The organism is Litchfieldia alkalitelluris (assembly GCF_002153425.1).
GTDB lineage: Bacteria > Bacillota > Bacilli > Bacillales > Salisediminibacteriaceae > Evansella > Evansella alkalicola.
In genome coordinates, this window is record NZ_KZ119600.1 from 3,152,753 (window position 1) to 3,210,423 (window position 57,671).

General features: G+C 37.4%; 65 protein-coding genes, 1 riboswitch and 1 other annotated feature (2 of these 67 running past the window's edge). Of the genes, 12 read left to right on the forward strand and 53 right to left on the reverse strand.

Annotated elements, in window-relative coordinates; genetic code table 11:
• Together iadA and BW724_RS15245 are read right to left on the reverse strand one after the other, a co-directional pair.
• Positions 1–483 carry the start of a beta-aspartyl-peptidase gene (gene iadA, locus BW724_RS15240; protein WP_088076043.1) on the reverse strand. Its footprint begins 678 nt before the window's first position, so only the first 483 of its 1,161 coding nucleotides appear in the window; it begins with the start codon at positions 481–483; its stop codon lies off the left edge, out of view.
• 124 nt (positions 484–607) lie between these two features.
• Positions 608–874 carry a hypothetical protein gene (locus tag BW724_RS15245; RefSeq protein WP_088076044.1) on the reverse strand — a complete coding sequence of 89 codons (267 nt, stop codon included), beginning with the start codon at positions 872–874 and terminating at the stop codon, positions 608–610.
• Positions 875–989: 115 nt separating this feature from the next.
• Here BW724_RS15245 and BW724_RS15250 point away from each other — a divergent pair, with 115 nt between their 5' ends.
• Positions 990–2,342, forward strand: a complete 1,353-nt coding sequence (locus tag BW724_RS15250; protein ID WP_088076045.1) for a sensor histidine kinase — start codon at positions 990–992, stop codon at positions 2,340–2,342.
• A gap of 100 nt (positions 2,343–2,442) precedes the next feature.
• Here BW724_RS15250 and BW724_RS15255 read toward each other — a convergent pair whose 3' ends face one another.
• The 3 genes from BW724_RS15255 to BW724_RS15265 form a co-directional block, all read right to left on the reverse strand.
• On the reverse strand, positions 2,443–2,916 hold the full coding sequence (locus BW724_RS15255) for a thioredoxin family protein (RefSeq protein ID WP_088076046.1): 474 nt from the start codon (positions 2,914–2,916) through the stop codon (positions 2,443–2,445).
• A gap of 5 nt (positions 2,917–2,921) precedes the next feature.
• Positions 2,922–3,347 (reverse strand): disulfide oxidoreductase, encoded by a 426-nt coding sequence (locus tag BW724_RS15260; protein ID WP_088076047.1) that lies wholly within the window; start codon positions 3,345–3,347, stop codon positions 2,922–2,924.
• 120 nt (positions 3,348–3,467) lie between these two features.
• Entirely contained in the window at positions 3,468–5,246 is a 1,779-nt protein-coding gene (locus tag BW724_RS15265; RefSeq protein WP_088076048.1) for a sensor domain-containing protein, read from the reverse strand.
• A 92-nt stretch (positions 5,247–5,338) separates the two neighbouring features.
• A riboswitch (cyclic di-GMP riboswitch) is annotated at positions 5,339–5,422 on the reverse strand.
• Between the two features lie 213 nt (positions 5,423–5,635).
• Here BW724_RS15265 and BW724_RS15270 point away from each other — a divergent pair.
• From BW724_RS15270 to ald, 3 genes are all read left to right on the forward strand, one after another.
• Positions 5,636–5,884, forward strand: a complete 249-nt coding sequence (locus tag BW724_RS15270) for a thioredoxin family protein (protein WP_088076049.1) — start codon at positions 5,636–5,638, stop codon at positions 5,882–5,884.
• 53 nt (positions 5,885–5,937) lie between these two features.
• Positions 5,938–6,147, forward strand: coding sequence for a KTSC domain-containing protein (locus tag BW724_RS15275; protein ID WP_205160372.1), 210 nt, complete (start codon positions 5,938–5,940; stop codon positions 6,145–6,147).
• A 313-nt stretch (positions 6,148–6,460) separates the two neighbouring features.
• The gene (ald, locus tag BW724_RS15280; RefSeq protein ID WP_088076051.1) at positions 6,461–7,576 is read left to right on the forward strand and encodes an alanine dehydrogenase; all 1,116 of its coding nucleotides are present in this window, start codon (positions 6,461–6,463) and stop codon (positions 7,574–7,576) included.
• Between the two features lie 79 nt (positions 7,577–7,655).
• On the opposite strand, the gene BW724_RS15285 is transcribed toward ald, so the two are convergent.
• From BW724_RS15285 to BW724_RS15300, 4 genes are all read right to left on the reverse strand, one after another.
• On the reverse strand, positions 7,656–7,874 hold the full coding sequence (locus tag BW724_RS15285) for a YjcZ family sporulation protein (protein WP_140354980.1): 219 nt from the start codon (positions 7,872–7,874) through the stop codon (positions 7,656–7,658).
• A 63-nt stretch (positions 7,875–7,937) separates the two neighbouring features.
• Positions 7,938–8,051, reverse strand: coding sequence for a YjcZ family sporulation protein (locus tag BW724_RS15290; RefSeq protein WP_088076052.1), 114 nt, complete (start codon positions 8,049–8,051; stop codon positions 7,938–7,940).
• Between the two features lie 193 nt (positions 8,052–8,244).
• Entirely contained in the window at positions 8,245–8,418 is a 174-nt protein-coding gene (locus BW724_RS15295) for a YjcZ family sporulation protein (RefSeq protein WP_088076053.1), read from the reverse strand.
• An 85-nt stretch (positions 8,419–8,503) separates the two neighbouring features.
• Positions 8,504–8,620: a YjcZ family sporulation protein gene (locus BW724_RS15300; protein WP_088076054.1), complete on the reverse strand. Its 117-nt coding sequence runs from the start codon at positions 8,618–8,620 to the stop codon at positions 8,504–8,506.
• 232 nt (positions 8,621–8,852) lie between these two features.
• Between BW724_RS15300 and BW724_RS23685 the strand changes: the two genes are divergently transcribed.
• Positions 8,853–9,209 (forward strand): hypothetical protein, encoded by a 357-nt coding sequence (locus BW724_RS23685; RefSeq protein WP_176371426.1) that lies wholly within the window; start codon positions 8,853–8,855, stop codon positions 9,207–9,209.
• A gap of 755 nt (positions 9,210–9,964) precedes the next feature.
• Here the strand turns inward: BW724_RS23685 and BW724_RS15310 are convergent.
• The 34 genes from BW724_RS15310 to BW724_RS15470 form a co-directional block, all read right to left on the reverse strand.
• The gene (locus tag BW724_RS15310; protein ID WP_176371427.1) at positions 9,965–10,441 is read right to left on the reverse strand and encodes a YppG family protein; all 477 of its coding nucleotides are present in this window, start codon (positions 10,439–10,441) and stop codon (positions 9,965–9,967) included.
• Positions 10,442–10,686: 245 nt separating this feature from the next.
• Positions 10,687–11,085, reverse strand: a complete 399-nt coding sequence (locus BW724_RS15315) for an Hsp20/alpha crystallin family protein (RefSeq protein WP_088076056.1) — start codon at positions 11,083–11,085, stop codon at positions 10,687–10,689.
• A 295-nt stretch (positions 11,086–11,380) separates the two neighbouring features.
• Positions 11,381–11,530, reverse strand: a complete 150-nt coding sequence (locus BW724_RS15320; RefSeq protein WP_088076057.1) for a YrzI family small protein — start codon at positions 11,528–11,530, stop codon at positions 11,381–11,383.
• A 459-nt stretch (positions 11,531–11,989) separates the two neighbouring features.
• The gene (locus tag BW724_RS15325) at positions 11,990–12,367 is read right to left on the reverse strand and encodes a YisL family protein (RefSeq protein ID WP_088076058.1); all 378 of its coding nucleotides are present in this window, start codon (positions 12,365–12,367) and stop codon (positions 11,990–11,992) included.
• 579 nt (positions 12,368–12,946) lie between these two features.
• Positions 12,947–13,606 carry a phosphate signaling complex protein PhoU gene (gene phoU, locus BW724_RS15330; protein WP_088076059.1) on the reverse strand — a complete coding sequence of 220 codons (660 nt, stop codon included), beginning with the start codon at positions 13,604–13,606 and terminating at the stop codon, positions 12,947–12,949.
• Between the two features lie 19 nt (positions 13,607–13,625).
• Complete coding sequence (gene pstB, locus BW724_RS15335) at positions 13,626–14,444, reverse strand: phosphate ABC transporter ATP-binding protein PstB (protein ID WP_088076060.1); 819 nt, start codon at positions 14,442–14,444, stop codon at positions 13,626–13,628.
• 16 nt (positions 14,445–14,460) lie between these two features.
• Positions 14,461–15,384 carry a phosphate ABC transporter permease PstA gene (gene pstA, locus BW724_RS15340; RefSeq protein WP_088076061.1) on the reverse strand — a complete coding sequence of 308 codons (924 nt, stop codon included), beginning with the start codon at positions 15,382–15,384 and terminating at the stop codon, positions 14,461–14,463.
• 2 nt (positions 15,385–15,386) lie between these two features.
• Positions 15,387–16,322 carry a phosphate ABC transporter permease subunit PstC gene (pstC, locus tag BW724_RS15345; protein ID WP_088076062.1) on the reverse strand — a complete coding sequence of 312 codons (936 nt, stop codon included), beginning with the start codon at positions 16,320–16,322 and terminating at the stop codon, positions 15,387–15,389.
• Positions 16,323–16,456: 134 nt separating this feature from the next.
• Complete coding sequence (locus BW724_RS15350) at positions 16,457–17,416, reverse strand: PstS family phosphate ABC transporter substrate-binding protein (RefSeq protein WP_088076063.1); 960 nt, start codon at positions 17,414–17,416, stop codon at positions 16,457–16,459.
• Between the two features lie 227 nt (positions 17,417–17,643).
• Positions 17,644–17,769 (reverse strand): hypothetical protein, encoded by a 126-nt coding sequence (locus BW724_RS24305; RefSeq protein WP_268876156.1) that lies wholly within the window; start codon positions 17,767–17,769, stop codon positions 17,644–17,646.
• The gene (locus BW724_RS15355; protein WP_088076064.1) at positions 17,757–18,494 is read right to left on the reverse strand and encodes an MBL fold metallo-hydrolase; all 738 of its coding nucleotides are present in this window, start codon (positions 18,492–18,494) and stop codon (positions 17,757–17,759) included. The genes BW724_RS24305 and BW724_RS15355 overlap by 13 nt, the downstream gene beginning before the upstream one ends.
• A gap of 863 nt (positions 18,495–19,357) precedes the next feature.
• Positions 19,358–19,651 (reverse strand): 50S ribosomal protein L27, encoded by a 294-nt coding sequence (gene rpmA / locus BW724_RS15360; protein WP_088076065.1) that lies wholly within the window; start codon positions 19,649–19,651, stop codon positions 19,358–19,360.
• 27 nt (positions 19,652–19,678) lie between these two features.
• A complete protein-coding gene (locus BW724_RS15365) occupies positions 19,679–20,008 on the reverse strand; it encodes a ribosomal-processing cysteine protease Prp (RefSeq protein ID WP_088076066.1) in 330 nt (109 codons plus the stop codon).
• Between the two features lie 9 nt (positions 20,009–20,017).
• Positions 20,018–20,326: a 50S ribosomal protein L21 gene (rplU, locus tag BW724_RS15370; protein WP_088076067.1), complete on the reverse strand. Its 309-nt coding sequence runs from the start codon at positions 20,324–20,326 to the stop codon at positions 20,018–20,020.
• A gap of 12 nt (positions 20,327–20,338) precedes the next feature.
• Positions 20,339–20,420 (reverse strand) — a sequence feature (ribosomal protein L21 leader region).
• A 122-nt stretch (positions 20,421–20,542) separates the two neighbouring features.
• Complete coding sequence (locus BW724_RS15375; protein ID WP_176371429.1) at positions 20,543–22,060, reverse strand: Rne/Rng family ribonuclease; 1,518 nt, start codon at positions 22,058–22,060, stop codon at positions 20,543–20,545.
• A 68-nt stretch (positions 22,061–22,128) separates the two neighbouring features.
• Positions 22,129–22,962: a M50 family metallopeptidase gene (locus BW724_RS15380; RefSeq protein WP_088076069.1), complete on the reverse strand. Its 834-nt coding sequence runs from the start codon at positions 22,960–22,962 to the stop codon at positions 22,129–22,131.
• A complete protein-coding gene (locus tag BW724_RS15385; RefSeq protein ID WP_088076070.1) occupies positions 22,955–23,782 on the reverse strand; it encodes a M23 family metallopeptidase in 828 nt (275 codons plus the stop codon). Before BW724_RS15385 ends, BW724_RS15380 begins: the two co-directional genes overlap by 8 nt.
• Before the next feature lie 201 nt (positions 23,783–23,983).
• The gene (gene minD / locus BW724_RS15390; protein ID WP_088076071.1) at positions 23,984–24,781 is read right to left on the reverse strand and encodes a septum site-determining protein MinD; all 798 of its coding nucleotides are present in this window, start codon (positions 24,779–24,781) and stop codon (positions 23,984–23,986) included.
• Positions 24,782–24,900: 119 nt separating this feature from the next.
• A complete protein-coding gene (gene minC / locus BW724_RS15395) occupies positions 24,901–25,590 on the reverse strand; it encodes a septum site-determining protein MinC (RefSeq protein ID WP_088076072.1) in 690 nt (229 codons plus the stop codon).
• 76 nt (positions 25,591–25,666) lie between these two features.
• Positions 25,667–26,203: a rod shape-determining protein MreD gene (gene mreD, locus BW724_RS15400; RefSeq protein ID WP_235848988.1), complete on the reverse strand. Its 537-nt coding sequence runs from the start codon at positions 26,201–26,203 to the stop codon at positions 25,667–25,669.
• A complete protein-coding gene (mreC, locus tag BW724_RS15405; protein ID WP_088076073.1) occupies positions 26,200–27,078 on the reverse strand; it encodes a rod shape-determining protein MreC in 879 nt (292 codons plus the stop codon). Before mreC ends, mreD begins: the two co-directional genes overlap by 4 nt.
• Before the next feature lie 12 nt (positions 27,079–27,090).
• On the reverse strand, positions 27,091–28,131 hold the full coding sequence (locus BW724_RS15410) for a rod shape-determining protein (protein ID WP_088076074.1): 1,041 nt from the start codon (positions 28,129–28,131) through the stop codon (positions 27,091–27,093).
• A gap of 644 nt (positions 28,132–28,775) precedes the next feature.
• Positions 28,776–29,462, reverse strand: coding sequence for a RadC family protein (gene radC / locus BW724_RS15415; protein WP_088076075.1), 687 nt, complete (start codon positions 29,460–29,462; stop codon positions 28,776–28,778).
• 62 nt (positions 29,463–29,524) lie between these two features.
• Positions 29,525–30,103 carry a Maf family protein gene (locus tag BW724_RS15420; protein WP_088076076.1) on the reverse strand — a complete coding sequence of 193 codons (579 nt, stop codon included), beginning with the start codon at positions 30,101–30,103 and terminating at the stop codon, positions 29,525–29,527.
• Positions 30,104–30,207: 104 nt separating this feature from the next.
• Positions 30,208–31,638, reverse strand: coding sequence for an aspartate ammonia-lyase (gene aspA / locus BW724_RS15425; protein WP_268876179.1), 1,431 nt, complete (start codon positions 31,636–31,638; stop codon positions 30,208–30,210).
• A gap of 621 nt (positions 31,639–32,259) precedes the next feature.
• Positions 32,260–33,453, reverse strand: a complete 1,194-nt coding sequence (locus BW724_RS15430; RefSeq protein WP_088076077.1) for a hypothetical protein — start codon at positions 33,451–33,453, stop codon at positions 32,260–32,262.
• Between the two features lie 193 nt (positions 33,454–33,646).
• On the reverse strand, positions 33,647–34,354 hold the full coding sequence (locus BW724_RS15435; RefSeq protein ID WP_088076078.1) for a hypothetical protein: 708 nt from the start codon (positions 34,352–34,354) through the stop codon (positions 33,647–33,649).
• Positions 34,351–34,929, reverse strand: coding sequence for a PilN domain-containing protein (locus BW724_RS15440; protein WP_088076079.1), 579 nt, complete (start codon positions 34,927–34,929; stop codon positions 34,351–34,353). The genes BW724_RS15435 and BW724_RS15440 overlap by 4 nt, the downstream gene beginning before the upstream one ends.
• A complete protein-coding gene (gene pilM / locus BW724_RS15445) occupies positions 34,926–35,927 on the reverse strand; it encodes a type IV pilus biogenesis protein PilM (protein ID WP_176371430.1) in 1,002 nt (333 codons plus the stop codon). Before pilM ends, BW724_RS15440 begins: the two co-directional genes overlap by 4 nt.
• Positions 35,928–35,946: 19 nt before the next feature.
• Positions 35,947–36,699: a prepilin peptidase gene (locus tag BW724_RS15450; RefSeq protein WP_088076081.1), complete on the reverse strand. Its 753-nt coding sequence runs from the start codon at positions 36,697–36,699 to the stop codon at positions 35,947–35,949.
• Positions 36,700–36,734: 35 nt separating this feature from the next.
• Positions 36,735–37,190, reverse strand: a complete 456-nt coding sequence (locus BW724_RS24380; protein WP_088076082.1) for a prepilin-type N-terminal cleavage/methylation domain-containing protein — start codon at positions 37,188–37,190, stop codon at positions 36,735–36,737.
• A 122-nt stretch (positions 37,191–37,312) separates the two neighbouring features.
• On the reverse strand, positions 37,313–38,518 hold the full coding sequence (locus tag BW724_RS15460; protein WP_088076083.1) for a type II secretion system F family protein: 1,206 nt from the start codon (positions 38,516–38,518) through the stop codon (positions 37,313–37,315).
• Positions 38,518–39,558, reverse strand: coding sequence for a type IV pilus twitching motility protein PilT (locus BW724_RS15465; RefSeq protein WP_088076084.1), 1,041 nt, complete (start codon positions 39,556–39,558; stop codon positions 38,518–38,520). Before BW724_RS15465 ends, BW724_RS15460 begins: the two co-directional genes overlap by 1 nt.
• Before the next feature lie 9 nt (positions 39,559–39,567).
• A complete protein-coding gene (locus BW724_RS15470; protein WP_088076085.1) occupies positions 39,568–41,229 on the reverse strand; it encodes a GspE/PulE family protein in 1,662 nt (553 codons plus the stop codon).
• Positions 41,230–41,613: 384 nt separating this feature from the next.
• Here BW724_RS15470 and BW724_RS15475 point away from each other — a divergent pair, with 384 nt between their 5' ends.
• From BW724_RS15475 to BW724_RS15490, 4 genes are all read left to right on the forward strand, one after another.
• Positions 41,614–42,060, forward strand: a complete 447-nt coding sequence (locus BW724_RS15475) for a type IV pilus modification PilV family protein (protein ID WP_088076086.1) — start codon at positions 41,614–41,616, stop codon at positions 42,058–42,060.
• Entirely contained in the window at positions 42,060–42,494 is a 435-nt protein-coding gene (locus BW724_RS15480; protein WP_176371431.1) for a PilW family protein, read from the forward strand. Before BW724_RS15475 ends, BW724_RS15480 begins: the two co-directional genes overlap by 1 nt.
• Positions 42,487–44,037: a DUF7305 domain-containing protein gene (locus BW724_RS15485; RefSeq protein ID WP_140354982.1), complete on the forward strand. Its 1,551-nt coding sequence runs from the start codon at positions 42,487–42,489 to the stop codon at positions 44,035–44,037. The genes BW724_RS15480 and BW724_RS15485 overlap by 8 nt, the downstream gene beginning before the upstream one ends.
• Before the next feature lie 215 nt (positions 44,038–44,252).
• On the forward strand, positions 44,253–45,707 hold the full coding sequence (locus tag BW724_RS15490; protein ID WP_088076089.1) for a pilus assembly PilX N-terminal domain-containing protein: 1,455 nt from the start codon (positions 44,253–44,255) through the stop codon (positions 45,705–45,707).
• A gap of 42 nt (positions 45,708–45,749) precedes the next feature.
• On the opposite strand, the gene BW724_RS15495 is transcribed toward BW724_RS15490, so the two are convergent.
• Positions 45,750–47,444: a sensor domain-containing diguanylate cyclase gene (locus BW724_RS15495; protein WP_088076090.1), complete on the reverse strand. Its 1,695-nt coding sequence runs from the start codon at positions 47,442–47,444 to the stop codon at positions 45,750–45,752.
• 347 nt (positions 47,445–47,791) lie between these two features.
• On the reverse strand, positions 47,792–49,075 hold the full coding sequence (locus tag BW724_RS15500; protein ID WP_176371432.1) for a bifunctional folylpolyglutamate synthase/dihydrofolate synthase: 1,284 nt from the start codon (positions 49,073–49,075) through the stop codon (positions 47,792–47,794).
• A 176-nt stretch (positions 49,076–49,251) separates the two neighbouring features.
• Between BW724_RS15500 and BW724_RS15505 the strand changes: the two genes are divergently transcribed.
• Positions 49,252–50,148, forward strand: a complete 897-nt coding sequence (locus BW724_RS15505) for an ATP-grasp domain-containing protein (protein WP_088076092.1) — start codon at positions 49,252–49,254, stop codon at positions 50,146–50,148.
• 14 nt (positions 50,149–50,162) lie between these two features.
• Entirely contained in the window at positions 50,163–51,041 is an 879-nt protein-coding gene (locus BW724_RS15510; RefSeq protein WP_088076093.1) for an ATP-grasp domain-containing protein, read from the forward strand.
• 225 nt (positions 51,042–51,266) lie between these two features.
• Here BW724_RS15510 and BW724_RS23690 read toward each other — a convergent pair whose 3' ends face one another.
• The 7 genes from BW724_RS23690 to BW724_RS15540 all read right to left on the reverse strand — a co-directional run bounded on the left by BW724_RS23690 (position 51,267) and on the right by BW724_RS15540 (position 56,820).
• Complete coding sequence (locus BW724_RS23690) at positions 51,267–51,419, reverse strand: hypothetical protein (protein WP_176371433.1); 153 nt, start codon at positions 51,417–51,419, stop codon at positions 51,267–51,269.
• A 411-nt stretch (positions 51,420–51,830) separates the two neighbouring features.
• A complete protein-coding gene (locus tag BW724_RS15515) occupies positions 51,831–52,469 on the reverse strand; it encodes a response regulator (protein ID WP_088076094.1) in 639 nt (212 codons plus the stop codon).
• Positions 52,462–53,508, reverse strand: a complete 1,047-nt coding sequence (locus BW724_RS15520) for a sensor histidine kinase (protein ID WP_088076095.1) — start codon at positions 53,506–53,508, stop codon at positions 52,462–52,464. The genes BW724_RS15515 and BW724_RS15520 overlap by 8 nt, the downstream gene beginning before the upstream one ends.
• Entirely contained in the window at positions 53,505–54,242 is a 738-nt protein-coding gene (gene liaF, locus BW724_RS15525; RefSeq protein WP_235848989.1) for a cell wall-active antibiotics response protein LiaF, read from the reverse strand. Before liaF ends, BW724_RS15520 begins: the two co-directional genes overlap by 4 nt.
• 162 nt (positions 54,243–54,404) lie before the next feature.
• On the reverse strand, positions 54,405–54,716 hold the full coding sequence (locus tag BW724_RS15530; protein ID WP_088076096.1) for a lmo0954 family membrane protein: 312 nt from the start codon (positions 54,714–54,716) through the stop codon (positions 54,405–54,407).
• A 285-nt stretch (positions 54,717–55,001) separates the two neighbouring features.
• The gene (locus BW724_RS15535; protein ID WP_176371434.1) at positions 55,002–56,291 is read right to left on the reverse strand and encodes an anti sigma factor C-terminal domain-containing protein; all 1,290 of its coding nucleotides are present in this window, start codon (positions 56,289–56,291) and stop codon (positions 55,002–55,004) included.
• Complete coding sequence (locus tag BW724_RS15540; RefSeq protein ID WP_088076098.1) at positions 56,281–56,820, reverse strand: RNA polymerase sigma factor; 540 nt, start codon at positions 56,818–56,820, stop codon at positions 56,281–56,283. The genes BW724_RS15535 and BW724_RS15540 overlap by 11 nt, the downstream gene beginning before the upstream one ends.
• A 124-nt stretch (positions 56,821–56,944) precedes the next feature.
• Between BW724_RS15540 and BW724_RS15545 the strand changes: the two genes are divergently transcribed.
• Positions 56,945–57,331 carry a thiol-disulfide oxidoreductase DCC family protein gene (locus tag BW724_RS15545; RefSeq protein ID WP_176371435.1) on the forward strand — a complete coding sequence of 129 codons (387 nt, stop codon included), beginning with the start codon at positions 56,945–56,947 and terminating at the stop codon, positions 57,329–57,331.
• Between the two features lie 141 nt (positions 57,332–57,472).
• On the opposite strand, the gene BW724_RS15550 is transcribed toward BW724_RS15545, so the two are convergent.
• Positions 57,473–57,671 carry the final stretch of an MFS transporter gene (locus tag BW724_RS15550; protein ID WP_088076100.1) on the reverse strand. Its footprint extends 1,067 nt past the window's final position, so 199 of the gene's 1,266 nt are visible here — the last part of the coding sequence; the start codon falls outside the window, past its right edge; its stop codon occupies positions 57,473–57,475.

The window sequence follows — 57,671 nt, forward strand, 5'->3', positions numbered from 1 at the left end:
ATCAGCTATGGCAATCTCTCCTGAACCGATTATTTCTTGGATAAAAATAATATCAGTTTCTACTGATCCAGTTAATGTTTTCACCGGGACATGGTAGTTACCACTTTTACAATAACAAGTAATTCCTTCTTCCGTTAATCCTTTTGCTTTTGCTAATAAATTCGCCATCGTTCTTGTAGTACCATCGGTTCCAATTACTCCAACAACAGTGGTAATTCCCCCCATAATACAATCAGAGAGCATTAATTCAGGAGTTCGCGTTTTAAAACTGCCTTCCCCACCACCACCAGTAATATGGACGTGTCCATCAATTAATCCTGGTGTTATAATATAGCCACTCATATCGCTTACTTCAATATAAGGATTTGCTTCTAGAGAAATGTGTTCCTCCACGGCAGCAATTCGACCATCAGCTATTAATATATCTTTTTTCCCCATATATTCTGGGGCAAACACCTCTCCATTCTTGAGTAGCTTGAGCATTTCTTTTTCATCCTTTCCACTTATGCTATCCTACTATCACTATAACACCTCTTTTATGTAGTATAAATGCAAAAAGACTGCCTCTAAAAATAGAGTCAGCCTGCGTTATACAAAGGAGTATTGTTTATACATAAAGGATTAGGGCAAAGACCAAGGAAGCTGCTCCTAATACAGTAAGTAATATAGAAACTGCTGCTTCTTTCTTTTGGTACATTCTCATGGATAAAAAATAGATGCCCACCATAATTCCCATAAATAAAATCGCGTCGAAAATTGGATGTAATAATGTGGCTTGTGTTGTCGTATGTTGATATATGGAGAAATTTACGAGGATCGCAATGCTCCATCCGACAAATAGCCCGATGCCTATGTAATTTAATAATTTTTTCATCAATTTCACCCCCTTAATAAATATTTAATTTTTAAATTTTTTTACACATTTCATTGTTTTTAGTAGTCTTTATTCGTAAAATAAAATCACAGTGGGATAATAGGAGTGATACAAAGTGGAACTCTACTTTCATTATTTATTAAATGTTTTTATTATTTTAACCCCTACATTTATTTATGCAACTTTTTGGAAGAACCATACTTTCAATCGTTTTTCAAACGCAAATTCAATCACTTTATTCATATCTTGTGTCTGTGTAAGTATTTTAACCATTATTCTATCCGTTGAATCATACAATGGAGTACCCTTTGATTTGCGATTTGTACCACTGTTTATTGGAACTATGATGGGTGGACCAATCATTGGAACAGGAATACTTGGGGTTCAAGTATTATTCCACATACTCACACACGGCTTTGATTATATTGCCTATTATCTATTTTCCCTTATTTCTGGAATTTTAATATTATTATCAGGAATAATTTATCACAAATATTATTCCCTTTGGTCTCATACTAAAAGATTTTTATACATTACAATTGTATTTTTTGCAATTCCATTGCTTATTTTCCTCATGCCGACTAGCTTGCTAACAATGCCTAAAGTCGAAGGTTTTTACACCATACTGTTTTTCTCAGCAACTCATATACCTACCATACTTATCACACTAACTATTATAGAAAAAATTAAGATGAATGCAAAGCTTCAAAAGGATTTAGAAAAAAGTGAGCAACTTCGTGTCGTAAGTGAGTTAGCCGCTTCTGTCGCCCACGAAGTACGTAACCCCATGACTGTAGCGAGGGGATTCATTCAGTTAATACATTCAAGATCCAATCTAACTTCAGATGAAAAAAAATATTTGCTATTAACTATATCAGAATTAGACAGAGCCCAATCCATTATAAGCGACTACCTTTCCTTAGCAAAACCAGATGATAAAACACATTCACCAGTCAGCGTTTTTAAAGTAATGGATAAAGTACGACATACCATTCAGGCTTACGCATTAATGAATAATGTATCAGTAGAAATTGCTGTCCCTCAAAACTTATCAATATTAGGTAACGAAAAAGAGCTAACGCAAGTCGTCTTGAATATAACAAAAAATGGAATCGAAGCAATGGAAAGTGGCGGAGTTCTTACATTAACGGCTGAGCTCAGAGATGATCATGTAGACATAAGTATTAAAGATACGGGGCAAGGCATGTCAAAGGAACAATTAAAACAATTAGGAAACGCTTATTTTACAACAAAAGAAAAAGGTACTGGGTTAGGATTAATGATATCCTATAACATCATTCATTCATGGGGTGGTACTGTCTCTGTCCAGAGCAAAAAAGGAGAAGGAACAGAATTTATCATTCACCTTCCACTGTTAAGTGAAGCCCCAGAACATCAAGTCGTACCACCAATCGAACAATATATAAATAAGAGCGGTGATGCCTTGCATATCGGTCGCGACAACTAGACTGAGACCTATTTAGTTAACAACTAAACAATTTGTAATAGGTGAGCACTTATTATATTAAAGGCTGGAACATAACTATATGAATCCAGCCTCCACTCTATTAATTTAAGACAATTTCTTGATAAAACTGTTCGTATACTTCTTGTTCATATGCGCCAACCATTCTTGGCTCCCTTTCTTGGCCTGCTTCATAGTGGATGAGTGTTGGTGTATATTCCACCTCATATTGGTCCCAACCTTCACGAAATTCTTCAAGATTAAAGAGTTTCACCTCTACCCCTGCGGCTTCTGCTGCGTCCACAATTCTTGGTGTTGCAACACCACAATACTCACAAGTTGGACTGTAAAAGTATACTGTTACATCCTCTTCAGCATCTATTATCTCTGCCAATTCATGAGGTAAAATTATATTTTGATAATAAGGATCATTCAACTGCTTAACTGTTTCTGGGTGAAGCCTGTCCTTGCCGAAAGGATTCCCTTCAACCTGTTGTGTTGTTTGATAATTAGTAATAAATATTAATGCCCCAAAGATAGAAAGTATAATAATGCTAAATATGATAATTTTCTTCATGTCATTCACTCCTTCGATAGTTTAATAACCCAAATCATCAATAGGCTTATTAGTAAGAATGCTAGTCCTGCAAGAAATGGAATCGTAATAAAGCCAAACCAGTTTATATAAGCATAATTACAAGGTATAATTCCACATGCTTCAGCACGTTGACTTAATGCTGGTATTTTTTCTAACATGTAATGATAGGTTGAAAAACCTAACCCAATTACACTTATTGGAAGTGTATAATATGCTTGCTTAGCATCTTTTTTTACAGTAGCTATTGCTAAAGTTATTGCCATAGGATACATGAATATTCGCTGTATCCAACACAAGCTACAGGGAATATAGTGTCTTATTTCAGAAAAATATAATGAACCTAATGTGGCAATGACTGCTATTCCCCAAGAGATAAACATGGCGTACTCTATTTTCTTTTGCTTCTCCATGCTATTCCTCCAATGTAGTATTACTACGTTTTATCACTGTAACGATTTAACTATACACTAATTTTCAGGCTCGATTCAAAAAAAACACCTGCTAAACAGGTATTTTTTTCAGTACTAAAGCTATACACACAATACATTTTGTGGGTTTGTTGATTTAATAAATTCTGAAAGTTGTTTAGGTGGTAATGGTTTACTATATAAGAAGCCTTGCATTTCATCACATTTTCGATCTTTTAAGAATGATACCATATCTACTGTTTCTACACCTTCTGCAATTACTCTTAAATTCATATTATGAGCAAGCTGGATAATGGAGGTGACAATAGCTTGGTCATTTGTATTATCTACTAGTTCTTTAATAAACGATTGATCAATTTTAAGTGTGTCTATCGGGAACTTTCGTAAATAGCTTAAGGACGAATATCCTGTTCCAAAATCATCAATGGAAATTCTTATACCTAGATCCTTTAATAGGTGGAGCGTCCTTAAACACTCATCCCTGTTATACATTAGATCATTCTCCGTAATTTCTAGATCCAGTAATTCAGGTGTTAGCTCCGTTTTAAAAATATTAGACTCTACTTTTTTTACAAAATCAGGCCTTTGAAATTGTATTGGTGAAATATTAATACTAATGCGAAGTGGGTTTCCTTCATCACTCCACCTCTTTGCCTGTATCATCGCTTCCTCTAACACCCAATCTCCAATTGCAACTATAAGTCCTGTCTCCTCTGCTAATGGAATAAATGTTCCTGGAGAAATAACCCCCAACTGTTTATCGTTCCAGCGTATTAGTGCTTCCACACCAACTACTTCCTTCTTACCTAAGTCAATTTGGGGCTGGTAATGCAGTTGGAAATCTTTACGTTCAGTAGCAATCCTCAATCTCTTTTCCAATAATAGCTTTTGATCGTGTTTTGTACGAATGGAAGAATGATACCACTGCACATTATTTTTACCTTTTTCTTTTGCGTAGTGCATTGCCATTTCTGACTGCTGAACAATCTCATGATACGTTGTTCCATATTCAGGGTAATAGGAAATCCCAATGCTAGCAGTTATATATAATTCATTCCCTTTTACTATAAATGGGGAGTGAAAAAGTTCTAATATCTCTTCTGCTATCATTTCTGCATTCTGTTTAGTATCTGGAGAATCTAAGATAATAGTAAACTCATCACCACCATAACGGTACACTTGAAAATGATAATTTAAATTAATTAGGGATTGAGCAATAACCTGGATTAACTTATCACCAGTAAAGTGCCCTAACGTATCGTTATAAAACTTGAATCTATCCAAATCTATGAAAAATAAAATAAAGTCTCCCTGCTCATCGATTCTGAAAGTTATATCACGTTCAAACTTGTCCCGATTTGGCAAACCTGTTAAATAGTCAATTGCAGATATTTCTTTAATCACTCTTTCCGCTTGCTTTAATCTCGTTATATCCTGGTGTAGTATTAATACAACCTCTAACTTACCAGTATCATTATTTTTTATCATTGGCTGCACCCTTGCCCTAAATATAAGTGGGTTGCCACTCTTGGTGCGAAAGACCACATCTTTGGAGGTTAACTCTCCAGAAAATACAGCTTGTTCAAGCAGTCCTTTATTATGTATAGTTGGCTCCTCGTATAGTGAAGAATAATAAACTCCTAATAATTCCTCTTTTTCATATTTCATCATAGAACAGAATGATTCACTTACATAAGCAATCCGCCCTTCATTGTTTGTTAGTACAATAAGGGAAGTTTCCTCTAGTGTCGCTTTAAGTGTTTGTATTATTTTCAATTCTTCTGATTGGATATTATTATTATTCTGCCATATATCAGAAAACCACTTTGGCAGGTTAAAATCATCTTTTATTTCATTCCTTATTACGGTATTCTTCTCCATCTTTTCCCTCCTTGGATCTAATGGCTTACCTCTTGAATGACTTTCGTATGGGAAACTGCAGTAATACGTAAAGGATATATAAAAAAACCGACCGAAAAAACGGTCGGTTGCACTACTAGCTCCTACATGCCCAAGTGCCCAAATGAAGACATGTTTTCTTCGCTTCCACAAAAAAAATTCTAAATAGCCTTACTTATTATTCATTGTATTATTTTATCAAAGTAAATATCAACCATTTTATCTTAAACTACTAAATTTTTTTTTACAGAAAAGTTCTATAAATAGTAATAAACTTTTCACATGCTCGACAAAAACCTCAAAACCAACCAATATCAGTTCGTTTTATAATAGAGGTGTAAGATAATTCCAAGGAAATGAGGTGAGGGGAATTGGACGTAAAGCTTTTTATTAATGATAACATAAACGGAAAAATTGTAGAGAAGCGATTGATGGAAGTAGTAACTGACTTAGGTATAGAAGCCCACGTTGAAATTCTCCATAATCATTCATCCGATGTTGATGGTATTTTTTATACACCTACATTAATCGTTAATAATCAAGTTATTTCCAGTGGTAAGGTACTATCCAAAGAAGAGATGTCATCATTTTTCGTCAATCCTGTTACTTTTATTAGATAATGGGTACTCTATATTGTACCTATTCCAAGATCTAAGGGGGAATAAAAATGGAAATGACTCAACTTAATTACGGAGAATTAAATTCCATTGGTTATGATGAAATGACACGTCAATTACACGTGCATTTTAAAAACGGAGAATATAAGATTTATTACGAAGTAGCTAAACAAGATTATGTTGGTTTTTTATCTAGTCAAAATTACACAGAGTTTTTTCAAGAAAAAATTGAACCACGTTTCCCATCGAAAGAAATTGAAATGTAATAGTAAAACTTATGCTACAATCCTAAGTTAGATAGTAAGTCATTAAGATCGAACTAAAGTGTTCGGTCTTTTTTTATGAGCATTTCGGAGACATTAAAGTAAAAATAAATATAAGTAAAGGGTATGTGGGCCCCCTTGCAAATGTAGTAATAATATCGTTGTCTTTACATCATTAAATATGTTCACTATATATAACAATAATTTAATAGTAATAATAAAAAAAAGTTGTGGTATAACAGGATAGACTTAGATAAAATAGTTTATGGAAGGGAATGTCCATTCAGGAAACACATTAACAAGAGGAGGGGTCTTAATGAAAATTGGCGTACTTAAAGAAGTGAAGAATAATGAAAACCGGATTGCTTTGACTCCCGCTGGTGTTTTAACCTTAAATAAGGCTGGTCACACTATTTATGTTGAACGGGATGCTGGACTAGGCAGTGGCTTTAAAAATGAAGCCTATGTAGATGCAGGTGCAATATTATTAGATGAACCAAGAGATGTATGGTTTTCTGCTGAAATGGTCATGAAAGTGAAGGAGCCTTTACCAAGTGAGTATGAATATTTTCGCGAGGGACTAATCCTTTTTACATATCTCCATTTAGCAGCTGTTCCTGAGCTTGCGGAGAAGTTAACAGAGAAAAAAGTTACTGCCATTGCATATGAAACAGTAGAAGTAAATAAAACACTCCCTTTACTAACTCCAATGAGTGAAGTTGCAGGAAGAATGGCCTCACAAATTGGAGCACAGTTTCTAGAAAAGCCAAAAGGCGGAAGTGGTATCCTTTTATCAGGAGTTCCTGGGGTAAAACGTGGTAAAGTTACGATTATAGGTGGTGGCGTTGTTGGTACCAATGCAGCAAAAATTGCTATGGGTTTAGGTGCTGACGTAACTATAATTGACCTTAATCCTGAACGTTTAAGAGAATTAGATGATATTTTCGGTACTGAAATTAATACGTTAATGAGTAATCCTCTAAATATATCAAATGCAGTCAAAGAATCAGATCTTGTAATCGGTGCTGTTTTAATTCCCGGCGCTAAAGCACCAAAATTAGTTACAGAAGAAATGATTACTAATATGATGCCAGGCTCTGTAATCGTTGATGTAGCAATTGATCAAGGTGGTATATTTGAAACAGTAGATCGCATCACCACACATGATGATCCCACATATACAAAACATGGTGTTGTGCATTATGCGGTTGCAAATATGCCAGGCGCAGTCCCTAGAACATCTACAATAGCCTTGACTAACGTTACTGTCCCTTACGCATTACAAATTGCCAATAAAGGTATTGAGCAGGCTTTAAGGGATAATCCTGCCCTTGTAAAAGGGGTAAATACAGCAAAGGGCTATGTCACTTATGAAGCTGTAGCACGTGATTTAGGATATGAGTATAGGACTGTCGAAGAATGTTTACTTTAAAAAAGCATGCACTCCTTATCATCATAAAAAAAAGCTGCTGGCTTAAGCCAGCAGCTTTTTACTACTTATCAATCTTAAATTAGTAAGCGCCAGTGCCAGCTGCTAGTGCTGCACCAATGATTACTAATAGGATAAACAGTACAAGGACTAAAGCAAATCCTCCTGCAAATCCTCCACCATGTGCTGGCGCTGCAACAGGTGCTGCTGGTGCAGGTGCACAGCAACCATAGTAACCTGGTTCACCGTAACCATAACCTGCCATTTGTGGATCTGCATATCCTCCGTGATAGTGACTCATGAAGAACTCCTCCTTCGAAATATTTTATCTTAATAAATTTGAATAAGGGTATTTAACGGTTAATTAATAACCGTAACCATATCCAGGTCTTACAACTGCTGCTCCAATAATTACTAACAAGATAAACACTACAAGAATAAACGCAAAGCTACCTACGCCTCTAGCCGTATGACTCATTAAACACTCACTCCTTCGAAAATGTCTTGCGAATTATCCTTCGCACCAATAACATATGTGCGATAAGGATAATTGTATAGACGATAAACCAAATCAAACTAATTTGGGCGATATGCTTAGCTCAAAAAAAACTAGACTTTATATGAAATGAAAAGGCTGTTGGGATTATCCAACAACCTTATTTCATGATTTTCTACCAAGCTGCTCCAGTACCTGCAGCTAATGCTGCTCCAATGATTACTAATAGAATGAACAACACCAAGATTAAAGCAAATCCTCCAGCAAAACCACCTGTTGCTGGTGCTGGTGCTGCTGGCGCAGTAGGCGCACAACCGTATGCTGCATATGGGTCATGATAATGACTCATTTCAAATTCCTCCTTCTTTAGAATTAAAGATTAGTTTTTAATGAAAATCTTGCCAACTCTGATACAACATTAACCAGGATTTATATTAGTAGTAATATCCTCCTCCTGGTCTAACTACTGCTGCACCAATTATTACTAACAAAATGAACACCACGATAATAAACGCAAAACCTGAAGCGTAACCTCCAGCAGGTGCACCCATCTGAGCTCCCTCCCTTAGTAAAAATTGCTGCGATTTTTTCTTCGCATTAATACACTATGTCGGTAATGGCATTTTGTATAGACATTCGCTGATAAATCTTAAATTAGGCTATACGCCTAGATGAGATGACCATAACGGATCTAAAAATCTTAAAAAACATGCACAAGTGTACAATCAACAATTGACTCAACTAATAAAATATTAAGAGATTGGTAAGGGAGGAGGATTTTCTATGAATTATTATGATCTTTGCTGTCAACACCGTGGTCAATTTGTTCAAATAACTGAAAAGTGTGGTCGAAAGCATGTTGGAAGAATTGCTGATGTTGATCAAAAAAATGTATGGTTAGAACAACCACAAATGAATTCACGAGGCTTTGGTTACGGCTATCATGGCTATCACCAGGGCTACCATGGCTATGCTCCAGCACCGTCGTACGGGGCTCCTGGGTATGCATATGGAGCACCTGCAGGTCATGGGTCACCAGCGTATGGACCTAGACCTGGGTGGGGCGGCAACCCTAACTTTGTACCAGTTGCTTTAGCTGGAATTGGTGGCTTTGCCCTAGGTTCTGCATTCTTCTGGTAAAAAGAAAACTAAATTAAAGCGATTATTAATATCCCCCCACTTCCTTAGATAGTGGGGGGCTTATCATGCATTTAAAAGGGGCGGTCCAAATTATTGAATTATAGAATATCTGGGCTAAAACAGAACTCAAATTATCATGGTTATCAAGTAAATAGCGGGGATTTCTCCATCTATTTTCACTATTTTCGGTGCCTTTTCTTAAATAAGGGAAGTTTCTCCCTGTATTATTTATAAACCTATCTTGTAGGATTCAGGTAGGAAAATTTGAAAATCAATATCTCATACTTAATCGGTGCCTGAACTGGTATGAAAAAGAGAATAATCATAATCTCATACCCGATCGCCGCCTGATCAGGTATGAAAAATAGAAAAACCTAAATCTCATCCCCGATTCCTCATCGGTCCAAGTGGATCCACTTTTTTATAAATGGTATAAAAATTACTAGTCCAATTAGCTATCAATTTGGACTAGTAATTACGGCTATATTTTAGTTTTCTCCTCACAAACGGAACTAATAGAAAAAACCGCCCGGTCCTTTTGCGTGGGCTTCCTGTTATCAAACTTTGGGGTGCGGACAAGATTTCGGTGTGAGTTGTATTCCTGACCGCTTTCCTCGAAAATGTCCTAAAAAATGTGCCCCATTAACTCAATAAATAGTTGAGTAATCTGGGACACAATGATACACCTCCAACCACCGGCGGAAAGCGAATGGTCTGAACGATCAACAACACATGATTTGTATTTTCAGCGTAGGTTATTTTTTAAATACTGAAATTAAGGGGGACAATTGCTTTACTAACGGACTAACTTGACCGTATATTCCACTTACTTGATTAACACTATTCCCAATTTTTTCGAAGTCCAATGAACCATCATCCTTAGTAAAATATTTCATAACATTAACCTTTTGTTTTGGAGGCTTTTGTTGATTTGGGAATTGCCCTGGATATTGTTGTTGCATCTGCTGTTGCATTTGCTGAGGTTGTTGCCATTGGTGCTGGTTTACTGGCTGCTGTTGCTGCACTTGTTGTTGGTAATGAAAAGGTTGTTGCTGCTGCATTGGTTGCTGAAATTGTTGATGTTGTTGTGGATAAGGTTGCCCTTGAAAACCTGGTTGGTTTGAATATTGCATAGATTGCGGAGACTGTTGCTGTTGGCCCGCATTCCCAAAGAATAATTGACTAAATGGATCTGCTGGACGGTTTGGTGTTGGTCTTGGTTGTTGTCTCACCATTTTCCCTCCTTATGACAATAAACGGTATACTATTACTTATATATGTATATGTAATTCAAATGTTATTGGAAAGGGCATTAATTAAAAAAAATGATAATGATGTAACTACCTACTAAGAAAATAAGCGCCCTGGTTCATCAATCACACAAAAGTTATCTCATCCTCATCTTACTATAGAAAAAATAAGAGGTGTCACCAAAAGTATTTCTTTTGGGACACCTTTTTGGAGAAATGTTTTTAAATTAGTCAATAGATATATATTTTCTGTGTGCATCGTTTTTGTTAATCACTACTTTTAGTGTATTGTTTTCGAATGAAGCTGAAACATCCTCGTCTGTAAATGGGAAGAAAACAGGTACAAAACGTTGAACTCTGGCTACTTGAGGAGGAGTTTGAAGTTGATTCTCTTCATCCTCAGCATTTGCCACTTCTTTTTCAATTGTTTTTTCTGCAGTTAACAATAAACCATTTCGAACATATTCAATTTTAATATGTTCTTTCTCAAAACCTTCAACTATTCCCTCAATAACTAAGGCTTTTTCTGTATCCTGCACATTAACGTTCAAGGTTTGAACCGGGCGTTGTGGTCCACCAAAAAGTGGGAATCCAAATAAACCTAAATTATCTGCTCTGTTAACCATAATAACCTCTCCTTATACATAAAATTTAACCCATGTAACTCCCTAAAATAGGTCCTAGTCTCGTTTGACATAAACAGTGTATGTACCTACTAGTCATTTTGACTAGACATTCGTGTAGTTTCATGGTTGTTTCGTCAAAAAAAAGCAACCGCATCAGCGATTGCCTTTTATTATCGACATTTTTTAGTAGCTAAACAAAACCTTTCCCCTCTGGAATTCTAACAAGATAGTAAATTGAACTTTCATTAATCATTATTTTCTCCTCCTATCCTCAATTTTTATTGTTGCGAATGAATTAGAATAATCGCATATACTGAGATCGCTTTGCTAACAACTCCTGACGAACTTTACGACTATATTCTCGTTGCTGTTCCTTTTTAATATCTTCAGCTGTATATTTTCGCTTAGATATATTTACAGTAACAAAAAAGATATGAAACATCATAATTATCACCTCCCTTATATGTATTTTGGAAGAATGTAAGGAATTCTTTACAGTTTTATATAATGATATTTAGAAATACAAAAAAACGTAGATTAACTATAAATCTACGCTTAACAATTATATGAACTACAAAACCACGAGCATCGTGATTGCATGAAAAAACGCAGATCTGATAACGAACGACCAACCTGCGTAGAATACCCTATTTCCCTATATACAGATTATAATGGAAGTACCTTTATGGAGGCTAGTCGATCACCAATATTTAGTTTTACTTTTGTGAATTTTAAGTTTTTCATTTCAATTGCCTCCTTTCCATTATTTTCTACATTTCTTCCACAAATAATATTACTCTGATCATATTCAAAAGTAAACCTTTTTTTTGAAAATTAAGTGATTTTCTAAATAATTCAATAGGCCATTCATCAAATGATGAACGGCCTATTAAACATTATGAAATTACAAACGCCCTGTTGAACTAAATCCAAAATAAAGTGTTAAAATGAGCGCAATTCCGAATTGAACCCAAAATACCATCTTTGATTTGCCATCTAACGTCCCTTTTGCCATTCGGTTCGTTATTAATTCCATCGTAAATATAAGCCAAAATGCTAATAGACCTTTGACAAGTGTTTCCCAGTAAAACTGTTTTATAATAATCATGAATATACCAGTTCCACCTACTAATAAGTAAAAAAGTCGAAGTGTCATTTGCATAATTTTCCCAATTTTTGCATTGCCTTTTCCGATAAAAATCACAGCAAGAACAAATAATAAAATAGTTAAAAACCAAAACAGTCCATGGGAATGTAAAAAAGTATTGTAATGTTGTGCCACGTCTTTTCCTCCTTTTATGTACTACTTGTAGTATACCGAAAACAAAATTATAACGTAAACTATTATGCCTTCTACTGTTATATCTTTCCATATTATATTTTGTTCATACAACCAAAAAAATAGAGGCTAGGACATAACTAAAGTGTTTAACTGAAATTGCGAACAATAATAACTTTTGCGGAGGAAATATACGAAGTGCCTCTTCCTCTACGAGCATATGCTACGAAGCTTATCCGTCGAGGCAACTCGAAGCATATTCGTGATGCATCGCTCGTTCCTGCGGGATTAAAGGCAAGGGTGAGACCCCACAGTGACGAACGTTTACATCATGGATTAACTGCGAGTTGTTTCGACGCATGTTACTCCAGAGAAAATCTAGTAGAGGAAGAAACACATCAAAAGAGGCTCACCAGCCGCCCGCGGTAAAGAAGACACTGCAAAGAATGAGCAGATGTCGCACTTATGCCTACGGTGAAAGCGGAGTATATTTCCGTAACAAATGTTCGGGTTTTTCATATGTTAAAACACTTTTGTCCCAGCCTCCAGTTGAATTTTTCTATTTCCCAGGAAAACAAATGACTAATTTAAATCAAATCGTTGACCGTTTACTTCATAAATGATCCATTCTGCTATATTTGTACAATAATCTGCAATTCTTTCAATATATCTCGCAATAAAAGCCATTTGCATTACCTGTTCTGTAACTCCCGTTTCAACTGCCACTACTTCGAATAATGATTGAACAAATTTGGCATATGCGTGATCAACTTCATCGTCCATCCCTGCAATTTTCTGTGCTTCCAAAGTATTTGTATCACGAAAAGCAATTAATACTGCCTTAATCATAACGTGTGCTTTAGAAGCCATAAGCAATAATTCCTCTTCGAATTGAATAAGATTTTCTTTTTCTGTTAACCTTTGGGCTGCTTTCGCCATATCCACCGATAAGTCACCCATTCGTTCGAGATCACTAGAAACTTTTAGACTAACAATTAATTTCCTTAAGTCTGATGCAACAGGTTGCTGCTTGGCAATCATCAAAGTAGCTTTTTCATTAATTTCTAATTCAAGACTGTTTACCTTACTGTCTTGAATGATAATGTCGTCGAACTTACTGTATTCTTTTTTTCTAATAGCTTCAATCGTTTCTGTGAAGGCTTGCTCTACCATTCCACCTAGTTCCAGTACTTCTCCTTTTAACTCCGCAAGATCATTCACGAAATGTCCTCGAACGTTCATCTTTTTCGTCACCCTCTCATTATCCAAATCTTCCAGTAATATAGTCTTCTGTACGTTTATCTGATGGTGTGGAAAAAATTATATCCGTATCATCATATTCAATTACTTCTCCATTAAGGAAAAATGCTGTTTTGTCAGAGATTCTTGCGGCCTGTTGCATATTGTGGGTGACGATGATAATGGAATAGTTTTCTTTTAATTCTTGGATGAGCTCTTCTACTTTCAATGTTGATTTAGGATCTAGTGCAGATGTTGGTTCATCCATTAAAATAACGTCTGGCTCTACCGCTAGGCATCTTGCAATACAAAGTCGCTGTTGCTGACCACCTGATAGACCATATGCATTTTCATGTAGACGATCCTTCACTTCTTCCCAGATTGCAGCCCCACGTAAGCTTTTCTCTACAATTTCCTTCAATATTTTTTTATCTTTTATTCCATGAATTCTAGGTCCATAGGCAATATTGTCAAAAATTGTTTTCGGAAATGGGTTTGGTTTTTGAAATACCATACCTACACGCGTACGTAGTTCTTCAACCCTGAATTCTTTATCAAATATATTTTTTTCCCGATATAATATTTCTCCTGAAATTCTTACATTTTGTACTAATTCAACCATTCGGTTCAATGTCTTTATATAAGTTGATTTTCCACAACCTGAAGGTCCTATAATCGCAGTAACTTCATTTTTGTACATTGGTAAATTAATATTTTTTAGTGCATGATTATTTCCATACCAAAGATTTAAGTTTTTTGTATCATAAACAACGGTTTTATTTACTTGTTCCGTCGTTTCTTTTTTCAACGGCAGTTCAGTAGATATAGATAATGAAGACATTCCTAGTCCCCTCCTATTAGTATCGTTTCTTAAACTTATTTCTGATGATGATAGCAACCGAATTCATAAGAAATAATACGATTAACAAAACAATGATGGTGGCAGCTGCCATAGAAGCATATTCGTCCACTAAGACAGAATCAATTGTCCAGTAATAAATTTGCATTGGTAAAACCGTAAAATTATCCGTGATACTACTTGGAATAGGTATGATTAAAGCTGGAATTCCAATTGCGACTAACGGTGCTGTCTCACCAATTGCTCGAGATAAAGCTAATATAACACCTGTCAATATCCCCGCCATTGATGCTGGTAAAACAATGTTTCTAATTGTTTGCCATTTCGTCGCCCCCATTCCGTACGAAGCTTCCCTCAAAAACTGAGGTACAGAACGAATTGCCTCCTGACTTGCTACGACCACAATTGGTAAAACAAGTAAGGACATTGTCAAGCCGCCAGCAATTATACTAGGTCCAAATCCAAACATTCGTACGAAAATGGTTAATCCCAACAGGCCAAATACAATAGATGGAACACCAGCTAAATTAGTTATATTCGTCTGGATAAAGGAATGAAATCTTCCTCTTTTTGCATATTCTTCTAGGTAAATTGCCGTCCCAATACCTAAAACCATGGTTACTGGACCAACAACAAACATAAGCCATAGCGTACCAACGACCGCACCAGCTATTCCCGCCCGTTCTGGTAAGGTTGAAAGTCTATTTGTTAGAAAGTCCATGTTAATCCAACCTAATCCGTCTCTTAGAATTGTATATATTAGAAATGCTAGTACAATTAACCCGAACATGGTTGATGCTAAAAACAAATACTTGACGAAATTGTTTATAAAAAGTCTAGTAGTCATTCTTTTATTTACTTTTTCGATATTTAAATAATGACTATGGAACTTCTCCTCTGACTTCAGTGCGAACTCCTTCATTTTTAATAGGCCTCCCTATATTTGCGAGAGATATGTCCTGCAAACATATTCATCAACAATGTAAAAATAAACAATGCAAATGCAACGGCATATAAACTGTAATAAGCTGTTGTACCTGCCCCAGCATCACCACTCGTTACTTCAACTATATAAGCTGTCATCGTTTGCATAGATTGAGTGATATCAAAAGTAAAATTCTTCGAACTACCACTAGCAATAGTCACGATCATCGTCTCTCCAATAGCTCTAGATATTCCTAATACAAAAGAAGCAATAATTCCTGAAATTGCAGCAGGGATAACAACACGAAGCGTCACCTCTAATTTAGTTGCTCCAAGGGCCAATGCTCCTTCACGCATTGCTTTAGGAACCGAATTCATTGCGTCTTCAGATAAAGAAGCCACAAGTGGAATAATCATTATTCCCATTACAATTCCAGGACTAAGGGCATTTGTTGACTGCAATGCAGGTATAAACTCTCTTAAAATAGGGGTCACAAATGTGAAGGCAAAGAAACCATATACGATTGTTGGTATCCCTGCTAAAACTTCAATAATTGGTTTTACTGCTTTCCTCACACTTTCTGAGGCATATTCACTTAAATAGATAGCAGTAGTCAAGCCAATTGGTATTGCTACTAACATTGCTACAAGTGAAATTAATATCGTTCCAGTTAACAATGGTAAAATACTAAAGCTAGGCTCTACTCGACTTAAAGGTTTCATATTTGTATTAGTAAAAAACTCAATAATAGATACTTCTCTGAAAAAGAGAAATGTTTCATATAACAAAGTGGAAACAATACCCACAGTCGTTAAAATGGAAATTGAAGCTAATGCAAATAAGATAAAAGGGATAGTGCGCTCTGCTTTTAGCATCAACTTATTTTTTTTATCTTTGTTTCGTATAAGATCTTTAACACTCACAGTTTTTCCCATAAAAACTGCTCCTTCCATCGTCCAAGTGGATTTTTACCATTTACATCTGAAAAAACTTCTAGAAAATGAGAAGCATTTACTACTTCTCATTTTCATTATTTTATAAATTACTATTTTTGATGATAGTTGAAGGCTCAGTTAAGTTTTTGAATAAAGTCTAACGCTTCATCTAGTTCATTATCTGGAAGCGGTGCAAACCCTGTTTCACCTGCAAAAGTTGTAGCACCAGTACTAAAGATATATTCAGCAAATGCTTTAACTTGGGGCTTCTCTTTAGCAGCATCAAGGTTAAGATTAGTAAATACTGGTCTTGTAAAATTAGCATACGGACCATCTTCAGCAATAGTTTCTAATGATGGAGCTACAGGACCGTTACCAAAATCAACAGAAACTGCCGTTATTTTATCGTCGTTATTTGCATAATAACCATAGCCAAAGAATGCAATTCCATTTACATCTTCAGATACTAAACTTACTAGTGTAGAGTATTCTTGTTGAAGGTTAATTCCTTCTACTAGGTCTTGCTTCTCAATAATGACATCTACGAAAAATTCATAAGTTCCGTGGTTTTCATTAGGCCCATAGAAGTTAATTTCTTCAGATGGCCATTCTGGACGGATATCAGACCATAATACATGATCATCATCTTTGATGTTACCAGTAACAAACATTGTTTTAATTTCTTCTTCCGTCATCTCCGTAGCCCAATCATTTTCAGGGTTAATTACTAATGTTAATCCATCTAGTGCAACTTTAAATTCCTTTGAATCGATATCATTCGCTTCTAATTCAGCTACTTCTTCATCCTTTATTGGGCGAGATGCGTTAGAGAAGTCTGTTTCACCTACAACATACTTTTGCATACCAGCACTTGTACCAGCACGCCCTACCTCGACACTTACTCCTTCCTCAACGGAAGTCATAAATTCATCTGCAATACGAGCCATTAAAGGATAAACCGTACCAGACCCATCAATTGAAACTGCTCCAGATAATTCATTTGCATCTGCTTGATTGTCTGTTTCTTCAGAACCACATGCAACTGATACTAATGTTAATGTCGCTAATAATAATGTAACTAAGTATTTTTTCACTTCAAATTTCCTCCCTAGGTTTAGTTTCATAATTTGATAGATTATTTCTCTACCACAATTTTTAGTATAAGAGAGAAATATTAAGGAGATTTGAATTCGAGGTAAATGTTTGTAAACTATTTGTAAAGTTTGAATTTACACAAATTTGTGCGGGACCTGGTCCCGCACTATTTTGTGAACATCAAAAAGCCTAATGAATCTGATGTTGTTTAATAACACCAGCTTCATTAGGCTACCGTGTAAATTGTTTTACTAATATAGAACTCGATACAAGCTATTCGCTTTTTGTGGGCGGATGGTGAGCCACCTTGAAGCTTCGCAGTTGCTAGTAGAGGCTGAGTCATTCTTCCCATGTTAACCCTCTTTTTCCTAAACTAATGGGGCCTTTAAAATACTTTTTAGCTTCATTGACTAATTGTTGATGGTCCCCAAAGTGAGGTAGGTGTGCAAGCAACAGTTCTTTAACATTTCCTTTCACGGCTAAAGTTGCTGCCTCTTTACTATTCATATGACCATAGCTCTTTGCTTCTTGCCCCTCATAGAAACTTGTTTCCGTAATGAGCAGGTCAGCACCTTCTATAAATGGAACCAACGATTCATCATAAGAAGTATCTGCCGAATAAACTATTGAAGTGCCTGATTGTGATTTGACTTTAATTGCGTAACACGGCGCAGGATGAGAAGTGGGGTGAAATGTAAAAGAAAGAGATCCAATGGATAGTACTGATTTTTCACCATAATCATAAGCTTCCGCAAACGTTTTTTTACCAAGTTGCTGATATCCTTGCTGATCGTCTTGATGACCATAAATATGTAAAGGTTGATCAGTATTCTTCAAATTCATATCAACCACTCGACTATAGGTTAAAACACCAATATCCGCAACATGATCGTGATGATAATGAGATAGGATTACGGCGTCTATAACTGCCAAATCAATATAATTTTGCAATTGGGCAACAGCTCCGCTTCCACAATCTAAAAGAACATTTGTACCTCCATCCTGAAGTAAGTAGCATGATGTTGCTTCGTTTTTTTCAGGATATGCGCCCCAAAAACCAATTACAGTTAGTTTCATATGTTACCCCTTTCCAATTTATTATTATATGGGTATTAGCTTATATATAACAGGTAACTTCATGAGTTTGATTATAGTATGAAGTTATCATGTTGTCTTTATAATCGAAAGAGGGAAATTATCTAGAAAATAAGTTGTCTCTGTCGGGTTATCTCTATCTTGCGTGAGTATCACCATTTCCTGTGATTTCGCGTACGATCAGCACTCTATCCAACGCGAATTTCACCATTTCCTTCAATTTCGCGTGTGATTAACCCTCCATCTAACGCGAAATCCACCATTTCCAACGAGTTCGTGTGCGATTAACCTCCTATCGAACGCGAGTTTCTTCATTTCCTGTGATTTCGCGTGCGATTAACCTCCTATCGAACGCGAGTTTCTTCATTTCCTTCAGTTTCGCGTGCGATTAACCTCCTATCGAACGCGAGTTTCTTCATTTCCTTCAGTTTCGCGTGCGATTAACCTCCTATCGAACGCGAGTTTCTTCATTTCCTTCAGTTTCGCGTGCGATTAACCTCCTATCGAACGCGAGTTTCTTCATTTCCTTCAGTTTCGCGTGCGATTAACCTCCTATCGAACGCGAGTTTCTTCATTTCCTTCATTTTCGCGTACGATCAACCCTCCATCGAACGCGAAATCCGCCATTTCCAACGAGTTCGCGTGCGATCAGCACTCTATCGAAAGCAACCTCCATCATTTCCAACGAGTTCGCGTGCGATTAACAGGAACCACTAAACCACTAAACCAAGACACAATTTAGATTCAATTGGATAATACAAAAACCCCTAACAAAATACAAAAAAACCCTAACAAAACCTGACTCACATCAGATATCATTAGGGGTTTTACATGCTGCGTTATATTTACGCTTCTTGAGCAACTGGGTACACGCTAACTTGCTTGCGGTCACGTCCAACACGCTCAAATTTAACAACTCCGTCTACTTTCGCAAACAAAGTGTCGTCTCCACCTTTACCTACGTTCACACCTGGATAAATTTTCGTTCCACGTTGACGTACTAGGATAGATCCGCCAGTAACTTCTTGTCCGTCTCCACGCTTTGTGCCTAGGCGCTTCGCGATAGAGTCACGACCGTTCTTTGTACTACCTACACCCTTTTTACTTGCGAAAAATTGAAGGTCCAATTTTAAAAACATGGTCTTCACCTCCTGAATCACGATTAATTAATTCTTGATTGTTATAAACTGTCCGTACTGTTCCTCTAAGGTTTTCAAAGAGTAGAACAGTCCTTCTAGTAATAATTGTACTTTCTCATAAGTGCTCGAATCGAGTTTTTCAGGAACACGACAGCGGAGAAAGCCCCCGTCACCCTTCATCTCTACATCTAAACGAACGTCACAGATCGCTGCGATTGCATTAACAGCACCGAAAGAAACAGCTGATGCTCCTGCACAAACTAAATCTTTTCCATGCTCTGCAAAATCAGCATGTCCATCCATCGTAAATGTATGAATTGAATTGTCATCATTCCTGTCAAAAACAACGTTTATCATAAGAACACCTTATGCGTTAATCTTTTCAATCGTTACTTTTGTGTATGGTTGACGATGACCTTGCTTACGACGGTAGTTTTTCTTAGCTTTGTATTTATACACGATCATCTTCTTGCCACGACCTTGCTTTTCTACTTTAGCAGAAACACTCGCACCCTCTACGTATGGAGCTCCAACTTTCGTTTCTTCTCCACCTACAAGGATTACTCGGTCAAATGTAACAGCATCTCCTTCACCTGCATCTAATTTCTCGATGTAGATTTCTTGGCCTTCTGTTACTTTCACTTGTTTACCACCAGTTTCAATAATAGCGTACACGACGGCACCTCCTTCAATACTCAGACTCGCCATCACAGGTGCTTCTCATTATTTGAGTTGCTTAAAAACCTGATCTGTGCGGTTATAGTTCCTTGGAGCCATCCAAACAACTAACAAAGGATATCTTACCATATTTCAATAAACAGTGTCAATATAAGGTTTTTCGAGCTTTTCTATCCTAATCTTGTTCCCACATGATGAAGTTCAAATTCCATTTTAATTTGAGGAGGATTTTAGTCGTTTTTTCCAAGTTTCCTTAAGCTCGTCTTTATTTCCAACCAATCGTATAGTGCACTGGTTACCTCCTGCTTCACCTTGATCAGAGCGAACTAAATAGATGATTTTACGATAAGTATCTTCTAATTGTAATAATCGTTTTTTTCCATCCTCTAGTAAAGCGGACATGATTGTATCATAAACTTCAACTAAAACAGCATCGTCCAAACTGTTCCTCAAAGCCTGCAAGTCCCGTTCAAATTCTGACAATACATGAGTTAGGCTAGGAACGCGTCCTACACCATGACAGATATGGCAAGGCTCTTGTAAAACTTCAGCTAAGGATTTTCTAGAACGCTTCCTTGTCAGTTCCACGAGACCAAATTTAGTAAACCCTCCTACATTTGTAAGAGTACGATCCTTCTTGAGCGCTTTTTTTAAAGTCTCTAATATCAATGACTGATGCTCTTCTTTTTTCATATCAATGAAATCAATTAAAATAATGCCACCAATATCTCGTAACCTCAAATGTTCAGCAACAGCATTAGCAGCATCTACGTTTGTTTTAAGCACTGTTTCCTGGAGATTTTCCTTACCGATAAATTTGCCTGTATTCACATCGATAACTGTCATCGCTTCCGTACTATCAATGATTAAAAAGCCCCCGTTCTTCAACCACACCTTGCGAGACAATGATTTCTCAAGCTGTTTTTCAACATCATAAGCATGAAAGATATTCTCTTTCCCTTGATATTGTTTGATCCCAGAACTAGAACTGAGTTTTTTCCCACCGAGACGAACAAACTTCTGGTAATCGTCAGCATTGTCCACGATGACGTCCGTATGGCCATCACTGAAAAAATCAAAATAGATTCTCTGAATGATGGATGATTGACTATAGAGAACAGATGGGATAGAAGATATATCATTTCTTTTCTTTAGCATCTCCTCATGCTGCATCCTTAACCAAGCCAACTCCTCCAAAATGTCTTCTTCATCAGCTGATTCTGAAACCGTCCGAAAGATGAGACCTTCGCTCCCCTGAATTAACTCCCCACCTAAACTTCTCCAACGTTCACGAACAGGGTCGGCCATCTTTTTTGAAACAGCGATGTACGATGCGTATGGCATATAGACTAAGTATTTACCAGGATATGTAACCATTTCAGTCAGTCGTGCACCCTTTGTGCCGGTTGACTCTTTTAATATTTGTACCACGATCGACTCTCCCTTTGTAATAAACGAATTTATTTTTGGAGGTACTGCCTGAGGGTTGTTGTTATCCATATAGTTTTGATAAGCAACTAATTCCTTTTTATATAAAAATCCGTTTTTGCCCGTTCCAATATCAACAAATGCCGCGTCCATTCCTGGTACGATATCAATTACTTTCCCTAGAATGATATTACTAGAACGGTCCACTTCGTCCCATTCATACAACCACTCAACAACTTTATCATCTTCTAAAACTGCGGCTCTTTTTTCTCCTGCTAATGAATTTAATATAACTTTTCTCAAGATTAGCTTCTCCATTTCTTCTACTAGTTGTCCCAATTATATAAAGAAAGGTGTTTTGCTAGCAAGGGCTATACTAATTTAGAAATAGGGTGTAACCTTTTTTCTTCATCAAAGAAGGCTTCAAGAACTTGTTTCTCCTCTAGCCTAAAATTGTTATTACCTAGAATAAAATAATGGTACCTCTGCCTATTTACCTTTTTCATTGCTTCTGCAACAGATATAGTCGGGGAGACTCTAATGATATCTGTACTACCTTTCATTAAATATCTTTTCCGCTCCAGCAAAAACCTTAAAAACATGAAAGGTTGTTGCTTCCATTCAAGGTAATGATGAATCCATAAAAATATAATGACCACAATCAAATTCAAATGAAACGGTAAGAAAATTAGTCCAATAACAGACATGATGGAAAGTAAACTTATAGACATGTAAAAACTTATTTGTTGTGCTTTATGAAAGGGAAAAATATATGAATGAAAGGCAAATAATAGTTTTCCACCATCTAAAGGGAGGACAGGTAATAAATTAAACAATAGTATTGTTAAGTTGTGAAAGATAAACATCTGATGGTCCCCTTCACTCCAAAAAGGGGTTAATAAAAGAAAGTAGCTCACCCCCATTAACCATAAATGCTGCACTGGGCCATTTAAAACTACCAATATTTCTTCTCGAACTGGACGGTTTCCATATTCCTCTGTTTCTGCCATACCACCGAATGGAAGGAGTGTAATCTTTTTTATTCGCCAGCGAAAGCGCTGCGCCATCATACTATGTCCCATTTCATGAACAAAGACGATAATAAAGAGCATGATGATCTCTTTGAAAAAACCAGAAATAGCACCTGCTCCAAGAATGGCCCAGAAAATAGGGTGGATATGGACTTTTTTAAGTAAGTTAATCAATTGTAATCACTTCTATTGGGTCTATAAAAGTGTTTCCATCTTTAAGGGCGAAATAATAGACACCAATTTTGTCGTCATCTTCATGTTGCGAAACCGTCCCAATCAGTTCACCAGGTTCAACAAAATCATATAGTTGAACAGAAACCTCATTAAGCATGCCATACCAAGATTCGATTCCATCATAATGTCTTATGACGACTACCTTTCCCCATTCTCCCTCTTCATCTTCACCAACAAACCTTACATCTCCGCCACGAATTGCCTCCACCTGTTTTTCACTGTCTGTTTCCACATAAATTCCACGACCGTTTTGTTGGAATGATTCACGTATCGTTCCAGTAGCAGGTAGAGCATACATATCCTGATCTTCCTGCTCATCTAAGTTACCTGGAGCCACTAAATTCATATCAGGTGGCAGGAGTGCAAGAGGGTGTCCAAAGGAATCTTCATACCACGTAGCAACTGCACTGAATTGGAAATCTTCGTGAAAAGACTGATGAACAAAATTCCTTGCTCCTTCTAAATGTGGAGACTGCGTTTGAAAAAGAATGCCGACAAGAAAAAAGAGACAGACACTTGCCAACACTTGCATAATCACCCTATCTTTACGAAAAATTGGTTGTTCGTTTTGAGTTGATGCAGGTCCCCTGCTGTCTACGTTATATAACGTATATTCACGCTCTTCATCGTGCCTCACCTGATAAGGAAAAGGCTCACTGCTACGTACTCGTTCACGAACATAGCTTTTTTGACTAGGCTGCTTTCTTTGCCTGCGCTTCGCTTCCATTTTTCTTTTTAGTTTGTCTACACGATTACTCATATACAGTCCCTTCCTATCTCCTTAGTCTTTAGTCTATATGTATGACTTGTCCCCACCATATATGTCAGAAGTTTGTCCCATATTAAGAAAAGCTTAAGCTTAAGCGCCTGTGGTCATCAAGACATAAAAAAGAAGCTGTCCAAAGGTCATATAAATGACTTTGGACAGCCTCGATTCAGTAACAGTAATCTATGAAATTAATTATCCTCTAATGCCAAGGAACTTCTTCATTTTATTAAAGACCCCACTATTATCTTCAAGATTTAGTAGAGGAACTGTTTCTCCGCAAATTCGCCTTGCGATATTTCGATAAGCGATGGACGCTTTGTTTTTAGGGTCCATTGCAATCGGTTCCCCACGATTAGACGCTCGGATGACGTCATCTGCATCTGCTACGATTCCCAACAGTTCGATAGCAAGAATTGTTACCACTTCTTCAATGTCTAAAGCATCCCCGTTTTTAGACATATGTGGTCTAATTCGATTAATAATTAGGTTAGGTGGTGCAATATCTTCTTTTTCCAAAAGACCAATGATACGGTCAGCATCACGTACGGAGGATACTTCCGGAGTAGTAATAACAATTGCCTTATCCGCACCTGATACTGCATTTTTAAAGCCTTGCTCAATTCCTGCTGGACAGTCTATAAGAACATAATCATAATCTTGTTTCAATTCATTGATTAGTGGTTTCATCTGTTCAGGCTCTATAGCTGTTTTATCCTTCGTCTGAGCAGCTGGTAGAAGAGTTAAGCATTCAAACCGTTTATCAGTTACTAATGCCTGTGATAGACGACAACGTCCCTCCACTACATCCACTAGATCATAAATGATTCTGTTCTCAAGACCCATGACCACATCTAAATTCCGAAGACCTATATCAGTATCAACTAAACAAACTCTTTTACCTGATAAAGCTAGCGCTGTTCCCACATTTGCAGTTGTAGTTGTCTTACCAACTCCACCTTTCCCTGATGTCACAACAATTGCTTCTCCCAAGTCACTCTCCCCTTTCCACGGAACTCAAATATGTACTATATGAAAAAATCTTATCTACTATTTCTAATCTATTTTCTATTCTACCATGATTTTATACCATTTAGAGAATAAGGAGAATTTTAGTTTTCTAGAATTGACGAAACATCTGGTCGATACTGCACGAGTTTCTGAATGCTATCCACTTCCATATCTCCCTTATCATTCACGAACGCACATTCCATTTCTTGCGGTACATTATCATCCATTTCAGGAGGCCTTCGAATAACATCTCCAATTCTCAGTTGAGATGGAAACATGAGGGATGCGCAAATTACTGCATTCATATCTCCATCGCTTCCTGCATGGGCAATGCCTTGGAGTTTTCCCATCACATAAATATTCCCTGTTGCCTTCACTGTTCCTCCTGGATTGACGTCCCCTAAAAGAAGTAGATCACCTACAACTTCGACAACTTGTCCAGAACGCACTACTTTAAGAAGACGGTTTACTTCTTGATTTTTACGAAGCTCCTCCGCCTCCTTTTTTGTAAGAACATCTGAATCAATATGATCTATTACAGCGTGTATATAGTCAGATAACGTTTTTTCTAAACTCTCAATTTGATTGCGCTCCAAATACCTTTTCCCCGTAACAAGCTTCACCCGAACGAAGTCAGAGTCATTCGATACGGATCTTGGACGTTCTGATAGCTTCTCTTGTAATTCTGAGAGCAAAGAATCAAAAGAACACTGGTCATTAAGAATAAAGGTGAGTCCACTTTTTGTCCCTTTGATCAGAACATTTTGCTTCTTTACTGTTTTTTGTACCAATGAAAACCCACCCCGCTTGTGCTAAAACTGTGTATTTACTTGGATTTCTGATGTGTTGTGTGAGATGAGGAGGGCATCACGAATGAAACTTGTCCTGCTCCTCAGCCCTTTGATTTACATAATAAAACCATTTTCTCAATGGATACGCAAGAACTGCTATGACCACTAAATTCATAATAACAGTTGGAATAAAACGAATATATAGAAACTCCTCATGTAATACAGTCGTATATCCTAACAGGAGCATAAATCCATAAACAAAGTACTCTAAAATCATGACAGCAATGATACTCATGCTGATACTAACAACTAAATTTCGCTGAAAAAAAGGGTGGGCAATGGAGAATAAGTATGCAATTAACCCCATAGCAAACGTATATATCCCTAATACAGACGAAAATATTATATCGTATAAAACACCAAAGATTACTGCATGTAATGTACCTATTGCCCGTCCCCTGTATATCCCTGCAAAAATGATAATCATGAATACCCAGCGAGGGATAAATAAATAATCAGACCCACGGAAATCAGGTGCAAAAACCTGGTAGATGGTTCCCTCAGCAATGAAAAGTATAAACAGAACGATAAACAATAAATAACGTCTCATCATTCTTCTTCTCCAAATTCAGGATTAATCTCAGGCGCTAATGTTGGTGCACTGCTTTCTATCACCATTACATAGTCAATATTATAAAAATCAGCCGTTGGTTTAACATAAGCAGATTGGGACAGCCCAAACTCGTCTGTTTCAAAAGATACAATCTCACCAATCGGCAATCCGTCAGGGAATACTCCCCCTAACCCTGATGTTACAACAAGCTGCCCTTCTTCCAGTTCAGCACGAATATCAATCATCGTAAAATGAAGATATCCTGTTTCACTGTCTATCCCTTCAATAAACCCGTTAATCTTAGTGTCTGCGTCAACAAATGCAGAAATTCGATTATTCCTTGCTTGGTCACTTAGTAGCTGAATCGTAGAAGAGAATGGTGACACTTGATGAATCTTCCCTATTAGTCCTTTAGATGTCATGACCGCCATGTTTACTTCAATGCCATCCTGTGATCCTTTGTTAATTCCGACAAACTCATTCCAACGATCTGGGGAACGATGGATTACTAAGGCAGAACGGACGGTATAATCATATAAATTATCACTTACATCTAAAGAATCCTTCAGCTCTTCATTTTGTCTTCGTAGGTCATTTAATTCAACCTGAAGTGCAGCATACTCATCTAAATGAGATTTTAGAATTCTATTTTCATCATATAAATTACGCATGTCATTTACATTCTCAAAGAAACCCGCTACGAAATGAGCGGGTCTGGAAAATGCGGACTGAACCCATCCAACACTGTCAGTAACAAACTGCTCTGGCCATGTAAGGGAACGCCTGTCACTCATGGAATATCCAATGAGTGCCACTAAAATAATAATGCACACTAGTAAAAAAATTAGTCGCTTATTTGAAAAAAACGATGGCATTGGCGACACCTACTATCCTTTTCTGTTTGATCGAACGGTGATGCCCGCTTTAGAACGGAATAAGTGCAGATTCTCCAAAGCCTTGCCTGTTCCAATTGCAACACAATCTAAAGGATTTTCTGAAACAAGAACTGGCATATTCGTTTCATCTGACAACACGCGGTCTAAGTTTCGGAGAAGTGCTCCTCCACCAGTTAAGACAATTCCTCGATCCATAATATCTGCTGCAAGCTCAGGCGGAGACTGTTCTAACGTATCTTTTACTGATTGAACGATCATTGCCACTGTATCAGCTAATGCTTTTGCAATTTCATCAGCAGAAATCGTAATTGTTTTTGGTAAACCAGTTACTAAATCTCTTCCGCGTATATCCATTTCATCAACAATATCAGGCTCTCCAGCTGATCCAACTTCAAATTTAATCATTTCAGCTGTACGTTCACCGATCATTAAATTGTAATTTTTCTTCACATATTGAGCAATTGCATCGTCCATCTCGTCCCCTGCTACACGGACAGATTCGCTAGTTACAATCCCTCCTAGTGAAATGATGGCAACCTCTGTTGTTCCACCGCCAATATCGACAATCATACTACCAGTTGGTTCCCATACAGGTAGGTCTGCACCAATCGCAGCTGCAAATGGCTCCTCGATTGTATAAGCTTCCTTTGCTCCTGCTTGCTTCGTTGCATCTTCTACTGCACGTTTTTCAACAGCAGTAATCCCAGATGGAACACAAACCATCACATTCGGTTTCCTTGTAAAAATGGAGCGATGCTTTAACGCTTGACGGATAAAATGCTTCATCATTGTAGCAGTAGTATCAAAATCTGCAATAACCCCATCTTTCATAGGACGGATGGCTACAATGTTTCCAGGCGTACGCCCAATCATATTTTTTGCATCATTACCTACTGCTTCTATATTTCCAGTATCTGAACGAATGGCCACAACTGATGGCTCTCGTAAAATAACGCCTTTTCCTTTCACGTATACCAATGTATTTGCTGTACCTAAGTCAATTCCTAAGTCTTTTGAAAAACCACCAAACATCTATGTAATCTCCCTTCATATTAAACAGAACTCATATCGTTAATTATACTCAATATTTTAAGGAATGAGTAGCTTTTTCATACGACCTGATAGAAAAAAATGGTTTGACTATAAATCCATGATTCATAATACCTATTTATTATTAAGTTTTCACTTGATTTATTAATATATTTATAATCAAATTTATTATTTGGTATGACTATAATATAGACTACCGTGAAAAAAGGACTTGTTATGTTGGTGTTCGCTACAGTCCATTCGCTTTCCGCGGGCGGCTGGTGAGCCTCCTCGTGCTGCGCACTGTGGGGTCTCACCCTTGCCTACCATCCCGCAGGAACGAGCGTTTACATCACGAATATGCTTCGAGTTGTCTCGACGGATACACTACAGAGCACATGCTTGTAGAGGAAGAGACAGTTTACTCATGGACTTACGTTCACACCAACTTAGTTCTCACTAATTTTAATCTTCCAAGGTGCAAAAATTTATTTTCATGGGGTCTATTGTGAAAATAGGTTAAAATCAAATGTCTTTATTTTGTAACAAGTATTCATACCAGGTTATAAAAATTCTCATTTTATCCTACCATACTGAGTGACGTATGTACATGCTGTCCAAAGAAGGAAATTCTCATGCTCGTGGTTTTAAATATATCCCTTTTCTTTTAAGGAACAAAACCTGTGTTCACCGATGATAACATGATCAAGGAGATCAATGCCCATCATTTTCCCACATTCCACTAAGCGCTTTGTCACTTCCATATCTTCATGACTTGGTGAAACATCGCCACTTGGGTGATTATGAAGACATACGATGGAAGCAGCCGAATATCGAAACGCTTCCTTGAACACCTCCCTAGGATGCACGATAGACGCGTTTAAGCTTCCGATAAAAATAGTTTGTTTGTGTATAACGTGATTTTTGGTGTTTAAATAGAGGCAAACGAAGTGTTCCTGTGTGAGGTGACGCATTTCTTCCATCATGTAATTGGCAACATCCTCTGGTGAGCGAATCGTGTAGCGATCCTCAAAGGTAGATTGTTGGACACGCCTTCCGAGTTCTAATGCCGCCTTTAAGATCACGGCTTTCGCTTCTCCAATTCCCCGGATATCTTGGAGTTCTTTAATGGAGGCATCTTTAAGGAGCTTTAGACCATCAAAGTGTTTGATGACTTTCGCAGACAGATTAATAACTGACTCCGATTTCGTACCAGATCCCAATAGCAATGCGATGAGCTCCTGATTGGAAAGTGACTGTGGTCCTTCTTTCACCATCCTTTCCCTTGGGCGCTCGCTTTTTGGGACATCGCGAATCATCATGTTCATCATCATTAATAATCCCCTTCCTTTTGACCAACGCCGCAGTACTGATGCAGGGGCAAAGCTGAGTGAGCTCACTGTGAGTGGTCTGTTGTGATATGAAATTTTTTCAATGCACGAACAACCTTAGATATTGGCAATCCAACGATGGAAAAGTAGTCACCATGAATTTTTTCCACAAGGGTAGCGCCTATTCCTTGAATACCGTACGCACCTGCTTTATCAAACGGCTCTCCAGTTGCTACATAAGTAGTAATCTCGTCTTCCGTTAATGGGTAAAACAGCACATCTGCTTTTTCCACAAAGGTTACGTGGTGATCTTTACTTAAAATTGCTACTCCAGTCAACACTTGATGTTGAGACCCAGATAATTGGCGGAGCATCTCCTTCGCTTCTTGTGCGTCCTTCGGTTTTCCAAGTACTTCTCCGTCAATGGCAACGATCGTATCCGCTCCAAGAACGACATGATCTTTATTATTTTTAAACACTGCATCTGCTTTTTGGAATGCCAAAGAAGCGACCATGTCAGCCGGATTATCGTTCGGATCTACTGTTTCATCAACATGACTCACTTGAATGGAAAAAGGTAGTTGAACTTGCTCTAAAAGTTGTTTTCTACGTGGTGATTGAGAGGCTAATATCAAAGGTTTCATGCGGGACCTCCTAAAATGGAATACCCATTTGCTAGAGGTTATATATAGTATACATAATTCTAGCAAATGGGACAACATTCTACATGTAATTATTTGAAATTTTTCTATTCCCCAAAAATCAGTTCTGCAGCTGCGATTCCAGGATTAGTCATCTCTTTTGAATCTAAAATCCTATCCAATTCATCTTCGTTTAAAAGTCCACGTTCAAGACAAATTTCTCTTACTGGTCGATTGGAGGTGATGGCCTCTTTTGCGATTCGTGCAGCAGTCTCATAACCTACATGTGGATTAATAGCTGTAATAATACCAACACTGTGTTCTACTAGTTCGCGGCAACGTTCAATATTTGCAGTGATTCCTTCCACACAATATTTTCGGAAAACTTGAATGCCGTTTTGTAAAATCGTGAAGGACTGGAGCAAATTAAATACTAGAACTGGCTCCATCACATTTAACTCAAGCTGACCTGCCTCTGATGCTAAGCAAATCGTGTGGTCATTCCCAATCACTTGGAAAGAAATCTGGTTCATCACTTCCGCCATTACAGGATTGACCTTCCCAGGCATGATGGAAGAACCAGCTTGTCGAGATGGCAAGTTAATTTCATTTAGTCCTGTTCGCGGACCTGAACTCATGAGTCGCAAGTCATTCGCGATTTTTGATAAGTTAATTGCAACAATCTTCATCGCACTTGAAAGATGCGTATAAGCATCTGTATTTTGCGTAGCATCTACTAAGTCTTCCGCTCGATGAAAGGGCTTACCAGTCATTTCAGCCAAAAACTCCGTAACTTTTTCAATATATTCTGGCATGGCATTTAAGCCTGTACCAACTGCTGTTGCTCCCATATTGATTTCATAAAGCATATCAACAGATTGCTTGATTCTATTTAAATCTCTCGTTAACATGCGACGGTAGGATCCAAACTCCTGACCTAAACGAATGGGAACCGCATCTTGTAAATGGGTTCTTCCCATTTTAATCACTTCATCAAATTCCCTTTCTTTTTTGCGCATCGTTTCCACTAGCTCATTTAATGATGTAATCAGTCCAGTGGAAAGATTTAAACATGCAATATGGATTGCCGTTGGAAATGTATCATTAGTTGACTGAGCCATATTGACATGTGTCGTCGGACTTACTTTTATGTATTCGCCTTTCTGCCCACCGAGAATCTCGATAGCACGGTTAGCGATGACTTCATTTGCATTCATATTAAAGGACGTTCCAGCCCCGCCTTGAATGGAATCTACAATAAAATGATCATTTAATTTCCCTTCAATAACTTCATCTGCTGCTTTCATAATTGCTTCAGCAATGGTCTTATTCAAAACACCAACTTTTGCATTTGCCTTTGCAGCTGCTTTTTTTACATAGCCAAACGCCCTAATTAACTCTTTATGTGGTGGATAACCTGTTATAGGGAAATTCTCTTTTGCTCGTACAGTCTGTATACCATAATAAGCATCAGCAGGAATCTCCTTCTCTCCCATTAAGTCTTGCTCCACCCTTACTCTATTTAGATGTTCTGTCACCAAGATCACTACCCTTCCAATTATAATATGGACATTATTAGTGAAAAAAATGAATACCTGTAAAATCAACAATCTGACTATACACCTTGATTGTACTCATAATCTACTGAAACTGTAAATGAAATGCTCTTAGGAAGATATTTTAAAATAATCATTCATATAAAAAGTCGAAATGGTAGTAAATTAAAAAATTCCCCTCTCAAGACAAAGCCTCGATTTATAAATAATGCGAAATGATGTTTTCAGAAAATTATATCAATAAACCAGTTACAGTATTGGGATAAGGGAATTAAGACAAGGGGAAAATCACCTTTTCCTAACTACAGATGGTCTCATTGAATGCCCTAATAAGCCATATTCAAAACCACATAGTATTTATAAATCCTTCTTTGGCTCAAAAGACGAAGCTAGTATTCAATCTATGTTGAAGAATATTCAAGATAATCATGTTAGAGATAGCACTACGATCATTTCATGGAAAGTAGATATAGCAATGGAGGCTACTAGAGCCAGCAAGGGCAATAGTTGATAAATGATAGTAAATATATAACTATGTAGCTTAATGCTATAAAAAGAGGAGCAATCTGCCCCTCTTTTTCCCTAACGCCGAACATTTAATGATCACTGGCTTTCTGCTTTATCTGTTAAGTTTATTAATTGATCATAATTCATCATTGCCATCATAACTTCTTGGTGGGTTTTCCACATTGTTTCTGAGGAGATGGAAGACTGAGAGAATAATTGTACGACTTCATCTGCAGCCTTCACCCATTCTTTAGCTGAATCGTGCAATGGGTTCTCTTCTTGTGAATCCAAAGACTCAAATGCTTTCGTCCATTCCTGTCCCGTTTCAATCATTGTTTGAACCTTCTCTTCATCTAATCCTTTTCCAGCTATACCATTAATAGATATTGTTGCCGCCTGGGTCAGCCAGTCAACACCGTGTTCCATAAATAACGCCCAATCCTCAGGAACACCACCATTTTTTCCTTCAACAATAAACTGCTTCACATATTTATCCGTAATATCTAAGTCTGTTTCGTAATGCACTGTTAATAATTCCAATTCCTCTTTATCGCTGCTTCCTCCTATGAATAAATACTGGAGGTCTGGGTTTTCATGGATCACCCCTGGAAGCCCTTGATCATGAAACACCGCTGCTTCTTCCATTCCCTTCTCAACTGTTGAAAATGCACCTGCTTGAACAACGTGAAAGTTAAGAACAGGCGGAGTAACAAAATTTACACCTTCTTCCTCTCCCCAAAGAGGAACTTGGGAGTCATTCTCTGTCACGACAGGTTGTCCTCCGTTCTGAGATTGAATTTCCGTTGAAACTGTCTCCCCGTTCGTAAAGATGCTCAAAAGGACCGTTCCAAATGCACCTCCAACAATAATAGCTGCAATCACAGCTAAAAATGCTGGGTTAAGGAAAAAGTTAAATGAAAAACGGGGAAGTCGGTTCTTCTTACGTTTATGTGGAGGAAGCTTCGGACTCTTATCTCGTTTTCCGTCATCCCAAAATGGTCCAGTTTGCTCCTCCATTTCCTCACGCTTTGATCCTAAGTCTACTATTTTCTCCCGTTTGCGGTTCACCTTGCTTTTCTCTTTTTTGCCAAAGGCAGTTATATCCCCAATATACGACTCACTAGTTGCTGCAACCTCATCTTCCATAGTGGTATGGTTTATATGAGGGGAATGGGATCCTTGGGCTTGCCGTTCTGGTTGATAGTCATTCCAGTTCTTATTTAAATTGTTTTCTACGTATTTATGCTCTTTCCCGTTGAGACGGATCGACACACTTTTTTTGTTTTCCACGCGACCTGACTCCTTCCTTTCTAGGACTGTTGATATATTCTATTAACCATAACAGAATGATAGAACTGAAATATCATATTTTTAATAGAATTATTTTAATAGATTTGTACGGTCTATGAATTTCAATTTCAAACTCAAAATACAAAAAGCCTTCTTCACTTATGCAAAGAAGGCTTTTTTATTATGATCTTGTTTAGAAAGGATTCGTTTTTCCGCTAGGACGTTGGAAAATGGAATTGTCTATATCATACTCCGTAATGTCATCAAGTAAGTCTGGTAAGTAAAAAATACTCACGCTAGCATTCATCGTGAAACTTTCCACACCTTCGTCATCCGTCGGCTCTGAAAAGGAAACTGCATTCACTTGTGTCATTCTTTCCAGTTCCTCTACTTCCTCTAAAAAGGAATGGAGTTTTTCAAAACTATCTGCCGTAACCGTTAATGAAGCAGTAACTTGGTTTATGGATTCATTGACCTCTGCAGGTACATTGTTTTCCATGCTCGGCACGTCATCTTCCACACCTTCTGCTTCTCCTTCTGTTTCTTCATTTTCTGTAGGAAAAGTCAGTTGATAAGATCCTGCCGAAAAACTATAGCTTGTAATATTGGTATCTGAGCTTGATTCTATACCTTCCATTTGTACGAGCCAGTGCTCAAGGAAGAGGTCTCCTGGAATTCTCTTAAGGTAGGTGGAAAACTCGATTTGCTCCTCTTCAACAACTTGGTTTTGTTGTTCTAATATGGCTAATAATTGTTCTTCCATCTCAAGCGTTGCCCTTGCTTGTTTTACATCATCTTGTAATGGAGAGACCTTCATAAAGTACGCTCCTATGATGAAAAGGAAGAGAATGAATACAAAACCAATCAACATATAGTTAACTATTTTTCGATCTAGATTCATTCAGCACCCTCCCCTTCCGTTAGAACGACACCTTGAGTTATCTGTTTCGCCACGTCCATGTTTAACTGAATGGTAAAGGAAGCAGCATAGTTTTCTACATCATCTTCGGATTGTACATTAACGCTATTCAAGGTCACATTACTAACCAAAGGAAGATTATTCAAATGGTGTAAGTAACTTGAAGTCTCTCTTTTTTCAGCAAACGTAACGGATAAGCTAATGGAACCCCCTATGTTGTAATCATAATTGACGAAAGTTGCTCCAGTAGGAAGTTCCCCAACTAACTGATCTAAGACTTCCGTAGGGGACACAAGATTCTCTTCAATAGAATAAACATATCTATCCAACCTTGGATAAGTTGTTTGTTCAGGTTGCTGTTCAGAAACGATTTGCTGCAGTTTTACTGTCGTATCTATTTTCTGCTCTACTTGTACATATTCCCGTTGTAAAGACTGATAGTAAAAGACTCCAAATAATAATAAGACCATGAGAACACCATAGGAAATCCCAAATATTGTGATAAGTAAATAATTCTTTTTCGGTTTTTCAGGAAGTAAATTTATATCAATTCTCATTTGGACACCTCTTTTAAGCAAAGGCTTAAAGGCACTACAAATCCTGTACTCACATCTGGTCTTTGACTATTTAGTCCTAAGTCCTTCTCTGTCAATAAGTTTAACTTCGTTCCATAAATGGACATTCTTTCTTTTATCGTTGACAGCATCGGATGATCCCCTACTAAAACGATGGTAGTTATCTCCTTTTCCCCTTGCTGCAACGAATATTTATAAAAATTCATGACTCTCTCGATTTCCGAGAGCTGATCTGTCATCTCCATAAGAATTCTTTCTTCATTTTTACAGATTAATATATGTTTATCTTCCTCAACTTCCACTTCCCAATCCTCTTCACCCATAGTAAGTGGTATATGTCTCATGAAAACTGGAAGATGATTTTGAAAAATACTCAAGTTTATGGAAGTCAAATCCCATTCAACAAATAAATAGTGTTCTTCTGGATCATAGCCTTGAAGGGTACTATATAATTGATGGATACAGAGAGAGGAAACATCTGCCACAATCGGCCTTAACTTGAGCTTTTCAAGAATTTCTTGGTATTCCCTTATTAACGGCTCTGGTGTTGCAAAAAACAGTATCTCTTTGTCTGCCCCTTCGTTCTCCTCATCAGTTGTAAGAAACTGAAAATCAAAATAGGCATCTTCAAATGGAAGATGTATATTTGAGCCAATTTCAAAGTTAAGATAGCCCCTCACATCGTCATCTGGAATATTTGAAGGTATGGTTAATTTTCTAAAAAACAAGGAGGAGTCTGGTACGAAAAACTTTACTTCCTTGTACTTTAATTGCCATTTCTTCACACAGTCTGTCATAATCTCATTAAAGGCTGGTCTATCAACGATTTTTCCACGCTCTATGATTCCTTTAGGAAGTAGATACTCATCATACCCTTTAATGGAAGATATAGTTGGACTTTTTGCAGCAATATATCGGATCACATGGTCCTTTATTTGTAAAACATTGGAGGACTTTTGTTTAAATATGGATGAAATCAAGGAGATCCCTTCCCTTCAGTTAGAATAAGCTCAAGTACCACTCTAGTAATGAATTGCCAAAGAAAAAGCTCGTTATTGCACCAATTGCAATAAATGGTCCAAAAGGAATCGGAGTTTTCCTAGTAACCTTTTTCGTTAATAAACCAACTCCACCAACAATCGCTCCTATCAAGCTTCCTATAAAAATTGTCATTAGGACACCTTTTAAGCCAAGAATGATACCAATGACACCAAATAATTTAATATCTCCCCCTCCCATACCACCTTTACTAGCAATGGCAAGGAGTAATAATAAGCCGAAACCTACAGCAGCTCCTAATATGCTGTCCCACCAAGGTGTTAGGGGAATGAAGATTCGCATGACAATGAAAAGGCCTAAAAAGAAAAGGAGTATCTTGTCTGGAATTAGCATCATATGTAGATCAGATACACTAATAATGACTAATAAGGATATGAAAGCTAAAGCAATAGGCAATTCCTTTGACCATCCCACCAATAACGGTGAAATCGTAAAAAGAACTGCAGTAATCAATTCAAAGAATGGATAGATTGGTGATATAGTGTTGGCACACTTGCGACATTTTCCTTTTTGAATGAGGAACGATAGAATTGGTAATAACTCATACCAGCTTAAGTTTTTTTTGCACTGTGGGCAATGGGAGCGGGGAGTCACAATAGACTCTCCCGATGGCACCCTAAGTCCTACAACATTATAGAAGGAGCCTAAAATGGCGCCTAGTACAAATAAATAAACATGTAATAGAAGTTCCATTTTAGGCCTCCTTAATTAAATAGGATAGAAAATAGTTAATCTCGTACCCTTCCACGAGTAAGTTCAGATTGTATAGATGGAGGGATAATTACATTTCCTCCTGCACCGTCTTCATGTAATTCCACTCTATAGACATATCTGTCTGCTTCACCAGTTGCTGATGCTACAGTTACATTTACAAGAGATGCAGTTACGCTGTAACCAGTATCTTCTGGACTTTGAATTGGTTCAATATAACCACCAGTAATTAAATCATTTAAAGTTATATTATTACCACCTTCTGCAATTGTAGGATTTTCACTAGCAACATATAACCTCGCCGAACTAATCATTTGCTGAGCATTTGCAATATGAGCATCTTTCCTTGAGTTATCAATCAATCCACCAATACTTGGAATCGCAATCGCTGCAATAATCCCTAAAATAACTACTACTACTAGTAACTCAATTAACGTTAAACCTTTTTGATTCTTCAACATTCTTTTCAACATGTTCTTCTCTCCTTTTTTATCATTTATTTTATTATTGCTGTTGTGCTAGTCGCTCCCGATGATCCAAGCACCTACATCAAGATCATTTTTCATCGCGAATCGCTCAACTTAATTTTTACAATTTAAATCTCATTATAAATTTGGAACATTGGTACAATGATGGAAATGACGATTGTTCCAACCATTACTGCTAGAATGACAATGAGAAGTGGTTCAATGATTGACTTTAACCTGTCTGTAGCATAAGACACTTCTTTTTCATAGAAGATGGCGACTTTCTCTAGCATTTGATCCAAGGACCCTGTTTTCTCTCCAATACTTATCATTTGTACAACTAAAGGTGGGAAAACCCAGTTTTCTCTCATTGGACCTGTTAAGGAGTTTCCTTCTTCTAGTGATTCCCTTGACTGCTTTAATGTTCTAGTCACAACCTCATTATTGACAACCTTTTCTACAATTTGAATCGATTGTAAAATCGGGACTGCACTTGAGAACAAAGAACTTAATGTTCGACTCATTCTCGCCATCGCCGCCTTTTGTAACATCACACCAAAAATGGGCATTTTAAGGAGTGCATAGTCTAAGTAGTACTTTGTTTCAGGACGCTGTCTAATAAGTGCAATTCCCAGTGCTATTAAAATGACGATTAAAATGATTAACCACCAAAGGTTTGCCACAACATTACTGGCAGCAAGGACTAGCTTTGTGATAGCTGGTAGCTCACCTCCCATATCACCAAGCATGGCTGCAAACATTGGTACAACAGATGTTAATAAGAAAATAACAACAGCAACTGCCACAACGGCAACGATAACAGGATAGGCAAGTGCTGATTTAACCTTTTGTTTCGTCTCACTTTGCTTTTCAAATTGGGTAGCCACTTGATCAAGTGACTCGTCCAAATTACCACTAGCTTCCCCAGCTCTTACCATGTTTACAAAGATAGGTGGAAATATATTCGAGTGCTTTGCTGCCGCCTCAGAGAAAGGTCTTCCAGTCCGCAGTTCTTCTTCCACACTTTCTAATGCCCTCATGAGTGGCTTACTGCTAGTCTGCTGTGACAAAATCCCTGTAGCGTCCACAATGGATACACCTGAGTTAAGCAAAGTGGCAAACTGTCTTAAGAACATAACAAAATCGTTTAGCTTAACTGGATTCCCTATATAGATTTCTTTGCTTAAGAAGTTACCTTCTATCTCTTGAACTGAGGCTAGGCCAATACCTTGGTTTTTAAGCTTCTGAATAGCCTGTGCTCTCGTTTGGGCAGTGACAGTTCCTTCTTTTTTTTCACCAGTTTTCTTCTTTCCTTGATATCGAAATTGAGGCATTATAATTCCCTCACTTGTATATAAGGCTTCGCTTCATCAAAGTCGATCAGCTTTTGGGTCAGTAATTGGCGAACACTCATTTCGAGCGTATGCATGCCTTCTGCACGACTCGTTTGCATAATGCTCTCGATTTGATGGTTCTTCTCACTTCTGATTAAGTTTGCAACGGCATGATTATTAATTAAAATTTCCGTTGCCGCTACCCTACCATGTTTTTGCGAAGTAGGAATTAAGCGTTGTGAGACGACCGCTTTTAAAACAGATGCTAGCTGTACCCGAATTTGTGCTTGTTGTCTTGGTTCAAAGACGTCAATCATTCGATCAATCGTCGCTGCAGCACTTGATGTATGGAGTGTCCCCAAAACAAGGTGACCAGTTTCTGCAGCTGTTATGGCAGTTGCGATTGTTTCTAAGTCCCGCATTTCCCCAACTAAAATAACATCAGGATCTTGACGCAAGGCACCTCTTAACCCTGTTGCAAAGTTAATGGCATCAAATCCAACTTCACGCTGATCGATTAGGGACTGATCATGACGATGTAAATACTCAATTGGATCCTCAAGGGTAATGATGTGCTTTCGCATCGTTTGATTCATGTGCTTAATCATTGCAGCTAAGGTTGTGGATTTACCACTTCCAGTAGGTCCAGTTACAAGGACTAACCCCTGCTTTTCTGCTGCAATTTTTCCTAAAACAGCTGGAAGGTCCAATTCTTTCAGTGTTGGAATCACCATTGGAATGACCCGCACTGCTAAACTTAAGTGTGAACGTTGATAATAGGCATTTAATCTGAACCTTGAAACACCAGGTATTCCATAGGAGAAATCCACTTGTCTACTTTTTTCCAATTCTTGCTTCATGGCCTCAGGAAGAACTTCATCTACCATTCGTTGTGTATCCTCAGGTTTTAATGGAGGTTCGTTCATTGGCGCTAAGTTTCCATGGATTCTTAATACAGGTGGTTTTCCGATTGTTAAATGAACATCAGATGCATAAAGCTTCATCGCTTCTGAAAGTATTTCGTTTAAGCTCTTTGTCAATAAACTCACCTACTTATCCATGGATACTCGAAGAACCTCTTCTGTCGTTGTTAATCCTTGCTTCACTTTTTCCAAGCCATCATCAATCAAAAACGTCATTCCTTGTTGCTCAGCATAATCACTGATCACATGACTAGATTTTTCATTCATGATCAATTGTTTAATTTCTGAATCGATGACGAGCATTTCATGAACAGCAAGACGTCCCCGATAGCCAGTCATATTACAGGTAGCACAGCCATCTCCTCGATAAACTTTGTCGATAGTCATGCCACGTTTTGAAAAGATATCCTTTTCCCTAACACTCGGTTCATATTCTTTTTTGCAGTCACGACAAATCCTACGAACTAAGCGTTGTGATAATATACCTGCTAACGATGCGGCCAATAAAAACGGCTCAATTTTCATATCAATTAAACGATTCACTGTGCTTATGGAGTCGTTCGTATGGATCGTACTAAGTACTAAGTGACCAGTTAAGGAGGCTCTAACAGCGATTTCGGCTGTCTCCGAATCACGTATTTCCCCGACCATGATGATATCTGGGTCTTGACGTAAGATGGATCGTAACCCACTTGCGAAGGTCATACCTACTTTTGTATTTACTTGAATTTGGTTAATACCCTCGAGCTGATATTCCACTGGATCCTCTACCGTTATAATGTTCACTTCATCAGAATTTAATCGGTTTAACCCTGCATACAATGTAGACGACTTACCAGAGCCAGTTGGACCTGTTATAAGTATGATTCCGTTTGGTAAACTCAACATTTTTAACAGATCGTTATAATGCTTTTCTGAAAGTCCAAGTTTATCTAAATCGTTAATGGAATTACCAAGATCTAAGATCCGCATAACTACTTTTTCACCATAAACGGTTGGTAATGTCGATATTCGTAAGTCGATTGGATGGAAATCAACATTCACTTTAATTCTTCCATCTTGTGGAATACGGTTTTCAGTAATATCTAAATTAGCCATGATTTTAATTCTAGCTATTAACATATTCTGCATATGTTTTGGTAGCGAGCGCTCTGTTCGCAAAACGCCATCGACGCGGTAACGAACAAGAACTTTATTCTCATGTGCATCAATATGAATGTCACTTGCTCTTTCTTGGACTGCTCTCAGTAGGAGCTGGTCAACTAGCTTTACCATTGGAGAGTCATTTTTACTCACTTCATCCAATTCTGCCTCTTCATTGCCAGCAACGTCCTCGAACAGTTCTTCCACTGCATCATCTAAATCGTAATATTTATGGATAGATTTAATAATTTCGTCCTTGGTTGCAATCGCTACTTCCACATCAAAACCAGTTGAAAGTCTAATATCATCAATGGAGAAATAATCCATCGGGTCTGACATCGCAATAAATAACTTATTTCCCTCTAGTTTAAGAGGCATCAAGTTGTTTCTTGTTGCAAATTCCTTCGTTATGATTGAAGTAACTTTCGAATCAATCGGATAACGGTATAGGCTAATATGAGGTACACCTAATTGAAATTCTAGGACTTCAATTAACTGTTGTTCTGTGATATAACCTTGTTGTAGTAAAACGTCCCCTAGTTTTTGCTTATCTGATTTTTGCTGCAATGCATCTTCAAGTTGGCCTTCTGTAATTAAACCAGCCTCAACTAGTAGGTCACCTAACCTTTTCCTCGTCTGTGCCACTTACCATCACCGCCTTTGTATCCGTTCGTTCTAAATAGTGTACAATTAAGCAATATGGGGTATAGGAAAATAATACTATACGAACCATTGAATTTATGCTATAAAAAATGTTAAATATAACAAACTCTTTAAAAATCAATCTATGCACATATTATAATGTATAATAGGAATAAATAGGACTATTTTCTGCAAATTTTTTAAAAAAATATTTATTTTCTACTTTTTTTTATGAAACTTAAGTACTATAAGGGATTATAGGTGTTTTCCACAAATGTAGTTTATGCAAACTTACCTGTTTCATTATCTGTTCATTTAATAAAAAATGATAGCAGTAAATAATGGGTAAAAAATACTTTATATAGGTCTTTATGAAGGGGTGTTTTTATGGGAGGTAAATTGAAGTCTTTATTTTTACCAGTAAAATCTGAACATGGTAGAACATTAATTGAAATCGTATTGTCTATTGCCGTATTAGCTATTATCATCATTCCTTTTACTTCCATGTTCGTCCAATCGGCGAAAACACTAAATGTATCAGATGAAATAATGGATGCAACTTATGTAGCTCAAACAGTGATGGAAGAGATATATCATTTAAGTCAAACGACTTCCTATCAAGCAGAATCACTTCCTTCTGAATATGTTTCTATCCCTTCAGAAGAGGGTGATAAATTTTTTACAATCCTAGAAGATTACTACGTTGAACTAACAATGAAGCAAGAAAATACTGAAAGTCAATTAGTGAACGTCCTCACACGAGTATATAATAATAGTTCGAAAGAAAAACTCGAAGCCCAAATGGAAACATATTTATTATGGGGGACAGAATAATGAAAATGCTCAAAAATAATAAAGGATTAAGCCTTGTAGAGATATTAATATCCTTTGCCTTACTATCTTTAGTTGTCCTTCTTGTTACATCACTGCATCTATTTGGTCAAAACCAATTTAATAGTCAAACTAATTTATCAGACAATCAGGCAAATGTTCGGCTAGCCATAAATATTTTAACAAAAGAAGTTCGGAATGCAGATACTGTAACAACAGAAAATGATCGTTTCTATATTGATGGTACTGAGTATAAAGCAAATGGGAATCTAGTCACTATTATTGATGGAGCGGAGTCAACCCTTGTTCCTGGTATAAGTGAGATTGAGATTACTCCAGGCGAAGCTAGCAACAGAAGAGTCGATATAAAAATAGTCAGCGTGGAGCCAGAAGTGTCACACTCCACAGTTATTTATATAAGGGGAGAAGGTGAATAGTATTATGGGGCTGTTCGATAAAGTGAGTCGTGCATTAAAGAATGAACGTGGTGTATCTTTCGTCTTAGTATTAGTACTTATAGTTGTAATGTCCGTATTAGCTGTTGGTGTGGTGGGGGTAACTGCAACAAATGTGAAGATGAGTACTGGGGAGAGGGATTATCAGTCGGTTTATTATATTGCGGAAGCAGCTATGAATATGAAATTAGATGCAATCTCACAGTCTTTAGATGATAATTCACTCACAGAGGTTGAAAGTTTCATAGAATCAGATACATTATATGATGATTTCTCCCCTAATATGGGAGAGTCTCCTTATGCTATTGTAAGTGGAGAAAAAATAGAGGGAGAATACATACTTACATCAACTGCGCATATAGGAAATCGTTCACGAACTGTCCAATCTTCATTTATCCTTGATGTTACAGAATCTGGAGGAGGTAACACACCTCCATTTGAATTACTTGATAATGTTGCAGTATTTTCCAACGGGAGTATTTCTTTGAGCGGTGGTGCAACAATCGATGGATATGTGGCAACAAATTCTACAAGTCCTCAATCTATAACTTTTGAATCTTGGCCAAATGGAGGTGGGGCAAGAATAAACAATGGGAGTTTTATTTTAGGTCCTGGTGGAGATTTTAATGCAGTAGTTAAATTTCCAGATCACAATTCAAATGATACGAATATGATCAATTATATAGCTAGTTTTAGGGGAGATTCTGATAACTTAATAGAACCAATGATATATACCATACCTGATTTTCCAGAACCCCCTGAAGAATACTCTGTTATAGACTATCAACAAATTGAAAAAAACGAGAATGAAAAATATGATGTTATCTTAAATAACCGACTTAGAATTAATAATTATATAGTAAGGGATACTAATTATGTACTAGAGTTAGATGAAAATCTTTTTTTCAAAGAAATCATATTAGGCGAAGATAACACCTTGAATATAAATGTTGGCAACGAAGAAAGAACATTAATTGTAGATCACTTAGATGCATCAACTGGACATATAAAGATCAACGGTACTGGTAAACTAAACATCTATGTAAAAGAGAAAATTACTATGGGGTCTGGAAGCACCATTAATAATGACGGTGACACAAATCAATTGGCCATTTATTTTAAGGGATCGGGTAATCCAGACAGTCCAAGATCCTTCACCTTGGGAGGTGCTCAAGCCATAAGTGGCTCATTTTTCGGTGAAGATACAAACATAAATATTACGAGTGGCGGTGGCTTTACGGGTCATATCATCACAGGAGGAAAGAAAGTTGAACTAAGTGGTGGATCTAGTACAGATACAAGGTTATTTTACGCACCGAATGCAGATGTAAAAATATCAGAAGGTGGGGTATTTATAGGTTCTGTCATTACCAAAACATTAACTATGGATGGTGGTGCGTCAGTAACCTATAACCCATTAGTAGATTATGATGGACTTCCATACTTTCCTGGTGACGGTTCGGAAAATGGAGAAACTAATACTACTATCAAGTTACAAAAGACATCTACAATAAGAGAAAAATAAGTTTAAGTTTTTCACAACTCAAACCTTTAATTTCCTTTGTACCTATACTATAGGTCAAATGGAATTAAAGGTTTTGTCATATTATTTAGGTTTAATTAGGAGTACAGTAACTCTATTATCGTGTCTACAATAATTCTTTACTTACATAATTAGTTTTCATCATGACAAAATAATGTAGTACATCTTGAAAAATGATATAAGTTGGTGGATTATTCGTGTTAAACCGTAACAATATAAAAAAGGTTCTAACAGATAATAATGGTTTTTCCTTTATCCTCGTCCTCATTGTGATTGTTGTAATGTCTATTTTAGCCGTTAGTCTTCTAGGAGTTACAAGCTCCAACATGAACTTAAGTGCTCGGGAACGGGAACATCAAGGAACATATTATATTGCAGAATCTGGTGCAACGATAAAACTAGAAGAAGTAAAATCAATTGTCTTAGATGCATACAATTCTTCAGAAAACACCAATGAATTTTTTACTGAAATTGAAAATAATTTAAAACTAGGTACACCTGATCCATTAACTAACTATACATTCCAAGAGTCATTTGGCAAGACTCCCCACCTCAACGTAACGGTTGAAGAAGTGGAAAACCGCAATAATGACTCTGATATCAAAATCTATAAAATTGTATCTAAGGGTGGTATAGGGAATCGTGAAAGAACAGTGGAAGCATTATTTACTGCTTCCTGGCCTGGTGTAAGAGAGACTCCACCTCCTGTATACATCCAGGATTATGTCGCAGCCCATGCTAGTGGGAACATTCATTTAGATGGTGGGGCAGAAATAATTGGCTCCGTCAGTACAAACGGACCAAGGGGTGCCGTCACAACAACTAGTGGCGCAGCAATCAGAGGAACCATATTTCCAGACTTAGAACGAAATTATGAACTACCAGATCGAGAAGTTTTTGATTTTCCAACTTTCCCTAGACCTCCGAACCATCGAATTGGTGATCATGATGTTGTACGGAATGGTAGTATAAGAATTACAAACTGGCAAGCCAGTGGATATGAATTTGATATTACAGAGAACTTTTATATACCCGAGTTAATTATTGACAGCAACAGGAATTTGACCTTAAATGTAGGACACTCCGATAAAGAAATCGTGGTAGATCATCTCAATCTACCTAATGGTCATATAGAATTAAAAGGGTCCGGAAACCTAACCATTTACGTATCGGATCAAATTACAATGGGATCTGGAAGTAAAATCAATGAGAACGGTGATATTAGTAAATTAAATATATATTTAAAAGGGTCAAATAATCCAAGTCACCCAAAAAACATTAATTTAAGTGGTTCACAGGAAATTTATGGTTCGATTTATGCAGAAGATGCCAATCTAAACTTTACAAGTGGCGCAGGTTTTCAAGGTCATATAGTCACTGGTGGTGAAAGTGTTTATTTGAGTGGAGGTTTCAAAGGAACTTCCGATAGCCTCCTGTTTTATGCTCCCAATGCTAGGGTCACCATCGCTGGAGGAGCTGAATTATTTGGTTCGATCATAGGACAGACGATTAATATGACTGGTGGGACGAGAATTACTTATTCTCCTCAAAGTCTTGAAAGTTTACCATTTTTCCCAAATTATGAACAAGAGGAAATAGAGCCCCCTACCCTTAATGAGTTACTACAAGTCGGTACGATAAAGGAGAGATAAGGAGCCGCCAAAGATTTTTTGACGGCTCCTCTTATATTTGTATCAAAAATGCGACACACGATTTCTACCTTTTTGTTTTGCACCTGTATACATGGCTCTGTCTGCATTCCTTAGTACTGACATGGCTGTTTCTGTTGGCTCTGTTTTATCTGCAACACCAATACTTGCAGTTACGCGGACCGATCGCCTTTCTCCGTTCCGCAAATCATCAGTCACAGTAAAGATCTGGCTCTCAATTGAAACCCTTAAAGCTTCTGCCATTTCTTCAGCAAAGGAGGCTTCCTCCCCTTCAAGTAGGACGACAAATTCTTCTCCCCCATATCTAGCAACAACACCACTTTCGCCAATGGTATTAAATATGACTTGAGCAACCTGCTTTAACACTTCATTTCCACTATGATGACCATATGTATCATTTATCTTCTTAAAGTGATCTAAGTCTAATAATATAATTGCAAATTGTTCATCAGCCTTTGGATCTTCGTACTTTTCAATGAGTAATGATTCGAAATATCTAAAGTTATATAAATTGGTTAAAGCACATTGTTCACTTTCCTGCTTTTTCAACTCATAATTCCTAGCATTTTCAATGGCTACAGCCAAATAGTTAGACATAATTTCAAGGAGCATCATATGACTTTTTTCAAAAGCGCTCGTCCTTGAAGCAGTCATTGTGATCACACCTATTACTTGATGACTATGCATCACTGGAACAGAGATAATGGAGCGCGTAACCCCACTTAGTCCAGAATCACCATGTATCTTAGAAACCCACTGCTTTCTTTTTGAAAAATAAAGTGATTTCCCTTTTTCAAAAACACTTCGGCTAATCTCATCTGGTCTTTGCGTCTCTTCTATGACACCACTATCACTGAAACCCTTAATAATCCCCAACTTCCCACTCTTGTTTTCATAAATAAAGATGTTATTCATCGGGAAGATATTTCTAACCGTTTCTACAAAAAGGTCGAGTATCTTGTCTTCAGGAATGTTTTCATTGACTTGATATCCGAAATCACTAACCTTTTTCAATAGCATCTTTGTTGTCTCGCTTTGATTATATAAGCGTAAGATAAGACTTAAGCTAAACAAAGGCACTCCTATTAAAAATATTGCAACGACTCCTATCTCTTGATATAGAAGCACGAGGGTGATCCCAACAGGAATAATCAAGACAGCGGATACAGCTTCCCAAGCTAATGCATCACTAAAAAACTTGATATGCTTTTGACCAGCTAGGTATTTCTTTATGAGATGTACAAACCAGTTATTACAGAAGAAATAAACAACAGCATAGACGATTACCGGTACTACAATGGCTTGTATGGAAAGCTCTGATAAATCTCCAGTTGTCCCTCCAGCTAGGTAAAAGCTACTTGCTGCAATAATAGATACACTCATAAAAATTAAAGAGTTTAGAGGAATACGATATAGTTCCTGTTTTGACAGCCGTAAGCTTAAGAGCGAGGTCATGATTGCCATTTGCATCATTAGCATTTCAATTAATAAGCCAAATTGTAAGAAGACAGCTAATGAAATCCCCTGTAAAGGTACTATGTTAGTATACCGTAGTCTGATTGGAAATAGGGAGGCGATCAGTATTAAGCATAGAAATGATAGCAAGGCCAACCATTGTTCTACAATCATTGAGGTAGTTGCTTGTACAAAAATAAACATGAAAATGGTAAAAAAGAAAATCCAAAGAATAGTCGACCCAATTTTGATTGACTTCGACATACTAGCAACACCCCCATTTCAGAAAAGATCTATTATTTTTAATAAGTTAAAAAAATACGCCCGATTTGAATATTCCGACTTTTTTCTATGTGTGAATTTTACGAACTTTCAATTTAAAATGAACGGATATATTTTAGCACACTAGTAGAGAAAAAATGAAGCACTTCTTCATAAATTTATATGTAGTCCTTTATACTTATATCATTCTATTTAGTGAACAATTAAACAAATGCACGTTAATTAAGGTGTACTTTTTATTATTCCTTAAAATACATACGCTACTATATTCTATAATAGTAGCGTAAAACCCTTCTTATTTCCACTTTTTTTAGTAAAATATTCCACAATTATTTTTTGACAGAATTCTTTATAAATCCAATAAATTCGTGAGAACCTGTTACAAGTATGGTTTCATTAAGTGAAACATCTGCTTTTTCCTGAATCCATTGTACTGGGTCTTTTATCTCATTATCGGCCGTAACTTCCATTGACTCGTAACCATTTAATGGAAATGCGCGTGGTGAGGGGAAGGTAGTAACATTTATATTTTTCACAATACGAGAGCCTCGAAGCAGTTCTAGCATGGAGGCTATGTCCTTATCCTTCATCGCTGCAAAAAGCACGTGTACGTCTTGCCCCTCATTCCTTTCCTCCATTGTCTCTAGTAATATTTTGATGGAATCAGGATTATGTGCTGTATCAAATATAATACCTTTTTGCATTTCTTCAAATCTTCCTGGGAGTGATGCCTTTTGAGCGCCGCGAGTAACTTCATCATCGTCCACCATCACAGCCAAATATTGTTTTAAATAATCTAATGTCATAATGGCTAATGCTGCGTTTTCTCCTTGATGTTTACCAACCATTCCTAATTGAATATTATCTAGTTTTCTATAAAGTGCTTCATAGGAAAGGAACTGTTGATGATCTTTAGTTGTTGTTGAATAGGTGCATTTATCCCCTAATAAATAGAAACTAGATTTTAATTTATTCGCTTCCCCTTTAATCACTTCAAGGGCTTCTCCCTTGGCTGCTGTCATGACAGGAACTCCTGGCTTAATAATCCCTGCTTTTTCCATCGCTATTTCTGTTATTGATTCACCTAAAAACGCTTGATGATCCATGCCAACATTAGTAATGATGGATACCAATGGTCTTATCACATTTGTGGCGTCTTGTCGCCCACCCATACCCGTTTCAATGATTGCGAGATCCACTGGTTTCTTAAACGAAAAATAATAGAGCGCAACTGCCGTCATTACTTCAAATTCACTAATCATTTCCCCAAGCTCTTCTTCCACTTCTGTGATTCTTGGTTGAATTTCTGCAAGTACTTCAGCAAAATCCTCTTGAGGCATTGGATTCCCATTTATACTTATCTGCTCTTGGATCTCACCAAATACTGGAGACATGTATGTACCAACAAAAAATTTAGTTTCTTCTAGCATGGAACGTAGATAGGTAACGGTGGAACCTTTTCCATTTGTTCCTGCCACGTGGATGGTTTTCACCCTTCTTTCTGGATGATTCAGTGCTTCCATGAGTTGCTCCATCCGTACTAAATCATAGCGGATCCCCGCTTTCTTCTTGGAGTTAATATATTGGATAGCATCTTCGTATGTTTTAATCATCGATAGCACCCCACTGCATTGATTTTTAATATAAATCATGGCATGATCAAAGGGGCTTGTCCCTTTGTCACAAATTTGTGCGGGACCTGGTCCCGCACAAAAAATTCGGGGACCAGGTCCCTGAATTTTACTTTATCATATTTTCTTCGGTTTCAGAAAGGAGTTGCCTATTACACATGGCAAACTTGTATGGTTGGATTGTTTATAACGGAAATTTAATCACTGATAAATTTATCGATTATGTCTCCTGGTTTCAACAAGCAGCACAGAAACAAAATATTACGGTAGACGCTATTCCTAATAATAGATTACTAGTCACGACAACAAGTAAGGGGCCTGCTATTACTGGTTTCGGAAACAAGAAGCCAGATTTTGTCCATTTCGCCGATAAAGATCTTCACTTGGCTAGACAATTAGAAGCACTAAATATCCCCGTTTTTAATAATTCGCGGGCAATCGAGCTCTGCGATAACAAAGCTTATATGTACCAACGGTTATCAGAAAAAGGTGTCCCTATTCCTGAAACAATTATTGCACCGAAAATATACAACGGTTTACCTCTCCAAGATCAGTCTCACATTGATCTTGTTATAGAGGAATTAGGTTTTCCACTTATCATCAAGGAAGCTTACGGTTCCTTCGGTAAGCAAGTATATTGGGTTGAGAACCAAGAAGAACTAACAAAACGAGTAACTCAATTAACTGGTACAGAGTTTGTATTCCAAAAGCCTGTCCACTCTAGCCTAGGAAAGGACACTCGATTAAATTTAGTTGGTAATCAAGTTGTAACATCCATGATGCGTACATCTGACAGTGATTTCCGGGCAAACGTTACTGCTGGGGGCAAAACAATGCCATATACTCCTACTGCAGAAGAAATAGACCTCGCAATTAAGAGTGCTAAAGCAGTTGATTGTGATTTTGCAGGAGTTGACCTTCTTTTTGGCGAAGATGGGCCAATACTTTGTGAAGTCAATTCAAACCCCCACCTCCGAAGTATTTTTGAATGTACAGGTGTTGATGTGGCAGATGAAATGATTCATTATATTCGAAAAGCAGTACAAGAAAACTAAAGTGGGGCTAGACGATGACACTAAAAACAAGAACTCATGGATTACTTATATATCAAGAAGCTGATATCGCTCGCAACCAACGATTTATTACCTTACTTTTTGAGTCGGCAGAGAACTGGGGTCTTCAGTTAACTCTCACTACAATTGAAGAGCTTACACTTCAGTTAGCTAACAGCGAGCCATCTGCTCCTATTCGCACAGCTAATTTGCCACCAGCTTCGTTTATAATCAATCGATCCGTATCACCGTGGCTTAATGAAATCGCGGAATTACAAGGGATATGTGTATTTAACACCTCCTTTGTTTCAAGAATTGCCAATGATAAGCGTTTAACTCACACTTTTTTTTACAACAAAGATATTCCAATGCTTGAAACAGCTGCTGTCAGAAAAAACTCATTGAGCAATGAACAGCCATTTCCCTATCCATATATCGTAAAAGACCCTTATGGAAGAGGTGGTACTGGAATTAACCTTATTCGCTCCAAGGAAGAATTAGAGAACGTCCTCCCGAAACTTACTAAGGAGCTTTTAGTGCAGCCTGTAAGTGGCATGCCTGGGAAAGATCTTCGAGTTTACATTGTAGGAAATAAAATTGTGGGTTCTGTATTACGCCAATCCACCTCTGAAGATATACGGGCGAACATCTCCACAGGTGGCGCGTCATCTTTGTATCATTTAAGTGCGAGTGAAAGATCCCTTGTGGAAAAAATGATAAGTGGTTTGCAACTGGATTTTGTTGGAATTGATTTCCTGTTTGATGAGGAGGGTGAACTTCTCTTTAATGAAATGGAAGATGCAGTTGGCTGTAGGAGTTTATACATGAACAGCGACATTAATATTGCAGACAATTTTATGAAACATATTTCGGCGACACTCAAGACGAAGGGGTAACCCCTTCGTTTTAAATTTTCAAACAATCTGTAGCTATTTAAGTAGAATAATTTACACATTTTCTAATTATATATTTCAATATAAGCGTAAAAGCTAGAGCTTCAGCTTGAGTCTCAGCCCCAACTTCAGCAACAACCACATTAAAAAAATTATCAACCTAATTGAGTAATTCTTCAACACCATAGAGCAAAGCTTCATAAAAAGGAGGTTTGCCCCATTAATCAATTATTCAAATGGCTTAGCTTCGTTTTCATTTGGACCGTTGTTTTCGTCTTTTTGTTCTTCTTTCAACCGTTTCCCCGTGTACCTGACATGACCTTTTCTTATATTTGGGCTTTTGTTTTCTTGATTGGCTCTATCGATATTTTCTATTCCCATGTAAAAACAACTCCGCGCTTCATTTTTCGCGCCATGTTAGTGGGCTTACTGCTTGGAGGGTATATTACCTCTGTTAAAGTCATAGCAATAGACTTTCCTTTTTTAAGAGATACAATATTTGCCCTTTTTCCACTCATTTTATATAAAGATATAATTTTGCTTGAGGAAGAAGACGAGTAAGGCGATCCTGTTCCATTCTGATTATTGCTTGTGTATGGTTTGCTAACCTAAAAAGGGCGTGAAGCCAAAAGTAAAACAAAAATACTCTTGGTTCACACGCCCTCAATAGCCATTAGTAGTAGACCTTAGTAGTAACTCTTGGTCAAACCTCATTATTAGCCCTTATTAGTTCGACTCCCCCAGCATCAGCACTCATTAGCCCACACTATCCACACTTATATGTAAAACTAATTAACTTTGGTTAAACAGTTTATGATTGAAGGCATATATCACTGCTTGGGTCCTGTCGTGAACTTCAAGCTTCCCTAGAATATTACTGACATGAACCTTCACCGTTTTAAGTGCAATAAATAACTCATCAGCAATTTCTTGATTTGCCTTCCCTTCAGCCATAAGTCGAAGTACGTCCATTTCCCTTTCAGTTAAGGCTTCATGCAGGTTTCTTTCTGGCTTTTGACGCATTCGGGACATGATTTTTCCAGTCACCTCTGGCTCCAAAATAGATTGACCCTCATAAGTAGATCGAATCGCATCTGCAATGTCCTTCGCCTTAGAGGTTTTTAACATATAGCTGACAGCACCTGCTTCGAGGGCTGGATATACTTTTTCGTCATCAACAAAGCTTGTAACAATGATTATTTTCGCATCTGGCCACTGCTCCACAATTCTTCTTGTGGCTTCAATTCCATCCATTTTTTTCATCACTAGATCCATTAAGATGATATCAGGCTTTAGCTTAAGGGCAAGTTCAACTGCCTCTCCCCCATCATCTGCTTCAGCTATCACATCAATATCCTTCTGCGTAGTTAAATAAGATGAAACACCAATGCGAACCATTTCATGATCATCTGCGAACAAAACTTTAATCAAGTACATCTCCCCCAATCTTTCGTTGCGGTACTTTCACTTCCAAACGCGTTCCTTGATTTACTACACTTACAACCTTTAAGGTGCCACCAATTTCAATAGCCCTTTCCTGCATATTTACCATACCATATGAGCCATTTGTTTCAGCTTCCTCCACGTTAAAGCCTACCCCATCATCAGATACCCGCATAATTACCGTATTGTCACGGTTGACTAGCATGACATCTAATTTCTCTGCTTTCGAATGGCGTAGTGCGTTAGAAACAGACTCCTGCAAAATACGGAACAAATGGTCCTCAATTCCTTTATCTAATTCCATCGGTTCAATTTTCCAGTTAATGTTCATCGGCACTTTTTGCCTTAATTCTGTCAGAAGCTCCACAGCACCTTCATGTAGCGTTTTTTCTTTTAAGGCAATCGGCCGTAAATGTAACAGGAGTGCTCTCATTTCTAACTGGGATTGTTCAATCATTCGTTCCACTAACTGAAGCTGTGCTTTCATACCGTCTTCTACATTGTCTGAATCCTCATTTACAGCGGACATCATCATAGACGCTGCAAACAGTTGCTGACTGACGGAGTCGTGAAGTTCCCTTGCTAGTCTATTTCTTTCCTGTAAAACAACTTCCTGCAAGCTTTTCTCCCTTTCCGTCGCCCTTTCCGTTACTAGCTTTTGGGATACTTCAGCTTGTTTCAAAAGCTTGTCCTCCAACAACTTAAATTGGTGTTTGATGGACTTCATATCTGACATCTTATCCAATTCATCAAATGATACCTTCTGATCATTCACCGTCTCTTCTAATCGATCGTGGACGACTTTAAGTTTGCTTCGGAAATAAGCTCCATACGAAAAACCAGTTACAATGCCAACAACAACAGTTACGATGACGACCCAATGTAGGTAAGACACATCGAAGAAGCTTGTCTCCATAAGTAGCGACCAATCGTCTAATGGAAACATCAAAAAGGTAGGAATTAATAAGATAGAAGTGAACAAAATAGCTCCTATTAAACCAACAACAATTTGTTTAATAAGGTTCATATTCGCTTCACCTCAATATCACCAGATAATAGGGAAGTAAATATTTTCACCCTAGGTTTTCCATTAGGAAAATTCTCCGTTTGATAAGTAAAGGACTGGTTAAATAATGACACATGCTTTTTATGAAAAACTGAAGCTCTACCAAACACGGAGCTATGGTGAACGTGAACCTCCACCTCATATGGAACGTATACTTTAATATTCCCAATAAGGTGACGGACAGAAATCACCGCTTCCTCTGGCAGTACAGTATTGCTTAAGTCAATCACCCTGTCCCCAATTCCTCCATGAATATTAACGTCACGCCACTGATATGGTGTTTCACTTGTTTTCTGATCACCAAATAGCTTGCTCGAAAACAACGACTCCACTTTTACTAATGGTTCTGGCAGACTATTAATATCCTCATCCATTATTTCCAGAGAAATATAGTCAGGATTCTTCTTCGTTTTTTGATAATTCACAAAAAACATGACGAGCACTGCTGCAATAATAAATCGTAGAGCAATTAGGTTAATGAGTGTGAAAAAAAGGCCAATGACACCCACCCAGAAGAAAACTTTCCCAACCATATTTTGATAGGAACGCCACCCAATATATACGAGAAAGCTTAAAAAGGCGATACCAAAAATTAAACCAGGTTTAAGCAAGAACAATTCTAAAAACAGAAGGACTATCCCAATAATGAATATCCAATTATACGTGTTTGTAGGGTGTTGACGTAACACTTTCATTAGGGTCCTCCCCTCCATTTAATTCCTGAAAAACAGCCAGTGATACAATGCACGATATTCTAGGATAACGATTCTTTCTTAGCATACCAGTTTACGACAATTTCTGCTCCTTTTTTCCAATAAAGAATGTTGCAGTTTCTTGAATATTAACTTGATAAAACATTACTTAGCTGTGCTTGTATTCTTGTTAAAGCTTATAGACTTGTCCTCTTGCCACTTTTGATAAATAAAGTAGAGAAAATAAATGGCTACTAAACCAAGTACAGCGTAAATATTGGATACGGCTATGCTCAAAACGATCAGGCCAACAATGACCCAAAACACTTTACCAGCTGTGCTTGGACTTTTGATGAATTGCTTAAAAATAAGATAAAGTAAGAACACAGATACTCCCAATAGAATTAACGGCCCAATATTAGCAATTAAGATGAACAGTGCAATCAACGCCAGTATAAACCACATAAATTTTTTCATTTCATTTTCCTCCTCAAAACTTTCTAATTTTATTTTAAGAAACTTTTCATTTTTTCATAACGAACTGCAGGTTTATCTTGTCTAGGACTTGAGGCGTATTTCTTCGAAAAGAAAGGAAATACATTATGGATTTAAGTAGTTCCGTCTTGAATGAGAATACTAATTTTATATAGCAAAAACGAGACCTTTTCACATTAGTGAATCTGTCTCGTTTTTTATCCTAAACATTGTTTTAAAAATACACTTTAACTTTTCAAGCAAGAAACGGCTTACGAAGTTTTCTCCTTAATTAAATATCGTTCCGCCTGCATTGCGATTGTACCAATTCCATAACGTCACTTCTCCAATGGTTGCAAACTGTATCTCAGAGACGTCCTGCAAAGTTAACAATTCCTTCGTTGGTCCTGTTACAACAACCCCATAAGACCTTACACCATGTTCTTCCACATACTCCAATCGTTCTGATAACGAGGCCCCATGTCTGTCTAGAGACCATACATACCTTTTGACTAAATTTTCGTTATCGATTAAAAACTCAAGTCCCTTCTTAAAGAGATTTTGCTTCTTCTCTCCATCCCCCATCACCTTTATAGACTTGGAGGAATTTGGAGCCATGAGATCGAACATTCCCCTTTCATGAATGCCTAATATTCCACCACTAGCACTTAAATATGGTGATCTATATTCTGAGGAGGTACCTTCCACTCCCGTATCAACGCCATACCAAACAATCTCCAAATCATAGCCTGAAAAAATGTTGTATATCTCTTCAAATTCGTATACATCATCAAATGACACAGCCATTTCCGCAACAGTTCCCTCTGGGAGAATATCTAATGTTTCCCATGTACTCTCTGTCCAATCAGTGTTCATTTCATCCATCTCCATCATCTCAGGGTGCATGAAATAAAGCTCCACATTATATTGACCATCATTCCAATCACGGTCAACACTCAATAAATTAAATAACATGTTTCCTTCTAACTGACCAATCGCCTTATGGTCTTTACCCATTGATTTATGCAACGTGCCATCTAAATTTAAAGTGAAATAAAAACCAGTATGACTACTAACACCATTTACATAGACATTTGGCATTGTCATTTGCGTCGCAACAGAAACCACATTTGCCGCCGTACGAGCGCGACCTTCCTCTCCCCCTAAACCATAATAAAGGCCTGTAAAAATAGCCGTGAAAATACTTATTAAAATAAATAAAGACAAGAGAGTAAAGGCATTAGAGATGCGATTCCTCCATTTTGCACGCCACATGATACGTTGTTGTTTTTTCAGTGGTACATCTTCATCCAAGTCACCTACAGCGCTCTCCTTTACTTGAGTTTCGCCACTGCTTTCCCTTTCATTCTCCCCCTGACCTTCCACATTCCCCTTTCCTTCTTCCCTTATATTAAAATAAGACACCGTATCCATTTCATCTTCATATATATCTTCCTCAAATCTTTTTTTACAATCGGGGCATGAATTAATATGCTTTTCCACTCGTTGTTGCTCAGCGATAGACATATTTCCCATAAAATAATTTGCCCACTTTTCCCTGACTTCTCTACAATCCATCTCTTTTTCCCAACTCCTCTCCATCTCGTTTAAGCCGAAGTTTCTTTAATTCCTGCCTACCTCTATAGATTGTCACTTTCGTTTTTGTTTGGCTGATACCCATCACATCAGCAATTTCATCGTATGAAAAATGAAAGTAATCCCTTAGTAATACTGCGTTTCGCTTCGTCACCTTTAAGGTTTCCAATGCCTCAAACCAATCATCAATCTCCTGTTTGACTAAAAACTCGTATTCTGCACTTTTATTTTGAACTTCTTTTTCCATATGAGACTCTAGCTTATTAGTATCGTAATAGCTCATTCTCTTTTCCTTTCTCATCCAATCAATGAAAGTATGATAAGCTACCTTAAATAACCACGGCTTAATTTTTTCACCACTATAGCTATCCAAATAAATGTGGGCCCGATAGAAGGTTTCTTGGACAATATCTTCTGTCAGGTGCTTTTGTTTTCCTAAAGAATAAACATAACGATACAGGTCGTTAAAATAAAGATGATAAATATTCTCTAAATCCTCTCCCTTTCCCATCGGAACCCCCTTTCACTCTATCCACGTATGGAACCTATAAAAGTTACAATTTTTCTTTTCTCATGTTTTTCTATTATACTTTAATTAGGAATTTGATAGTGAACTTGAGTGGAGGAAAATAGTGATGGCAATCATTCTATTTGATGGGGTTTGTAATCTATGTAACGGCAGTGTACAGTTTATTATAAAAAGGGATCATGAACGTTATTTTAAGTTCGCATCTTTGCAAAGTGATGTAGGACAATCGTTAGTTAAGGAGTACAATATACCAAATGATATGGATAGTTTTATTCTTATTGATGGGGACAATTATTATCTGAAGTCTTCCGCAGCGTTACGAGTGGCGAGGAAGTTAAGTGGTGGTTGGCGTCTACTCTATCCTTTCATCATCGTGCCACCACCTATTAGGAATATCTTCTATCATCTCATTGCAAAAAATCGCTATCGTCTTTTTGGAAAAAGGGATAGCTGCATGATGCCTTCACCTGAAATGAAGAACAGGTTTTTATAATCACTCGTCACTGGAGGGACTTGCCCTGCAACTAATATTGTAGAAACGAGCATTGCATCACGCAGCTTCAGTTTTCTAATTTACTTTTCGTGCTCACGTACCTCATTATGAAAGATTACGTCTATTTTTTATCAATTAATGTTAAATTTTATTTTCCTCTAGTTTTTCAAGACTAGTTAGCTGATAAAACTTACTTTTTGAAGGCTTTAAATTTAGAGTACATAATACCACAGATATTAATAACATAACTAAAGCTCCAGCAATTACCGCAAATTGAATGGAAATAACTTGTGCTAAAAGCGCAATAATTCCAGTCGTTATTATAATCAGCGTGGCTTCA

Excerpts from the sequence above, each read along its gene's own strand:
- BW724_RS15245 (WP_088076044.1), bottom strand. The coding sequence starts at position 874 with ATGAAAAAATTATTAAATTACATAGGCATCGGGCTATTTGTCGGATGG.
- BW724_RS15255 (WP_088076046.1), bottom strand. The coding sequence starts at position 2,916 with ATGAAGAAAATTATCATATTTAGCATTATTATACTTTCTATCTTTGGG.
- BW724_RS15260 (WP_088076047.1), bottom strand. The coding sequence starts at position 3,347 with ATGGAGAAGCAAAAGAAAATAGAGTACGCCATGTTTATCTCTTGGGGA.
- BW724_RS15265 (WP_088076048.1), bottom strand. The coding sequence starts at position 5,246 with ATGGAGAAGAATACCGTAATAAGGAATGAAATAAAAGATGATTTTAAC.
- BW724_RS15275 (WP_205160372.1), top strand. The coding sequence starts at position 5,938 with ATGACTCAACTTAATTACGGAGAATTAAATTCCATTGGTTATGATGAA.
- ald (WP_088076051.1), top strand. The coding sequence starts at position 6,461 with ATGAAAATTGGCGTACTTAAAGAAGTGAAGAATAATGAAAACCGGATT.
- BW724_RS15285 (WP_140354980.1), bottom strand. The coding sequence starts at position 7,874 with ATGAGTCACTATCACGGAGGATATGCAGATCCACAAATGGCAGGTTAT.
- BW724_RS15290 (WP_088076052.1), bottom strand. The coding sequence starts at position 8,051 with ATGAGTCATACGGCTAGAGGCGTAGGTAGCTTTGCGTTTATTCTTGTA.
- BW724_RS15295 (WP_088076053.1), bottom strand. The coding sequence starts at position 8,418 with ATGAGTCATTATCATGACCCATATGCAGCATACGGTTGTGCGCCTACT.
- BW724_RS15300 (WP_088076054.1), bottom strand. The coding sequence starts at position 8,620 with ATGGGTGCACCTGCTGGAGGTTACGCTTCAGGTTTTGCGTTTATTATC.
- BW724_RS23685 (WP_176371426.1), top strand. The coding sequence starts at position 8,853 with ATGAATTATTATGATCTTTGCTGTCAACACCGTGGTCAATTTGTTCAA.
- BW724_RS15315 (WP_088076056.1), bottom strand. The coding sequence starts at position 11,085 with ATGGTTAACAGAGCAGATAATTTAGGTTTATTTGGATTCCCACTTTTT.
- BW724_RS15320 (WP_088076057.1), bottom strand. The coding sequence starts at position 11,530 with ATGATGTTTCATATCTTTTTTGTTACTGTAAATATATCTAAGCGAAAA.
- phoU (WP_088076059.1), bottom strand. The coding sequence starts at position 13,606 with ATGAACGTTCGAGGACATTTCGTGAATGATCTTGCGGAGTTAAAAGGA.
- pstB (WP_088076060.1), bottom strand. The coding sequence starts at position 14,444 with ATGTCTTCATTATCTATATCTACTGAACTGCCGTTGAAAAAAGAAACG.
- pstA (WP_088076061.1), bottom strand. The coding sequence starts at position 15,384 with ATGAAGGAGTTCGCACTGAAGTCAGAGGAGAAGTTCCATAGTCATTAT.
- pstC (WP_088076062.1), bottom strand. The coding sequence starts at position 16,322 with ATGGGAAAAACTGTGAGTGTTAAAGATCTTATACGAAACAAAGATAAA.
- BW724_RS24305 (WP_268876156.1), bottom strand. The coding sequence starts at position 17,769 with ATGGGAAGAATGACTCAGCCTCTACTAGCAACTGCGAAGCTTCAAGGT.
- BW724_RS15355 (WP_088076064.1), bottom strand. The coding sequence starts at position 18,494 with ATGAAACTAACTGTAATTGGTTTTTGGGGCGCATATCCTGAAAAAAAC.
- rpmA (WP_088076065.1), bottom strand. The coding sequence starts at position 19,651 with ATGTTTTTAAAATTGGACCTTCAATTTTTCGCAAGTAAAAAGGGTGTA.
- BW724_RS15365 (WP_088076066.1), bottom strand. The coding sequence starts at position 20,008 with ATGATAAACGTTGTTTTTGACAGGAATGATGACAATTCAATTCATACA.
- BW724_RS15385 (WP_088076070.1), bottom strand. The coding sequence starts at position 23,782 with ATGAGTAATCGTGTAGACAAACTAAAAAGAAAAATGGAAGCGAAGCGC.
- mreD (WP_235848988.1), bottom strand. The coding sequence starts at position 26,203 with ATGATGAGACGTTATTTATTGTTTATCGTTCTGTTTATACTTTTCATT.
- mreC (WP_088076073.1), bottom strand. The coding sequence starts at position 27,078 with ATGCCATCGTTTTTTTCAAATAAGCGACTAATTTTTTTACTAGTGTGC.
- BW724_RS15410 (WP_088076074.1), bottom strand. The coding sequence starts at position 28,131 with ATGTTTGGTGGTTTTTCAAAAGACTTAGGAATTGACTTAGGTACAGCA.
- radC (WP_088076075.1), bottom strand. The coding sequence starts at position 29,462 with ATGATGATGAACATGATGATTCGCGATGTCCCAAAAAGCGAGCGCCCA.
- BW724_RS15420 (WP_088076076.1), bottom strand. The coding sequence starts at position 30,103 with ATGAAACCTTTGATATTAGCCTCTCAATCACCACGTAGAAAACAACTT.
- BW724_RS15435 (WP_088076078.1), bottom strand. The coding sequence starts at position 34,354 with ATGAATCTAGATCGAAAAATAGTTAACTATATGTTGATTGGTTTTGTA.
- BW724_RS15440 (WP_088076079.1), bottom strand. The coding sequence starts at position 34,929 with ATGAGAATTGATATAAATTTACTTCCTGAAAAACCGAAAAAGAATTAT.
- BW724_RS15450 (WP_088076081.1), bottom strand. The coding sequence starts at position 36,699 with ATGGAACTTCTATTACATGTTTATTTATTTGTACTAGGCGCCATTTTA.
- BW724_RS24380 (WP_088076082.1), bottom strand. The coding sequence starts at position 37,190 with ATGTTGAAAAGAATGTTGAAGAATCAAAAAGGTTTAACGTTAATTGAG.
- BW724_RS15460 (WP_088076083.1), bottom strand. The coding sequence starts at position 38,518 with ATGCCTCAATTTCGATATCAAGGAAAGAAGAAAACTGGTGAAAAAAAA.
- BW724_RS15475 (WP_088076086.1), top strand. The coding sequence starts at position 41,614 with ATGGGAGGTAAATTGAAGTCTTTATTTTTACCAGTAAAATCTGAACAT.
- BW724_RS15480 (WP_176371431.1), top strand. The coding sequence starts at position 42,060 with ATGAAAATGCTCAAAAATAATAAAGGATTAAGCCTTGTAGAGATATTA.
- BW724_RS15495 (WP_088076090.1), bottom strand. The coding sequence starts at position 47,444 with ATGTCGAAGTCAATCAAAATTGGGTCGACTATTCTTTGGATTTTCTTT.
- BW724_RS15500 (WP_176371432.1), bottom strand. The coding sequence starts at position 49,075 with ATGATTAAAACATACGAAGATGCTATCCAATATATTAACTCCAAGAAG.
- BW724_RS15505 (WP_088076092.1), top strand. The coding sequence starts at position 49,252 with ATGGCAAACTTGTATGGTTGGATTGTTTATAACGGAAATTTAATCACT.
- BW724_RS15510 (WP_088076093.1), top strand. The coding sequence starts at position 50,163 with ATGACACTAAAAACAAGAACTCATGGATTACTTATATATCAAGAAGCT.
- BW724_RS23690 (WP_176371433.1), bottom strand. The coding sequence starts at position 51,419 with ATGGGAATAGAAAATATCGATAGAGCCAATCAAGAAAACAAAAGCCCA.
- BW724_RS15520 (WP_088076095.1), bottom strand. The coding sequence starts at position 53,508 with ATGAACCTTATTAAACAAATTGTTGTTGGTTTAATAGGAGCTATTTTG.
- liaF (WP_235848989.1), bottom strand. The coding sequence starts at position 54,242 with ATGAAAGTGTTACGTCAACACCCTACAAACACGTATAATTGGATATTC.
- BW724_RS15530 (WP_088076096.1), bottom strand. The coding sequence starts at position 54,716 with ATGAAAAAATTTATGTGGTTTATACTGGCGTTGATTGCACTGTTCATC.
- BW724_RS15535 (WP_176371434.1), bottom strand. The coding sequence starts at position 56,291 with ATGGATTGTAGAGAAGTCAGGGAAAAGTGGGCAAATTATTTTATGGGA.
- BW724_RS15540 (WP_088076098.1), bottom strand. The coding sequence starts at position 56,820 with ATGGGAAAGGGAGAGGATTTAGAGAATATTTATCATCTTTATTTTAAC.
- BW724_RS15545 (WP_176371435.1), top strand. The coding sequence starts at position 56,945 with ATGGCAATCATTCTATTTGATGGGGTTTGTAATCTATGTAACGGCAGT.